Here is a 57671-nt window from a genome sequence, read left to right as displayed (position 1 = left end):
CCTCTACAACGTTGTCGAAGGCCGCAGGGTCGACCGCGTCGTCGTCCTCACCGGCTGTACGGTCGTGCTCGCCCTGGTCGTACGGCAGGGGATCATGCTCCTCGACAACATCGCGCTCACCCATGAACTGGCGCAGAAGGAGAACCACTTCCGCTCCCTGGTACAGGGATCCAGCGATGTCATCATGATCGCCGCACCCACCGGGGTGCTGCGCTATGTGAGCCCCGCCGCCTCCGGCGTCTACGGACGCGAGGCCGAGGACCTGATCGGTTCCGAGCTGGCCTGCCTCATCCACCCCGAGGACCTCGGGGGGGTCGTCCACGAGGTCCGGCGGTTTCTCGCCTCCCCGCCCGCGGAAGAGCCCACCACCCGGATCGAGTGCCGTTTCAGATCAGGCAGCGGCGACTGGCTCAACGTGGAGTCCACGGTCAACCGCCATCAGGGCGGACTGATCTTCAACAGCCGCGATGTCACCGAACGGGTCAGGCTCCAGGCCCAGCTCCAGCACAACGCCGAGCACGACCCGCTCACCGACCTGCCCAACCGGGCCCTGTTCACCAAGCGCGTCCGCCAGGCGCTCGGCGGCCGTCGCTCCGCCGATCAGGGTGCCGCCGTGCTCTTCATCGACCTCGACGGCTTCAAGGGCGTCAATGACCGGCTCGGCCACCAAGCGGGCGATGAACTGCTGGTGATGGCCGCCGCACGGCTCGCCGACTCCGTACGGTCGGGCGACACCGCCGCCCGGCTCGGCGGCGACGAGTTCGCGGCCCTCATCCTCGGCGACGGCGGCCGGGATCGGGCCGTCCGCGAGGCCCGGGCCGTCGAGATCGCCGACCGGCTGCGGCTCACCCTCTCCCAGCCGTACCGCATCGACGGAAACGACGTCCGGGTCGCCGCCTCCATCGGCGTCGCCTTCGCCGAACCCTCCATCACCCCCACCGACCTGATGCGCAACGCCGACCTCGCCATGTACCGGGCCAAGGCCGGCGGCAAGGACCGCGTCGAGCTGTACGCGCCCCAGATGCAGGCCGAGGTGGTCCGGCGCTCCGAACTGGCCGCCCGGCTGCGCAGCGCCCTCCACCAGGGCGAGTTCGCGCTGCTGCACCAGCCCGTGGTGAGCCTCGTCACAGGGCGGGTCGACGCCGTCGCCGCCCAGGCGCGATGGCGCTCGGCGCAGGGCCTCCTCTTCACCCCGGCGGAGTTCCTGCGGGTCTCCGAGGACAACGACCGCACCGCCGAGCTGGGCCGCTGGCTGCTGGAGGAGGCCGTGGAGCAGGCCGCCGAGCGCGGCAGACTCGGCCACCAGGTACCCGTGACGGTCCGGCTCTCCGCCCGCAGACTCCTGGACCGATCGCTGCCGCTCGGCAGCGTCGAAGCCCTCCTCACCCGGCACGGACTGCCGTCCGGAGGGCTGATCATCGAGCTGGCCGACAGCGACCCCCGGATCTCCTTCGACGAGCTCGAACCCCGGCTCGTCGCCCTGCGGCGGCTCGGCGTCCGCATCGCGCTCGACGGCTTCGGCAGCGGCTACGCGGCCATCAACGCCCTGCGCAGACTCCCGGTGGACGTGGTGAAACTGGACCGCGGACTGATCGAGGGGATCGTCGAGTCCGCCCGGCTCCACAAGATCACCAGTGGGCTGCTCCGGATCGCCGGCGACCTGGGGATGCAGTCCGTGGCCGACGGAGTGGACGTTCCCGAGCAGGTGACCGCCTTGCGCGCCATGGGATGCACACACGCCCAGGGCATGGCCTTCTCCGGCGCGCTGGACGAGTACCGTCTGCGCAGAGCCCTGGTCAGGGAGGATTTTCCGGTACCCGGAGGGGTCGCCCTGCCCGCGCTGACCGCGGGCGCGCCGGGTGGCTCGTTCGGACCCCACAACGGCTCACATAATGAGACGCGTGTCCCACCGGCTTGACAGTGGTGGCGCGTGGGAGAGAGGGTCTTTGCCATGCGCACCCGAATTCTCGTACTTGGAAAGCGCGTCGGCTGAGCGGGACTCCGCAGGACTCCCGCAGACTCCTCCCGACGCGCTCCCCTCGCTTGCCTCACGGCACGAGGGGTTTTTTGTTGCACCGGCACCTGTGTCAAATCATAAGAACACCTGGCAAAACCCCCAGCAGTACCACCGGCGACACCCCCGCAGAACCCTTCAGCGTCAACCCTCTGCTTCGAGAAGAGAATGCCGATGACCGAGCAGGCCACCGGGGCCCACCATCCCCAGCCGCGGGCCCGTACAGGCGGACAGCCGACCGCCGCAGTTGAGCACGTCACGGGCGCGCAGTCACTCATCCGCTCTCTTGAGGAAGTGGGGGCCGACACCGTATTCGGCATCCCCGGCGGCGCCATCCTTCCCGCGTACGACCCGATGATGGACTCCACCAAGGTCCGGCACATCCTCGTCCGTCACGAGCAGGGCGCGGGCCACGCGGCCACCGGATACGCGCAGGCCACCGGCAAGGTCGGCGTCTGCATGGCCACCTCGGGCCCCGGCGCGACCAATCTGGTCACCCCGATCGCCGACGCCCACATGGACTCCGTTCCCATGGTCGCGATCACCGGTCAGGTGGCCTCCAAGGCGATCGGCACCGATGCCTTCCAGGAAGCGGACATCGTCGGCATCACCATGCCGATCACCAAGCACAACTTCCTGGTCACCAAGGCCGAGGACATCCCGCGCACCATCGCCGAGGCGTTCCACATCGCCTCCACGGGCCGTCCCGGACCCGTCCTGGTCGACATCGCCAAGGACGCCCTCCAGGCGCGGACCACGTTCAGCTGGCCGCCCGCCCTGGACCTGCCCGGCTACCGTCCGGTCACCAAGCCGCACGCCAAGCAGATCCGCGAGGCCGCCAAGCTGATCGTCCAGGCCAAGCGCCCGGTCCTGTACGTCGGCGGCGGAGTCCTCAAGGCCCGCGCCACCGCCGAGCTGAAGGTCCTCGCGGAACTCACCGGAGCCCCCGTCACCACCACCCTGATGGCGCTGGGCGCATTCCCCGACAGCCACACGCTGCATGTGGGAATGCCGGGCATGCACGGTTCGGTCACCGCCGTCACCGCGCTGCAGAAGGCCGACCTGATCGTCGCCCTCGGAGCCCGCTTCGACGACCGCGTCACCGGCAAGCTCGACAGCTTCGCCCCGTACGCCAAGATCGTCCACGCCGATGTCGACCCGGCCGAGATCGGCAAGAACCGCACCGCCGACGTCCCGATCGTCGGGGACGCCCGCGAGGTCATCGCCGATCTCGTCCAGGCCGTCCAGGCCGAGCACAGCGAGGGTCACACCGGTGACTACACCGCGTGGTGGAACGATCTGAACCGCTGGCGCGAGACCTACCCGCTCGGCTACGACCAGCCCGGCGACGGCAGCCTCTCCCCGCAGCAGGTCATCCAGCGCATCGGCGAACTCGCCCCCGACGGAACCATCTTCGCCGCCGGGGTGGGCCAGCACCAGATGTGGGCCGCCCACTTCATCAACTACGAGAAGCCCGCCACCTGGCTGAACTCCGGCGGCGCCGGAACGATGGGATACGCGGTCCCGGCCGCGATGGGCGCCAAGGCGGGCGCCCCGGAGCGCACCGTCTGGGCCATCGACGGCGACGGCTGCTTCCAGATGACCAATCAGGAACTCACCACCTGCGCGCTCAACAACATCCCGGTCAAGATCGCCATCATCAACAACGGCGCGCTCGGGATGGTCCGCCAGTGGCAGACCCTCTTCTACAACCAGCGCTACTCCAACACCGTCCTGCACTCCGGCCCCGAAGCCTCCGGCAAGGAGCCCAGCGCGGGCACCCGCGTCCCGGACTTCGTCAAACTGTCCGAGGCCATGGGCTGCCACGCCATCCGCTGCGAGTCCCCGGACGAGCTGGACAAGGTCATCGCCGAGGCCAACGCGATCAACGACCGGCCCGTCGTGATCGACTTCATCGTGCACGAGGACGCCATGGTCTGGCCGATGGTCGCCGCCGGCACCTCCAACGACGAGATCATGGCCGCGCGCGGCGCCCGCCCCGACTTCGGCGACAACGAAGACGACTGAGCGAGTAGAGAGAAGAGACGAGAGACCACCCATGTCCAAGCACACGCTCTCCGTCCTGGTCGAGAACACGCCAGGCATCCTCGCCCGGATCGCCGCCCTGTTCTCCCGCCGAGGCTTCAACATCGACTCGCTCGCCGTCGGCGTCACCGAGCACCCCGACATCTCCCGCATCACCATCGTGGTCAATGTCGAGGACCTGCCACTCGAACAGGTCACCAAGCAGCTCAACAAGCTGGTCAGCGTGTTGAAGATCGTCGAGCTGGAGCCCAGCGCCGCGATCCAGCGCGAACTGGTCCTCGTGAAGGTCCGCGCGGACAACGAGACCCGCTCCCAGATCGTGGAGATCGTCCAGCTGTTCCGCGCCAAGACCGTGGACGTCGCCCCCGAGGCGGTCACCATCGAGGCCACCGGTTCGAGTGACAAGCTGGAGGCCATGCTCAAGATGCTGGAGCAGTTCGGCATCAAGGAGCTGGTGCAGTCCGGCACGATCGCCATAGGGCGCGGCGCCCGTTCCATCACGGACCGCTCCCTGCGCGCCCTCGACCGCAGCGCCTAGCCGGCTCGCCGGCCCTCGCGGCCGGCCCCGCCGCGTCTTCCCGTTCGCATAGCGAGACCCGAAAACTCTTCCGCCCTCTCCCGCCGTACGGTGGGACGCAACATCTGCACCCCAAGGAGATATCCCAGTGGCCGAGCTGTTCTACGACGACGATGCCGACCTTTCCATCATCCAGAACCGCAAGGTCGCGGTCATCGGATACGGCAGCCAGGGCCACGCCCACGCGCTGTCGCTCCGTGACTCGGGCGTCGACGTCCGCGTCGGCCTGCACGAGGGCTCCAAGTCCAAGAAGAAGGCCGAGGAGCAGGGGCTGCGCGTGGTGACCCCCGCCGAGGCCGCCGCCGAGGCCGACGTCATCATGATCCTGGTCCCGGACCCGATCCAGGGCCAGGTCTACGAGGAGTCCATCGCCGCGAACCTGAAGGACGGCGACGCGCTCTTCTTCGGCCACGGCCTGAACATCCGTTACGGCTTCATCAAGCCCCCGGCCGGCGTCGACGTCGCCATGGTCGCCCCCAAGGGACCGGGCCACCTCGTCCGCCGCCAGTACGAGGAGGGCCGCGGCGTTCCGTGCATCGCCGCCGTCGAGCAGGACGCCACCGGCAACGCCTTCGCGCTGGCCCTCTCGTACGCCAAGGGCATCGGCGGCACCCGCGCCGGCGTCATCAAGACGACCTTCACCGAGGAGACCGAGACCGACCTCTTCGGCGAGCAGGCCGTGCTGTGCGGTGGCACGTCCGCGCTGGTGAAGGCGGGCTTCGAGACCCTGGTCGAGGCCGGCTACCAGCCCGAGATCGCGTACTTCGAGTGCCTCCACGAGCTGAAGCTGATCGTGGACCTCATGTACGAGGGCGGCCTGGAGAAGATGCGCTGGTCGGTCTCCGAGACCGCCGAGTGGGGCGACTACGTCACCGGCCCCCGCATCATCACCGACCAGACCAAGGCCGAGATGAAGAAGATCCTCGCCGAGATCCAGGACGGTACCTTCGCCCGCAACTGGATGGACGAGTACCACGGCGGTCTGAAGAAGTACAACGAGTACAAGACGCAGGACGAGAACCACCTGCTGGAGACCACGGGCAAGGAGCTGCGCAAGCTCATGAGCTGGGTCGACAACGACGAGGCGTGAGCCGCGGGCGGGGGCCGGGACGGCAGTCCCGGCCCTTCGCCGTGTGAACACCCTGGAGAAACCCGGCCCCGGGGGCTCGGCTTCGCCACTCCGTCCAGCCACGGAAGGGTGATCCTGCCGAGAAGGCGCAGAACAGGTCCCGACGCACCACTACACTTCTCAACAACACGCGTCAGGCCCACAGCGTCGTGCGTCTTCGCGGCTAGCCCCCTCCATCGCCCGCGGCCGTCGGGACGGCCGTCCTCCCCCGTGGCTGCTGCCAGCACGGGAGGGGCCCCCATGGACTTGTGAGGACCTTGTGAGCGCTGAGCTTGCCCGTAAACCCGTCGTACTGATCGCCGAAGAGCTTTCGCCCGCCACCGTGGACGCGCTCGGGCCGGACTTCGAGATCCGTCACTGCAACGGCGCCGACCGCGCGGAGCTGCTTCCCGCGATCGCCGATGTGGACGCCATCCTCGTCCGCTCCGCCACCAAGGTCGACGCCGAGGCGATCGCCGCCGCGCGGAAGCTGCGGGTCGTCGCCCGTGCCGGCGTCGGACTGGACAACGTCGACGTCTCCGCCGCCACCAAGGCCGGCGTGATGGTCGTCAACGCCCCGACGTCGAACATCGTCACCGCCGCCGAGCTGGCCTGCGGTCTGCTGGTCGCCACCGCGCGCAACATCCCCCAGGCCAACACCGCGCTGAAGAACGGCGAGTGGAAGCGCTCCAAGTACACCGGCGTCGAGCTGGCCGAGAAGACCCTCGGCGTCGTCGGCCTCGGCCGTATCGGCGTGCTCGTCGCCCAGCGGATGTCCGCCTTCGGGATGAAGATCGTCGCGTACGACCCCTACGTCCAGCCGGCGCGCGCCGCGCAGATGGGCGTCAAGCTGCTCTCGCTCGACGAGCTGCTGGAGGTCTCCGACTTCATCACCGTGCACCTGCCCAAGACGCCCGAGACGCTGGGTCTGATCGGCGACGAGGCGCTGCACAAGGTCAAGCCGACCGTCCGTATCGTCAACGCCGCGCGCGGCGGGATCGTGGACGAGGAGGCGCTGTACTCGGCGCTCAAGGAGGGCCGGGTCGCGGGAGCGGGTCTCGACGTGTACGCGAAGGAGCCGTGCACCGACTCCCCGCTCTTCCAGTTCGACCAGGTCGTGTGCACCCCGCACCTCGGCGCGTCCACGGACGAGGCCCAGGAGAAGGCGGGCATCGCCGTCGCCCGTTCCGTGCGGCTCGCGCTCGCGGGCGAGCTGGTCCCGGACGCGGTGAACGTCCAGGGCGGGGTCATCGCCGAGGACGTGAAGCCCGGACTGCCGCTGGCCGAGCGCCTCGGCCGGATCTTCACCGCGCTCGCGGGCGAGGTCGCCGTCAGGCTCGACGTCGAGGTGTACGGCGAGATCACCCAGCACGACGTCAAGGTGCTCGAACTGTCCGCGCTCAAGGGCGTGTTCGAGGATGTCGTCGACGAGACCGTGTCGTATGTCAACGCCCCGCTCTTCGCGCAGGAGCGCGGGGTCGAGGTGCGGCTGACCACCAGCTCGGAGTCCCCCGACCACCGTAATGTGGTCACCGTGCGCGGCACGCTCGCGGACGGCGAGGAGGTCTCGGTGGCGGGCACGCTGGCGGGTCCCAAGCACCTTCAGAAGATCGTCGCCATCGGTGAGCACGATGTGGATCTGGCCCTCGCCGACCACATGCTCGTCCTGCGTTACGAGGACCGTCCCGGCGTCGTCGGCACGGTCGGCCGGATCCTCGGCGAGGCGGGTCTGAACATCGCGGGCATGCAGGTCTCGCGCGCCGAGGAGGGCGGCGAGGCGCTGGTCGTCCTGACGGTGGACGACACCGTTCCGCAGCAGGTGCTGGCGGAGATCGCGGAGGAGATCGGCGCGGCTTCGGCGCGTTCGGTGAACCTCTCCGACTGATCCATCCGACTGATCCATTCGACTGATCCGTCCGGACTGATCCGTCCGGACTGATCTCTCCGGAGGGGCCTCTCATCGGAGATCGCGTCGTACGGCAAGAGCCCGGCTCGCACGAGCCGGGCTCTTGCCGTACGCGCGGCTCGGTTCCCGCAGGCTTCCCGCGGCGCGGGCTACGGAGCCGCTACAGCCGGGCCGTCTTCAGAGCCATATGGAGCAACAGGCGGTCCTGGCCGTCCGAGAGGTCGAGGCCGGTGAGCTGTTCGACGCGGGAGAGCCGGTAGTAGAGCGTCTGGCGGTGGATGCCGAGGGCGGACGCCGTACGGCCCGCCTGGCCGGCGCGGTCGAGGAAGACCTCGGCGGTGCGGGCCAGCAGGGAGTGGGCGGGGTCCAGCAGGGGGCGGACGGCGGGGTCGTCGGCCGCGTGGCCGGGCAGGGACGTCAGCATGCGGTACGGGCCGATGCCGGACCAGCGTGCCACCGGGCCGAGCCGGGGTTCGGACCGTGCGGCGCGGGATGCCGCGGCCGCTTCCCGCCAGGCCGTGTTGAGGTCCGTGAGGCCCTGGCGCGGGGCCGCGAGACCGGCGGTGGCTCCGGGCGCGGCCGGCAGCAGCCGTTCGGCGGCGGTCAGCGCGGGTGCGGGCGTGTCCAGGGCCCGGAGGCGTACGAGGACGGCCAGTGCGTGTGCGCCGTCCCCCGCGTCGCCCCCGGGGGGCGCTTCGGCCGGGTGGGCTGGGCCGGCCGGGTCGGCCGAGGAGCCGGGTTCGGGCGAGGGCTCTCCCTGCGGGTGGGCCGTCGGGTGGGCCGTCGGCCGTACCGGACGGGCGCGGTCCGCCGCGGCCACCGGAGGCGTCCGCGCGGTTCCCGTGTGATCCGCCGCGGTGTGCCCCGGCTGGGGCCGCTCGGCCGGTGCGGCCGTGTGTGGCGGTGCGGTCGGCGCCAGAGCGGCGGACGGGGCACTCCCGCCGGGGAGCCCGGACAGGCGGATCGTGCACAGCGCCGCCACCCCCGGCAGCGACCTCGCCGCAGGAGAGTCGTCCGTGGGCCAGGGGGCCACGCACACCACCGCGTGCGGGCCGCTCGTGCCGCGGTCGGGACCGCCGAGGGCGTCACGGAGAGCGGCGACCGCCATGTCGTACTGCCAGCCGTGCTCCGCCGTCAGGACCGCCCGCAGTTCGCGGGAGAGGTCCGCGCCCGCGCGTTCCTCGTCCGCCAGCAGGGTGCCGATCCTCGCCGCGACCTCCATGGCGGCCGTAAGGGCCGCGTCCGTGGGGCCGGGGCTGGTGTCCAGCAGCCAGACGTATCCGAGCACGATGCCCCGATGGCGTACCGGAAGGCAGATCCGGTCCCGGAACACCCCCGCGTCCGGGGCGGCCGGGATACGGACCGGGCCCGTCGCGTGTGCGATGCCGAAGCCCTCGAACCAGGCGCGGACGGCGGGCGTGGACTTCCTGGTCATGATCGACCGGGTGCGGACCGGGTCCAGGGTCGATTCGTCGAAGGTGTTGTCGCTGTCCTGGGCGCCGAACGCGATCAGCCCGAAATCGCGGTTCTCCAGCGTCGCCGGGGCCGCCAGCAGAGCCGAGATCTCATCGACCAGGTCCTGGTAATCGCCCTTCACCCGGACATTCTGGCATGTCTCCCACCCCCCTTCAGACATATGTCTGAGATCCCGGCCACGGATGCGTGACAGCTGTCGATGGCAGAGGATCGGAGCCATCCTTAGATTTCACGGTGGTTCTCCGTGCCGTTCCGGACCGGCTTCCCCTCGGTCCCCTCGGCTCGGTTCGTACGTCTCCATGGAGGTCCCCGTGCTGGGTCCCGTGATCCTCGCCGCCTCGCGCAGCGACAGGATGCGCCGTGTCGTCTCGGCCGCTCCGCTCACCAAACCCGTGGTGAGCCGGTTCATCGCCGGTGAGTCGGTCCAGGAGACGGTTCCCGTCGTCCAGGCGACCGCCGCCGGTGGCCTGGAGATCACCCTCGACGTGCTCGGCGAGGACATCACCGACCCGGCGGAGGCGCTCCGCGCCCGTGACGCGTATCTGGAGCTGATCCAGGCGCTCAAGCCGCTCGGTCTCGGCACCCGCGCCGAGATGTCGGTCAAGCTGTCGTCGTTCGGGCAGGCCCTGTCCGGCGGACACGATCTCGCGCTGCGGAACGTGACCCCGGTCGTCGAGGCCGCCGCCGAGATCGGCACCACCGTCACGCTCGACATGGAGGACCACACCACGGTCGACTCGACGCTCGCGATCCACGCCGATCTGCGTGAGCGCTTTCCGCAGACCGGGGCCGTCGTCCAGTCGTATCTCTTCCGCACCGAGGACGACTGCCGGGCGCTGGCCGCCGCCGGCTCGCGCGTACGGCTGGTCAAGGGCGCGTACAAGGAGCCCGCGTCCGTCGCGTACCTGGACAAGGCCGAGGTCGACAAGGCGTACATCCGCTGTCTGCGGATCCTGATGGACGGGGAGGGGTATCCGATGATCGGGTCCCATGACCCGCGTGTCATCTCCATCGGCCAGGAACTCGCCCGCCGCGCCGGCCGCAAACTCGACGACTACGAGTTCCAGATGCTGTACGGCATCCGGGAGGCCGAGCAGCACCGGCTGGCCGCCGAGGGGCACCGGGTCCGTGTCTACATCGCGTACGGGACCGACTGGTACGGGTACTTCATGCGCCGGCTCGCCGAGCGCCCCGCCAACCTGGCGTTCTTCCTCCGTTCGCTGGCCGGCCGCGGCTGAGCCACCCCGCCCCACAGACCTACTGATGAAGGAGATGTCGCCCGTCATGGACGCTGTAACCCAGGTCCCCGCCCCGGTCAACGAGCCGGTCCGATCCTATGCGCCGGGCAGCCCGGAGCGCGTCCGTCTGGAGGCCAAGCTCAAGGAGCTGGCCGAGAACCCGATCGAGCTGCCGATGACGATCGGCGGCGTACGGCGGATGGGCGGCGGCGAGCGGGTCGACGTCGTCCAGCCGCACAACCACCGCGCGGTGATCGGCACCTTCGCCGGGGCGACCCGGCAGGACGCCCAGGACGCGGTCGACGCCGCGCTGGCCGCCGCTCCCGCCTGGCGCGCGATGTCCTTCGACGACCGCGCCGCGATCATCCTGCGCGCGGCCGAGCTGCTGGCCGGCCCCTGGCGCGAGACGCTCGCCGCCTCCACCATGCTCGGGCAGTCCAAGACGGCTCAGCAGGCGGAGATCGACACGCCGTGCGAACTGGTCGACTTCTGGCGCTTCAATGTGGCGTACGCCCGCGAGCTGCTCGCCGAGCAGCCCCCCGCCAACTCGCCCGGCGTCTGGAACCGGCTCGACCACCGTCCGCTCGAAGGCTTCGTGTACGCGATCACGCCGTTCAACTTCACCGCGATCGCGGGCAATCTGCCGACCGCCCCGGCGCTGATGGGCAATGTCGTGGTGTGGAAGCCGTCCCCGACGCAGACGCACGCCGCCGTGCTGCTGATGCGGCTGCTGGAGGAGGCGGGGCTGCCCAAGGGCGTCATCAACCTCGTGACGGGCGACGGCATCACCGTCTCCGAGGTGGCGCTGAACCACCCCGAGCTGGCCGGTATCCACTTCACCGGCTCGACCCGGACCTTCCAGCACCTGTGGAAGACGGTCGGCGAGAACATCGAGAAGTACCGCTCCTACCCGCGGATCGTCGGCGAGACGGGCGGCAAGGACTTCGTCGTCGCCCACCCGAGCGCCGACCGCGCCGTGCTGAAGACGGCCCTGACCCGCGGATCCTTCGAGTACCAGGGCCAGAAGTGCTCGGCCAGCTCCCGTGCGTACATCCCCGCGTCCATCTGGAACTCCGGCTTCAAGGAGGAGTTCGCGGCGGAGGTCGACGGGCTCACGATGGGTGACGTGACCGATCTGTCGAACTTCATCGGCGCGGTGATCGACGAGCGCGCCTTCGCGAAGAACAAGGCCGCGATCGACCGAGCGAAGTCCGACCCGACGTGTGAGATCGTCGCCGGCGGCACGTACGACGACTCGGTCGGCTACTTCGTCCGCCCGACGGTCGTCGTGTGCTCGGACCCGGCCAACGAGGTCTTCACGACCGAGTACTTCGGCCCCTTCCTCGCGGTGCACGTGTACGACGACGAGTCGGCCGACGGGTACGACGCCATGCTGGAGCAGATGGAGTCGGTGTCGGCGTACGCGCTGACCGGCTCGGTCATCGCGAACGACCGGGCCGCCGCCGCCCACACGATGGAGAAGCTGCGCTACGCCGCGGGCAACTTCTACATCAACGACAAGTCGACCGGTGCCGTGGTCGGCCAGCAGCCCTTCGGCGGCGGCCGGGCGTCGGGCACCAACGACAAGGCGGGCGCGCCGCAGAACCTGATGCGCTGGACGCTGACCCGCGCGATCAAGGAGACCCTGGTGCCTCCGACCGAGTACCCGTACCCCCACATGGGCTGACCGCCGAGGTCGTCCACCCAGTCACCGCCCCCGCTTCGGCCCCCCGCGCCGGAACGGGGGCGGTTTCCATGGGGCTCGTACCGCGGAGCGCGTGAACGGCCCGACCGCACGGCGAGCGGCCCCCGGTCCCGGCCGCGCGCCCCCGGTCCACGACCCGCGCGCGGTCCACGGACCCGCGCGCGCCCGTACCCCTACCGCTCCCAGCCCCGCTCCCAGCCCCGGTCGCGCGCTGGCCGCGCGTCCCGGTCGCGCGCCCGTGGGGACCGCCGTTTTTCACCCCGGCACGGTCGTGCGAGCTGACCAACCCTCACCCCGCTGTCATCCGGCCGGAGTCGGGGTCGTTTCATAGAAGGAGATGTCATACCCATATTGTCCGGACGCGGTGCGGGTTGCCCGCCCTTCGCCCGGCTGAGCCGAAAGGACGCCTATGTCGTCTCCCATGTCCCCTGACCGACTTCTGGCCGAGCTGCGCGCGGAAGGTCTCAAGGTCGTCGAGGTCGGTAACTGGCGTGCCCGCAACCGGAACAGCAAGGGGCCGTGGGGTCCGGTGCACGGGGTGATGATCCATCACACGGTCACGCGCGGTACGGCGGACACCGTGAGGATCGTGCGCGACGGGTACTCGGGTCTGCCGGGCCCGCTGTGCCACGGCATGATCGCCAAGGACGGCACCGTGCACCTCGTCGGCTTCGGCCGCGCGAACCACGCCGGTCTGGGCGACGACGACGTGCTGGCTGCCGTGATCGCCGAGCGCGCCCTGCCGGCGGACAACGAGGCGACGGTCGACGGCAACCGTCACTTCTACGGCTTCGAGTGCGAGAACCTCGGTGACGGGAAGGACCCGTGGCCCGCCGTCCAGCTGGAGGCGATCGAGAAGGCGTCCGCCGCGATCTGCCGCGTCCACGGCTGGTCCTCCCGGTCGGTCATCGGCCATCTCGAATGGCAGCCCGGCAAGATCGACCCCCGCGGTTTCACCATGGACTCCATGCGCGCCCGTATCGCCGACCGCCTGAAGGGAGGCGCGCCGAAACCGCCCGTGAAGCCCAAGCCCCCGGTCCCGCCGAAGCTCCCGGTCGTCGACCTCTCCAGGCTGATCACGGCCGCGCGCACCGATCCCGCGAAGAAGGGCACACCGGTCTCGTACCCGGGTGTGCGGACCGTGGAGGCGGCGCTCGTCGACGCAGGGCTGCTGGCGAAGACCTATCTCGACGGTCATTTCGGCACGGTCACCAAGACGGCGTACGCGGCGTGGCAGCGGCGGCTCGGCTACACGGGCGCTGCGGCCGACGGCATCCCCGGCGCCAAGTCCCTGACGGCGCTGGGCAAGAAGCACGGTTTCACCGTCACGCCCTGACCTGCTGTCCGCCCCGGTCAGGGGAGGGCGGGCGGCCGTCCTGGCCGCCCGCCCACGGTGCGGCGACTGCTCTCGCGGGCACCGCACTCAGGGCCGGCGGGCGGTGAACGGGGCGGTCGCGGGCGGGGGATCGTTCGGCGCGGGCCCCGGCCGCTCCACCGCGGTCGGCCGCTGTCCGGTCGGCGACGCGATGCCGGCCGGGCGGTCCGGCGGTCAGACGTCGGAGGGCGGCTCTTGTTCCGCCAGACGTTTGATCGCCGACAGCCGGGAGTCCCAGTCGGACGCGACCCGGTTCATCCAGCGGGCCGTGGCGTTGAGGCGCTCCGGCAGAACCGTGTACCGCGCCTCGCGGCCCTCGCGTCGGCCCACGACCAGACCGGCGCGGGTGAGGATCGCGAGATGCTTGACGATCGCCTGTCGGCTCACCGGGAGTTCCGCCGCCAGGACGGTGGCGGTCGCCCGGCCGTGGGCGGCGAGCGCGTCGAGGATGCGGCGTCGGGTCGGATCGGCGAGCGCCGACAGGACCTCGGAGGCCACGGACTCCTGGGCGTCGACGGCCCGTGAGGCGTCGGGTGCCGCGTCGGGGCGGTCGGCTTCCGGAGAACGGGTCGCCGGGGGAGGGGCCCCGGGGTCCCGGGCCGGGGGGTCCGGGTCCGCGCGGTCCCTGCCGTGCTGTGCCGTGCCGTCCGTCATGCCGGCGGCTGTTCCGCGTACTTCTGGATGTTGACAACCTGTTCGGCCCAGCCGCCTTCGTGGCTTTTGTACGACGCCGTGTCCATCCGGTCCTCCGGGATGACGATCGAGGCGAAGCCGGTCTCCACGACCCGCAGATGCGTGCCGTCGCCGACCGGGGTGAGGGTGAACTCCACCAGCGTCGAATTGCCGTCCACCGCCTGTTCGCCGGGGTACGCGGACGCCCAGCGGTAGGCGAAGCGGGTGGGCGGGTCCACCTCGACGATCGTCGTCGGGAACTGCCCGAACTCTCCGTGGTCCAGGAACATCGTGCCGCCGGGGCGCAGATCGACCGGGGTCGGCTCGCCCTGCCCGAACCAGGAGCCGACATGCTCCGGCTCGGTGAGCACCGCCCAGACGCGCTCGACGGGCGCGGCGATGGTGATCTCCTTCTCGATGCGGTCCTTGCTCATGATCCATGCCTCCTTGAGTGATGTGCTACTCAATGGTTGCACGTCGATGCGGGAGGTGCAACTGATGGGTTGCGCGAGTAAGGGGTGGATGCCGTCCGATTCGCCGGGGAGCCGGTGGGAGCCGTGTGGCCCCCGGTGTCTGTGATGAACTGAACACCGGATCAATGTGGTGGGAAGAACGGGGGGAGCCGGTGGGAGACTTGGGTCGTGTTCGAACTCCTGCCCGGAACCGGAATGGTGCTGCCGCACCAGGTCGGCACTCTGCGTTTTGGCATGAGCGAGTACGCCGCGCAGTGGGCGGTCTCGATGATCTGCGAAGTCCGCCCGGGGACTGTCCACGGTGCGGCGTGGGCGTTCCGCGGCGAGTACCTGGGGCTGGGGATCCAGGTCTGGGGCGCGACCGGCGGCCCGCACACCAAGGGCGTCGGCTATGTGGAGCTTGCCCGGGTCGCCCGTGATGCCACGGGCGCCGAACCGACCTGCCCGGCGCTCGCCCCGGTGGTCCACAACGGGGTCGACCTCTTCGGGTACCCGAGAGATGATGTGGCGGAGTTCCTTCCGGCGACCGCCCGTGTGAACCACGGCACCGGACGTCCCGGCGGCTACATCCAGTCGATCGGCCTGCGCAGCCCGGTGTGGGACTTCCCGTACCGGTGACGGCGGGACTTTCCGTAGCGGTACGCGCGGAGGGGGCGTCAGCGCCAGCCCGACACGATCAGCGACAGACCGAGGACGAACCCGCCGCCCAGCAGCGCCAGATACACCGGGTAGTACCGGCGGTAGCGCCGCAGCAGCACCCCCAGCGCCGCGAACGCCAGTCCCACCGTCAGCGTCCGGGAGCCGCGCGCCGCCGCGGCCGACGCCAGCCAGTCGCCCGCCGGGACGTCCGCACGGCCGGCCTCGGCCGCGTACACCTTGAACGGGATGCCGTTCCACGGCTGATGCCGTACCGCGTCCGCCGATTCGAGCGCCAGCTGGTGCCGGGCCTCGGCCCGCATCCGGTCCGTCGTCAGCGGGGCGGGCAGCCCCACACCCGCGCCCGCGAGCTGAAGAGCCAGGAGTGAACCCGCGAGACTGCCCGCCAGCGCGGTCAGCGAGAGGCGCAGGGCCGCGTACGGGGCCGCCACGCAGGCGGCGGCCAGCAGCAGTTCGGGCATGAGCGGCCAGCTCAGCGCCTCGGCGAAGGCCCAGACGAAGGCGATCGGCAGCCATCGGCGCGAGGCGGCGACCGAGGCGATCCGCCGACGCGCCGACGAGTCCCGCAGGGACTCCGCGTTCGTACGGCGATGCAGCGCGGCGACCGCGTCCCGTGCCTCGTCCGGAGTGACCGACGGCGGCAGAGGCTCACCGATCCGCACCCGTACGAGCGATGACCGCAGCCGTCCGTGCTTCGGCAGCAGGCGGTCCGTGCCCGCGATGCCGACGGGCACCACCGGCACGCCCGCCCGCTCGGCCAGCACCAGCGCACCCCGGTGGAAGGAGCCCACCGAGCCGTCGCCACCGCGGGTGCCCTCGGGGAAGAGGACGACCGCGCGCCCGGCGCGCAACTCGTCCGCCATGGCCAGGAGATCGTCCATTCCGCCTCCCGTGCGCCGGACCGGGAACCCGGAGGCGAGCCTGCGGCAGACACGGCTGCGCCACGGAGAGGCGAACCAGTAGTCGGCAGCCGCGCCGATCGCGGGGGTGTGGCGGGCGTCGAGCGCGGCCAGCAGCGCGGCGGTGTCGGCGTGCGACGAGTGGTTGGCGACGACGACGCAGCCACCGCGCGGCAGCCGTCCCCGCCGCTCGATCCCGCCGGTGAGGGTGAGGACGAACCACCACAGTGCGCGTCGCAGCAGGGAAGCGGTACGGGAGGGAGCGGACCGGTCCCGGTTCAGGGCGCGGTTCCGGTTCCGGACCGGGTTCGGCGCATGGTCCCGGCCAGGCTCCCGGTCCCGGTCCCGGTCCCGGTCCCGGCCAGGCTCTCGGTCCCGGCCAGGGTCCCGCTCCGCGGGAGGGCCGACCGGGGGTACCGATGCCGTGACAAGCCGTTCCGTCCTCTTCGGCGCGTTCCTCGTCACGGGCTCACCACCATCGTCAGCAGCAGCGCCGGCAGCAGCGAGTCGATCCGGTCCAGCAGCCCGCCGAACCCCGGCAGCCAGCTGCCCGCGTCCTTGACTCCCGCCTCGCGCTTGACCATCGACTCCAGAAGGTCGCCCAGCACGCAGCCGGCCAGCACCGCCGCCCACAGCACGAGCGAGAACGATCCGACGGCGAACAGCGCCAGGCCCGTCGCCGCCGCCGCGCCCACGACCCCCGCCCAGGTCTTGTTCGGCGACAGAGGAGACAACCGCCGGGCCAGGGGACCGCGCCGCCCCAGCGCCGTACCGCCGCACCACGCGCCCACATCGCCGAGTGCCACCGCCAGCCCCACCGCGACCGCCGTCTCCCCGAGCGTGACCAGGCCGGTCAGCGCGACCGGGATCCACAGCAGCGCGAAGACCGAACGGGCGGCACGGGTGAATCCGGACGTGTCGTCGCCCGACAGCAGCGCCGGCAGCACGGCCGCGAGCAGCAGCGGCCCGGCCGCCCTCGGATCCAGCGCGGCGGGGGCCAGCCACGCCAGTCCGGGCAGTACGACGGCGGCCGTCGCCAGCACGGCGTGGTCCGCCGGCCTCAGCCCGGCCATCCGCGCGTACTCGCTCACCGCGATCACGCCCAGCGCCGCCGCCAGCGCGAACGCCCCGCCCGCGCCCAGGAACAGCGCTCCCAGGAACACGGGCGCGGCGATCGCCCAGGTACGCCAGCGCCTGCGCAACTCCGCCCGCGTCCGGACCCGCGAGGGCAGCGCGGCGACGGCTACGCCGCCCGCCCCGAGGGCTCCGGCGACCAGTACGGTCGCCCGCCCGGCCGCCTCACCCGCCAATGTGAGCGTGATCACGCGCCCAGCTCCTTCCAGAGCCACCCGAGCCGGACCAGGGCGGTGAGCGCCGACCCGACGGCGATGACGATCAGCACCGGCACCGCCCAGCCCGTCGCCGCGGCGACGATCACCAGCAGACAGCGCTCGGTCTTGCCGACCGGACCGCCGTTGCGGCGGGGGGCGCCCGCCGCCGCGCCCGCGAGGGACACCCAGGACGGAAGGGTCGCGGCCAGTCCCGCCAGGGCCACCAGCCAGAGCGGAGCCAGCGTCAGAAACCCGGCCAGGACCACCAGATCGGCCGCCCGGTCGCCGAGTTCGTTGAGGACCGCACCCCGCCGGGTGGTGCGGCCGGTGTCACGGGCGAGCGCGCCGTCGAGATTGGCGAAGCCGAGCCGGGCCGCGAGCAGAACGGCGACCGGAGGCGCGGCGAGGGGCACGGGCAGCCAGGCGAGCGCCGCCGCCGCGCCGGCCGCGCACACCACACCCGCGACCGTGAGCGTGTCGGGCGATACCGCGCGCCGGGCGAGCGCGCCGCGTACTCCGGCGAGCCGGGCCGCGTACCAGGGTTTGAGAGCGTAGAGGCCGTTCATGCGGCCAACTCTCGCCGTGTGACCGATTCCTCACCATCGACCGGATACTCAGATGCGCCATGAGTATGTGTAACGCGTGGGACCTGCGAGGCTCTGTTGTATGACTGATATGCCGCGCACCGCCCACACCTCCCAACTCACCTCCGTCGAACTCGCAGAGATCCGCGCCATGCTGGAAGTCGCCTTCGACGGGGACTTCAGTGAAGAGGACTGGGACCACGGTCTGGGCGGGGTCCACGCCCTGGCGTACGACTCCGAGGGGCTCGCCGCGCACGGCAGTGTGATCATGCGCCGGGTGCTGCACGACGGACGGTCGTACCGCGTCGGATACGTCGAGGCGTTGGCGGTCCGCCCGGACCGCCAACGGCAGGGCATCGGCGGCCGAATGATGGAGAGTCTGGAGGCCGTCATCGACCGGGCGTACGTCTTCGGGGCCCTGTCGGCCTCTCCCGAAGGGGCGGGGCTGTACCGTTCGCGCGGCTGGCGGCTGTGGCCCGGACGGATCGAGGGGCTCGGGCCGGCGGGCGTGGAGCACTTCGCCGAGTCGGAGGACTCCACGTATGTGTGGGGCAGGATTCCGGGTGGGTCGGGTGCGCTGACCTTCGACTGGCGTGACGGGGATGTGCTCTAGGCTCCCGTGCTCCCAGCCCTGGCACCCGCCGTGCTCCCCGCCCCGGCACCCGCCCGCCGCCGACGGCTGATCAGGGCATCAGAGCGCGCCCGCGTCCCGTGCCGTCCACACCGACGGGTACAGCGGCCGGAAGCCCAGCTCGTCCCTGATCCGCGCATTGGACACCATCCCGTGCCAGGGATCGGGGTCTTCGCGCTCGGACGCCCCCTCCGGCAGCGGCACTCCGTTGAGCCGGTGCAACTCGGCCGCGGACACGGGGGCGTCGTCCGAGACGTTGTACATCCGCCCGGAGGCGCCGGGCGCGTACAGCAGGCGCAGCAGCCCCTGTGCGACATCCGCGTGGTGCACCATCTGGAGCCGTTTGTGCGCGGCCCAGTCCTTGGCCCACATCAGCGACTGGGCCAGATGCGGATCACCCTCCCCGTACACGAAGGAGAGGCTCCCGATCCGTACGTCGAGACCGCGCTCCCGGTGAAGTGCCAGCAGTCCGGCCGCCGCCTCGGCCTTCGCGGCCGGATAGGGGCCCCAGAGTGACCCGCCGGGCACGGTCCCGTCCTCCTCGACCAGGGGGCGGCCGCGCCCGGCCCCGTACGCGAGATTGGTGCTGACCTGTACGAAACGGTGCGCCCCCGCGTCCAGCGCGGCCAGCCCGAGCGCGAGGGCCGCATCGCGGTTGACCTCCCACGACTCCGCGTCCGGAACCCCCCGGAAGGCCGCCGCGATGTTCACCACCGCGTCCGCCCCGGCGAGCGCCTCGCGGACGGTCGCCTCGTCGCGCAGGTCGCCTACGGAGATCTCGGCCCCGAGCGCGCGCAACGGCGCGGCCCGCGCCTCGTCCCTGACCAGAACGCGGACCGTGTCACCGGTCCGTACGGCAGTGCGCTGGAGGAGCCGGGGAACGAAGCGCCGCCCGACCTCTCCCGTGGAACCTGTCACCAGCGTCAGCATCACGTTTCTCCTCGGCGGAGGCGGTGTTCGGGGGCCGGTCTCGGCGACCGGCCGCCGCCAGCGTCGGCCGCCTGTTCGCGCCGCGGGAGAGCCGTGTCCATCCAGGGATCGGCACTCCCTCGATACGGACTGGATGGGCGCCGTCCGCCCGGCCATGCTGGAGGCGTGGACCGCACCGGACTCGCCGACTTCCTGCGCCGCCGCCGTGCGCGGCTGAGCCCCGCCGATGTGGGCCTCGCGGCGGGCGCCCGCCGACGTACGCCGGGGCTGCGTCGCGAGGAGGTCGCCCGGCTGACCGGAATGTCCACCGACTACTACACCCGGCTCGAACAGTCGCGGGGCTCGCACCCCTCACGCCAGATGCTGACCGCGCTCGCCCGCGCCCTGCGGCTGGGCGAGGACGAGCGCGACCATCTCTTCCATCTGGCGGGGGAGGAGCCGCCGCGCGCGACCCACGGCTCGGCCCGGCATGTACGGCCCGGACTGCTGATGGTCCTCGACCGGCTGTACGACGCTCCCGCGCAGGTGATGAGCGACTGGGGCGAGGTGCTGGCACAGAACGCGCTGGCCGAGGCGCTCGCCGGGGGCCCGGCGGTCGGGACGGTCGGCCGCAATATCGTCCGCCAGTGGTTCACCGACCCGGCCGCCCGCTCGCTCTTCCCGCCCGAGGACCACGACCAGCACTCCCGTGGTCATGTCGCCCAGCTCCGCGCGGTGCTCGCGGCCCGGCCCGCCGATCCCGGCCCGGCGGGGCTGGTCGCCGAACTGCTGGCGGTGAGCCATGAGTTCGCCGCGCTCTGGGAGGGCCACGAGGTGGCGATCCGCCGTGCCGCGGTCAAACGCTTCGTCCATCCGGTCGTCGGGCTCCTCGAACTGGACTGCGAGGTGCTGATCGGGGCGGACCGGGGACAGGTGCTGATCGTGCACAGCGCGAGGCCCGGCACACCGGCGTACGAGAGGCTTCGGCTGCTGCGCGTGGTGGGCCTGCAGAGCATGCGGCCATAACGCTGTGACCAGGGGGTTCCATGATTTCCGTCTCAGATAGTAGGAAGTCCGATTATTTGTAGAGACAGAAGCGCGTACCTGTCCTAACTTTGTAGGAGCCGAACGTCTCGCTCGATCCAGCGAATGGCGGTCCTGAGCCAGTGCCCGAGGCAGGCAACCCCTGCGGCGCGCTCACCGCCCCATCCGGCACCTCGAAATCCCCGTGATCTCAAGGAGTCGATCACCATGCCCGCTGAGACCGCTCGCCGCGTCCGCCACGCGTCCGCTCGCACGACCGAATCCGACCGCCGGAACGCCGCCGCCGCGCTGCAGCGCGCGCTGGACCGGCGTGACAACGGCGGAGCCACGGGGCACTGACCCCGAGGCTTCCCGCGAACCGCGAACCGCGAACCGCGAACCGCGACCCACGCCCCACGAACCCCTTCGGACGCCTGAACCCCTTCAGGCGTCGGCCTCCCCGGCCGGGAAGGCGTCCGGGGACGGATCCGGACGTCAGGCGCCCGCGGTGCCTGTAGTGGACCCGTACCGTCCAGTACGTGGACGCCCCGTGTCATGGGATGGGACGACGAGTAGGGTGCCCCTCATGTCTCGCAGCCTCAACATCGCAGTGATCCCCGGTGACGGCATCGGTCAGGAGGTCGTGGCCCAGGGTCTCAAGGTCCTGTCGGCCGTCCTCCCGCAGGATGTGAAGCTGGAGACCAAGGAGTACGAACTCGGGGCCCAGCGCTGGCACCGCACCGGGGAGACCCTCCCCGACGCGGAGCTGGAGGCGCTCAAGGGCCACGACGCGATCCTCCTCGGCGCCATCGGCGACCCGACCGTGCCCTCCGGCGTACTGGAGCGGGGGCTGCTGCTGAAGCTGCGCTTCGCCTTCGACCACTACGTCAATCTGCGTCCGTCGAAGCTGTTCCCGAACACCGCCACTCCACTGGCCGGTACGCCCGACATCGATTTCGTCGTCGTGCGTGAGGGAACCGAGGGCCCGTACACGGGCAATGGCGGCTCGCTGCGCACCGGCACCCCCGCCGAGGTCGCCACCGAGGTCAGCCTGAACACCGCGTACGGAGTGGAGCGCGTCGTCCGTGACGCGTACGAGCGGGCCAACTCCCGCCCCCGCAAGAAGCTGACGCTGGTCCACAAGAACAACGTCCTCGTCTACGCGGGCCACCTGTGGAAGAACATCTTCGACGCGGTCGGCAAGGAGTACCCCGAGGTCACCACCGACTATCTGCACGTCGATGCCGCGACGATCTTCTTCGTCACCCAGCCGGAGCGCTTCGACGTCATCGTCACCGACAACCTCTTCGGCGACATCCTCACCGACCTCGCCGCCGCCGTGACCGGCGGCATCGGCCTGGCCGCGTCCGGCAACATCAACCCGACGGGCGCCTTCCCGTCGATGTTCGAGCCCGTCCACGGCTCCGCGCCCGATATCGCGGGCACCGGCAAGGCGGACCCGACGGCCACGATCCTCTCCGTCGCCCTGCTCCTGCGGCACCTCGGCTTCGAGTCCGAGGCCGTCCGTATCGAGGAGGCCGTCTCCGCGGACCTCGCGGGCCGCGACGGGGTCTTCCGTACCACGGACGAGATCGGCGACGCGCTCGCCGTACGAGTAGCCGGCTGACCCGACGATTCCACCGAGCCGCCGGGTCGCATCAGCGCCCGGCGGCTTCTGCTGTGCGGCCACCGGGTGCGACCATCAACCCTGGACCGTGTTCTCGCTGCTTTCCGCCGATTCCCGAGCAGTACCGCTGATTTACGCTGTTTCCCGGCGGGTTCCTCCGTTCCACCCCGCTTTCTCGCTCCAGCCCGATCGGGCGATAATCGAACCGGGCCGTGGCATGCGGGAATGCTCGGACGTCCTAGCACCACCAGCGGCGTGAGCGCGGTCCGTCAAACCAACGGTGAAGGACTTTGCACTCATGACGACGCCCACGATCGAGCTGAAGCCGTCCGCGAACCCGCTCTCCGACGCGGAGCGCGAGGCGATCCTGGCAGACCCCGGATTCGGCCGCCACTTCACCGACCACATGGTGACGGTCAAGTGGGCCGAGGGACGCGGCTGGCACGACGCCCAGCTCACGCCCTACGCGCCGCTGTCGATCGACCCGGCCAATATGACCCTGCACTACGCGCAGGAGATCTTCGAGGGCCTCAAGGCGTACCGCCGCCCCGACGGCTCGGTCGCCACCTTCCGCCCCGACGCCAACGCCGAGCGCTTCCAGCGCTCGGCCCGCCGTCTCGCCATGCCGGAGCTGCCGGTCGAGACGTTCATCGAGGCGTGTGACGCGCTCGTCCAGCAGGACAAGGCGTGGGTTCCGGCGCACGGCGGCGAGGCGTCGCTGTACCTCCGCCCCTTCATGATCGCGACCGAGGTCGGCCTGGGCGTCCGGCCGGCCAACGAGTACCTCTTCATCGTCATCGCCTCCCCGGCCGCCGCGTACTTCGCGGGCGGGGTGCGGCCCGTCTCCGTCTGGCTCTCCGAGAACTACGTCCGCGCGGTCCCCGGCGGCATGGGCTTCGCCAAGACCGGCGGCAACTACGCGGCCTCCCTTCTCGCTCAGGCCGAAGCCGCCGCCAAGGGCTGCGACCAGGTCGTCTGGCTGGACGCCCTGGAGCACCGGTGGGTCGAGGAGATGGGCGGCATGAACCTGTACTTCGTGTACGGGGACCGCATCGTCACCCCCGAGTTGACCGGCTCCCTCCTGGCGGGCATCACCCGTGACTCCTTGCTCAAGCTCGCCAAGGACCTCGGATACGAGTCCGAGGAGGGCCGGATCTCCACCGAGCAGTGGAAGCGGGACACCGAGAACGGCTCGCTCACCGAGGTCTTCGCCTGCGGCACGGCCGCGGTGATCACCCCGGTCGGTTCGGTCAAGTCCACGGGCGGCGACTGGATCCAGGGCGACGGACAGCCCGGCGAGGTCACGCTGAAGCTGCGCAAGGCCCTGCTGGACATCCAGACCGGAGTCGCGGCGGACGAGCACGGCTGGATGCACGAGCTGGGCTGACCCGCCGCTCGCGTACGGCCGGCGCTCCCGCTCCCATCGCGGCAGACCGCCGATCGCCGGCCGGCGACAGCCGACCGCTGGCCGCGACCGTCGGCCGCCACCGCTGGCCGCCACACCCCGTCCATGCCCCCGTCCCCGCATCGGTGAGACCCGCTCCCGCCGCCGCGAGGACGGGGGCATGGGCGCGTCCGAGCGGACCGTGAGCCGGCCGGAGCCGTACGGCACCGGCCGCCACGGGGAACCCGTACGCGGTTGCCCGTACCGCCGACCGCGACCGGCCAGGATCCGTCCGCAGGATTCGTCCGTACGGGCGTTCCGCGCGGCGATCCGGAACCACACCCGCGATCCGGAACCAAACCCGCAATTCGGAACCACGCCCGCGATCCGGAACACCTTGTGGATCCGGTCGGAGTCGTCTTACCGCCGGTTACCGCCAGCGGTTCGAGCATCACTCGATCCATGAAGCGCCCCTGCTTCTCTCGCGGCCGCCATAAGGTTAGAGTGGCGCTCTAAAGGAGGTGTGGCGGGATGCGACTTACCCCTACCGAGCGGGATCGGCTGCTGCTCTTCAGCGCTGCCGAGCTGGCGAGGGCGCGCCGGGCCAGGGGGCTGCGGCTGAACGTTCCGGAGGCGACGGCCCTGATCGCGGACACGGTGTGCGAGGCCGCCCGCGACGGGCGGAGGCTGGCGGACGCGATCGAGGCGGCGCGGTCCGTTCTCGGACCCGATGACGTATTGCCCGGTGTCGCCGACGTGGTGACCGAGGTCCAGGTCGAGGCGGTCTTCGACGACGGGACCCGGCTGGCCGTGGTCTCCGACCCGATCGGCGGCGGCGGTCTCGGCACTGCCGCGCCCGGCGCGGTCCTGCCGGGCCCGGCCGATCCCGTGCCCGCGCCCGTGGCGCGTCTGACCGTACGGAACACCGCGCCCGTACCGGTGAGCGTCACCTCGCACTTCCACTTCTTCGAGGCCAACCCCCGCCTCGACTTCGACCGTTCGGCGGCGTACGGGATGCGGCTCTCCGTCCCCGCGGGCTCCTCCGTCCGCTTCGACCCCGGCAGCGAATGCGAGGTCGGGCTGGTCCCCATCGGCGGCGACCGGATCGCGATCGGCTTCGCGGGCTTGGTGGACGGCCCGCTGGACGCCCCCGGCGCGAAGGAGGAGGCCCTGCGGAACGCGGCTGCCTGCGGCTACCTGGGTGCGAGCGCTCCGGAGGCGAACCGATGACCGGAATCGATCCCCATGAGTACGCCGCCGTCCACGGCCCCCGCGCCGGGGACCGGGTCGTCCTCGGAGACTCCGGGCTCGTCGTGCGCGTCGAGTCCGACTCCCAGCGCCCCGGTGACGAGTTCCTCGCGGGGTTCGGCAAGACCGCCCGCGACGGACTGCACCTCAAGGCCGCCGCCGTACGCGAGACCTGCGACGTCGTCGTCAGCAACGTCCTCGTCATCGACGCCGTCCAGGGAATCCGCAAGGTCTCCATCGGCATCCGCGAGGGCCGGATCGCCGGCATCGGCCGCGCCGGGAACCCGGACACGCTCGACGGCGTGGACGTCGTCGTCGGCACCGGTACGACCATCGTCTCCGGCGAGGGCCTGATCGCCACCGCCGGAGCCGTGGACACCCATGTCCATCTGCTCTCGCCGCGCATCATGGAGGCGTCGCTCGCCTCCGGCGTCACCACCGTCATCGGCCAGGAGTTCGGCCCGGTCTGGGGCGTCGGCGTCAACTCGCCCTGGGCGCTGAAGCACGCCTTCGGCGCGTTCGACGCCTGGCCCGTGAACATCGGCTTCCTGGCCCGTGGCTCCTCGTCCGATCCCGCCCCGCTGATCGAGGCCCTCGCCGAGGGCGGAGCGTCCGGATTCAAGGTCCACGAGGACATGGGCGCGCACACCCGCGCGCTGGACACCGCGCTGAGGGTCGCCGAGGAACACGACGTCCAGGTCGCCCTGCACACCGACGGACTGAACGAGTGCCTGTCGGTCGAGGACACCCTGCGGGTGCTGGACGGCCGCACGATCCACGCCTTCCACATCGAGGGCTGCGGCGGCGGACACGTACCCAACGTCCTGAAGATGGCCGGCGTGCCGAACGTCATCGGCTCCTCCACCAATCCGACCCTTCCCTTCGGCCGGGACGCCGTCGCCGAGCACTACGGCATGATCGTCTCCGCGCACGACCTCAAGACCGATCTGCCCGGTGACGCGGCCATGGCGCGCGACCGCATCCGCGCCGGAACGATGGGCGCGGAGGACGTACTCCACGACCTCGGCGCGATCGGCATCACCTCGTCCGACGCGCAGGGCATGGGCCGCGCGGGCGAGACCGTACGCCGGACCTTCGCCATGGCAGGGAAGATGAAGGCCGAACAGGGCCCTCTGGACGGCGACGGCCCGCACGACGACAACGGCCGCGTCCTGCGTTACATCGCCAAACTGACCATCAACCCCGCCATCGCCCACGGTCTCGCGCAGGAGATCGGCTCCATCGAGGTCGGCAAGATGGCCGACATCGTGCTCTGGGAGCCGCGGTTCTTCGGGGCGAAGCCCCAGCTCGTACTGAAGTCGGGCTTCCCGGCGTACGGAGTCACCGGCGACCCCAACGCCGCCACGGACGCCTGTGAGCCGCTGGTCCTGGGACCGCAGTTCGGGGCCTTCGGCGCGACCCCGGCGGACATCTCCGTCGCCTTCGTCGCGCGGGCCGCAATCGACCTCGGCTCCGATCTGCTGCCGACGCGCCGGCGCAGGGTCGCCGTCCAGGGCACGCGCGGCATCGGACCGGCCGACCTCAGACTCAACTCCCGGACCGGCGCGGTGGGAGTGGACAGCCGCACCGGACTGGTCACCCTCGACGGCGACCCCATCCGTTCCGAGCCCTCGGACTCGGTCGCCCTCAACCGCCTCTACTTCCTCTGACACCCCTCTACTTCCTCTGACACCCCTCTAGGACCGCCGAAATGTTCCGTATGCCGCCCGAATGGGCCCCTCATGAGCGCACCTGGATGGCCTGGCCCGTCCCCAACACCACCTTCAGCGGCGATGGCCTCACCGCGTCCCGCCGCGCCTGGGCGGACGTCGCCCGTGCCGTACGCCGCTTCGAGCCGGTCACCATGGTCGTCGGCCCCGGACTGACCGGCGAGGCACGATCCGTCCTCGGCCCGGAGATCGACATCGTCGAACGCGATCTCGACGACGCCTGGATGCGGGACATCGGCCCCACCTTCGTCACGGACGGCACCCGCCTCGCCGCCGTGGACTGGGTCTTCAACGGCTGGGGAGCCCAGGATTGGGCCTCCTGGGAGCACGACTCCAAGATCGCCCGCCATGTAGCGGACCTCGCGGGCGTCCCCGTCCACAGCTCGGCCCTCGTCAACGAAGGCGGCGGCATCCATGTCGACGGCGAAGGCACGGTCCTGTTGACGGAGACCGTACAGCTCGGCCCGGAACGCAACCCCCAGTGGACGAAGGACGAGGTCGAGGCGGAGATCCACGCCAAGCTCGGCACGACCACGGCGATCTGGCTCAGGCGCGGACTGACCGCCGACTATCCGCCGCACGGCTACGGCACCCTCGGCCATGTCGACATCGTCGCCGCCTTCGCCGGCCCGGGGGTCGTCGTCGCCCACACCCAGCCCGACCCGGCCCACCCGGACCACGAGATCTGCAAGGAGAACGTGGCGTTCCTCCGGACCCGGTCGGACGCCCGCGGCCGGCCCATCGAGGTCGTCGAGGTTCCCGCGCCCACGGTGGTACGCGACGAAGAGGGCGGCTGGGCCGACTACTCGTACATCAACCACTACGTCTGCAACGGCGGTGTGGTGCTCTGCGCCTTCGACGATCCGCGCGACGAGGAGGCCGCGGCGATCTTCCGCCGCCTGTACCCGGACCGGGAGGTGGTCCTCGTGGACGCGCGGACCATCTTCGCGGGTGGGGGAGGCATTCACTGCATCACGCAGCAGCAGCCCCGGTCGGGCGCCTGACCCGTCGCTCCGACGCCCGAGGTCCGGCATCCGGCATCCGGCATCTGGTATCGGGTATCCGGTATCGAGTATCCGGCGTCGGGTATCCTACATCCTGCATCAGATCGCGACGCCGGATCACCGCCGCGCGGGGCAGCGGGACGTGGGGCACCGCCGACGGCACCCGGTTCGTCCGCCGGCGTGCGCCGAGGGCGCTCGGCAATCCACCGCATCGCCCCGGCGGCCGCCCCAAGTCCGGTACAACGTACGGGTGAAGCTCATGCCACAAGGTGGTCGCCGACGACCGAACGAGACCGTTCCTGGCGGAAATGTTCACGCGGAGGCTGTCGTATGACCCGTCGGCAGGGTTCCCGGCGGCGGAACGTCGCACCTCCCCGTGAGTCCGTCCTCGCCGCCGCGATGGCCACCATCGCCGAGAGCGGACTCGACTCCCTCACCATGGCCGGGCTCGGCCGGGAGGTCGGAATGAGCAGCGGCCACCTCCTCTACTACTTCCGCACCAAGGACGAACTCCTGCTGCGGACCCTGGAGTGGAGCGAGGGCCGCCTCGGCGTGGAACGCGGCGAACTGCTCTCCCGGCAGACCCCGGCGGCGGAACGGCTCGACGCCTATGTGGAGTTGTACGTCCCCGACGGACCCCGCGACCCGCACTGGATCCTCTGGCTGGAGGTCTGGAATCGGTCCCAGGGCGCGGACGACGAGGCGCGCCAGCGCCAGGCGGCGATCGAGGGAGCCTGGCACCGGGACCTGGTGGCCCTGCTCGCGGAGGGGATTTCGCGGGGCGAGTTCCGCAGGGTCGACGCCGACCGTTTCGCCACCCGGCTGCGCGCGCTGCTCGACGGCTTCAGCGTTCATGTCGCGGTCGGGCTTCCGGGTGCCGGACGTGAGCGCGCTCTCGCTCACGTAAGCGAATTTCTGACCGAATCACTCCTGGCGTCGAACACCTGACGGTATGCGGCTTCCGTGCCCCACATGGCCTGTGCCTGCGCGGGAACGCAACGCACGCAAGTACTCCTGATCGTTGCCACTGCAACTCTTGTCCGCCCCAGGCGCCTCCGGCACGGTTCCGCCCATGGGACGAGAGCACTGGAAGAAGATCTGGGTCGGCTCCGCCGGAAACATGGTGGAGTGGTTCGACTGGTTCGTCTACGCGAGCTTCGCCACCTACTTCGCGGGCGCGTTCTTCCCGGAGGGAGACGACACCGCGAAGCTCATGAACACCGCGGGCATCTTCGCCGTCGGCTTCTTCATGCGCCCGGTCGGCGGCTGGCTGCTGGGCCGGGTCGGCGACCGCAAGGGCCGCAAGACGGCGCTCACCCTCACCGTCACTCTGATGTCCGCGTCGGCCGTCCTCATCGCCGTCGCGCCGACCTACTCGGTCGCCGGATACGGCGGCGCGGCCGTGCTGCTGATCGCCCGTCTGCTCCAGGGTCTGTCGGTCGGCGGCGAGTACGCCGCCAGCGCGACCTATCTCACCGAGGCGTCCCCGCCCGAGCGCCGGGGCTTCGCCTCCAGCTTCCAGTACGTGTCGATGACCGCGGGCCAGATCCTCGGCCTCGGCCTCCAGATCATCCTCCAGCGCACCATGTCGGACCAGGCACTGCACAACTGGGGCTGGCGCATCCCGTTCATCATCGGCGCGCTCGGCGCGGCGGTCGTCTTCTATCTGCGGCGCGCCATGCTGGAGACCGAGGTGTACGAGGAGTCCGCCGCGGACACGCCGGCGGGGGAGAAGGGCACGATCAAGGCGCTGCTGGCGCACAAGCGGGAGGCGTTCCTGGTCATCGCGCTGACGATGGGCGGGACGGTGGCGTACTACACGTACACGACCTATCTGACGAAGTACCTCTCCAACTCCGCGGGCCTGCCCAAGCAGACCGCGACGCTCGTCTCCTTCTGCGCGCTCATCGTCTTCGCCTGCCTCCAGCCCTTGGCAGGCCGCCTCTCCGACCGCGTCGGCCGTCGCCCGCTGCTGATCACCTTCGCCCTCGGCTCGACCTTCCTGACGGTCCCGATCATGACGATGCTCCGGCACGCGGGGTCCTTCTGGCCCGCGCTGGGCCTCGCCCTGCTCGCGCTCGTCGTGATCACCGGCTACACCTCCATCAACGCCTGCGTGAAGGCGGAACTCTTCCCCACGGGCGTCCGCGCCCTGGGAGTCGCCCTCCCGTACGCGATCGCCAACGCACTCTTCGGCGGCACGGCCGAGTACGTCGCCCTCTGGTTCAAGGACGCGGGAGCCGAGTCCGGCTACTACTGGTACGTGGCGGGGTGCGCCGCGGTGTCCCTGATCGTCTACGTCACGATGCGCGAAACCCGCGACATCGACCTCACCCACGTCAACCCCCGCCCCCGCGATTCCCCCTCACACCTCCCCAGCCCCGACCACCCCACCCCCTCGAACGCCTGATCCCACGACACCGGGCCCGCGCCTTCCAGCCTCGCCGACGTTTGAGGCGCGGGGTCCGGGGCGGAGCCCCGCGGGGTCCGGGGCCCCGGGTCTTCACCAGGTGACCCGCCGGCCCAGCGCCCAGCGCCCGCAGGGGTCGGGGGTTGGGCTGGCTTCCCGTGTCCGGCTACGGGCGGATGTTGCGGCCCGCACGTCTCAGCCTCGCCGACGTTTGAGGCGCGGGGTCCGGGGCGGAGCCCCGCGAGGGTTGGCCCACCTGGGCCTGCACGAGGCGTCCCGCCGGGCCGGCGCCCAGCCGCAGGGGGCAGGGGGCCCGCCTGGGCCTGCACCAGACCACCCGCCGGGCCGGCGCCCAGCGCCCGCCCGGGCTCAGCCGCCGTTCGAATGGTGAGACCCCTATCCCACCCACCCCATGCATATGGCAGGATGACTCCGTGCTTTCGTTCGCCATCATTATCGGCAGCAGGCGCGCCGGTCCGCAGTGACCGCCTCGTACCACCACGTACGACGCGCTCACCGTGCCCCAGACCCGCGCGCAGACCTCTCGCACCCGCGAGGGGTTTTTTCGTTTTCCGGCCCCGACCCCGGCCGAAAGCGGCTCGCGCGCGAAGATTGGGGGCAAGTGGAGTCAGTAATTCCGGGAGCCACTTTCATCCGACAGGAGCAAGACAGCCATGACCACACAGTCCACGGACAAGGGCGCGGACAAGAGCGCGGCGACCGACGACGGCTTCCATGTGTTCGACACGACACTCCGTGACGGCGCCCAGCGCGAGGGCATCAATCTCACCGTCGCGGACAAGCTGACCATCGCTCGGCACCTGGACGACTTCGGCGTGGGGTTCATCGAGGGCGGCTGGCCCGGCGCCAACCCGCGGGACACCGAGTTCTTCGCCCGCGCCCAGCAGGAGATCTCCTTCAGGAACGCCCAGCTCGTCGCGTTCGGCGCCACGCGCCGTGCCGGCGCGCGCGCCGCGGACGACCCCCAGGTCCAGGCACTGCTCCAGTCCGGCGCCCCCGTGATCACCCTCGTGGCCAAATCGCACGACCGGCACGTGGAACTGGCCCTGCGCACCACCCTCGAAGAGAATCTGGAGATGGTCCGGGACACCGTCTCCCATCTGCGCGAACAGGGCCGCCGCGTCTTCGTGGACTGTGAGCACTTCTTCGACGGCTACCGCGCCAACCCCGAGTACGCCAAGGCCGTCGTACGGGCCGCGTCCGAAGCGGGCGCGGACGTCGTCGTCCTCTGCGACACCAACGGCGGGATGCTCCCCGCGCAGATCCAGGCCGTCGTCTCCACAGTCCTCGCCGACACCGGGGCCCGCCTCGGCATCCACGCCCAGGACGACACCGGCTGCGCCGTCGCCAACACGCTCGCCGCCGTGGACGCGGGCGCGACCCATGTCCAGTGCACGGCCAACGGCTACGGCGAGCGGGTCGGCAACGCCAATCTGTTCCCCGTCGTCGCCGCGCTGGAGCTGAAGTACGGCAAGAAGGTGCTCCCCGAGGGCGCGCTCACCGAGATGACCCGGATCTCGCACGCGATCGCCGAGGTCGTCAATCTGACGCCCTCCACCCACCAGCCCTACGTCGGCGTCTCCGCCTTCGCCCACAAGGCCGGACTGCACGCCTCCGCGATCAAGGTCGACCCGGATCTCTACCAGCACATCGACCCCGAGCAGGTCGGCAACACCATGCGGATGCTGGTGTCCGACATGGCCGGCCGCGCCTCCATCGAGCTGAAGGGCAAGGAACTGGGCATCGACCTCGGCGGCGACCGCGAACTGGTCGGCCGGGTCGTCGCACGCGTCAAGGAGCGTGAGCTCCAGGGCTACACCTACGAGGCCGCCGACGCCTCCTTCGAGCTGCTGCTCCGCGGCGAACTCCGCGGGGGCGAGGCGGAGGGAGCCCTCCGCTACTTCCGTACGGAATCCTGGCGGGCCATCGTCGAGGACCGCCCCGACGGCACCCACGCGAACGAGGCCACGGTCAAGCTGTGGGCCAAGGGCGAGCGGATCGTCGCCACCGCCGAGGGCAACGGCCCGGTCAACGCGCTCGACCGGGCGATGCGCGTCGGTCTGGAGCGCTTCTACCCCCAACTGGCCAAACTGGAGCTGGTCGACTACAAGGTCCGCATCCTCGAAGGCCGCCACGGGACCGACTCCACCACCCGCGTCCTGATCACCACCGCGGACGGCAACGGCGAATGGTCCACCGTCGGGGTGGCGGACAACGTCATCGCCGCCTCCTGGCAGGCGCTGGAGGACGCCTACACCTACGGCCTGCTCCGCGCGGGAGTCGAACCGGCCGCCTGACGCGGTGACGCCTGACGCCGGTGACCGGGAGCGCTCACCGGCGGACCTTTCCCGCGCCGGCCTCTCCCGGCATAACGTTGGCATTTATCGCCACTTGTCCGAAAGCTTCGAAAATTCACCCTTTCGGGTAGCGTCGAAGGATGAGGACCAGGACGAGGCTCTTCTCCGCACTGTCCGGTCTGCTGCTGGCGCTCTCGGCGACCACACTGGTCACGGCCACGGGAGCGCAGGCGGCCACCGGACCCGCCACCGTGGCCGAGGCGTTCCGGAGCGGCCCGGTCTATGTCGATCCGCGCGCCTCGGGACAGCTGTCCCGGACGGACGCGGAGGATCTCGCCCGGAAGATCAAGGCCGCGGACAAGCCCCTCTTCGTCGCCGTCCTGCCCAACGCCCCCGAGTTCTCCCCGGACAACGTCCTGCGGAACATCCGCACCGAGACGGGCGTCACCGGTCTCTACGCCGTACGGCTCGGCGACGGCTTCAACGCGGGCGCGGACAGCGCCGTGCTGTCCCGCCCGGCGGTGGCCAACCTGGTCACCGCCGTCAAGACGCCACCGGGCGTCGACGCCGCCACCCAGCTGAACAACTTCGCCGACCAGGCCCTGCCCCAGATGCGCGGCAGCGCCCCCGCCTCCTGGGGCACCTCCGCCGACGGCGACGGCAGCATGAACACGGGCGCGCTCATCACCCTCGGCGCCTTGGTGGCGGTGGGCGGGACGGGGGCGTACGCCGTCATGGCCCGCAACCGCCGCAAGAAGGCCGCCGAGGAGCGCGCGGCCCTCGACAAGCTCAGGGTCGTCGTCGACGAGGACATCACCGCGTACGGCGAGGAGCTCGACCGGCTGGACTTCCACCCGTCGGAGAAGGGCGCCGACGATGTCATGCGCGCCGACTACGAGCGGGCGCTCGACTCGTACGACAAGGCGAAATCCCTGATGGGCTCCGCCCAGCACCCCTCGGACGTACGGGGAGTGACCCATGCCATCGAGGACGGCCGCTTCAGCCTGGCCACCCTGGACGCGCGCCGCAGGGGCGCGCCCGTCCCCGACCGCCGGGCCCCCTGCTTCTTCGACCCCCGGCACGGACCGTCGGTCACCGACGTGACCTGGACCCCGCCCAGTGGCATCCCGCGCGAGGTCCCGGTCTGCCGGGCGGACGCGACCCGCCTGGAGGACGGCCTGGAGCCGATGGCCCGCACGGTCGACACGGAGACCGGCCGCCGCCCGTACTGGGAGGCGGGCCCGGCGTACGGCCCCTGGGCGGGCGGCTACTTCGGCGGCGGCCTGCTGCCCGGCCTGCTGGTGGGCACGGTGCTCGGCAGCATGCTCGCCACCCCGGCGTACGCGGCGGAGTACGGCGGCGGAGACTTCGGTGCCGGCGGCGACTACTCCGGCGCGGACTTCGACTCCTCCGACTTCGGCGGAGGGGACTGGGGCGGCGGCGGGGGCTTCGACGGCGGTGGAGGCTTCTGACGGCCGAACGTCACGGGCGTACGGTCAACCGTCCGCCTCCGCGGACGGCCCCTACCCGCGTCCAGTCCGCCTTCCCCGCCGCCCGTCAGGCTTCCCCCCGCCCGTCAGGCTTCCGCCCGCTTCCGCCCGCGCGGTTCACCCACCCGTCCCCGCACAGCGGAGCGCCCGCCCTGGCCGTTGGGGGATGCCAGGACGGGCGCGCTCTGGGGCCCACGCGAAGGGGCGGGCGTCACGCGGCCTTGATCGCGGAGATGTCGAAGTTCAGCTTCACCTTGTCGCTGACCACCACGCCGCCGGTCTCCAGCTTCGCGTTCCAGGTCAGACCCCACTCGGAGCGCAGGATCTGCGCGCTGCCCTCGAAGCCGACGCGCTCGTTGCCGTAGGGGTCCGTGGCCGAGCCGTTGAACTCCAGGTCGATGCTGAGCGGACGGGTGGTGTCCCGGATCGTCAGGTCGCCGATGATGCGGTACTGGTCGCCACCGAGCTGCTCGGCTCCCGTGGAGCGGAAGATCATCACGGGGAACTGCTCGACGTCGAAGAAGTCGGCGCTGCGCAGGTGGTTGTCACGGTCGGCGATGCCGGTGTCGATGCTGGCGATCTTCGCTTCGATCGTCGCCTGGGAGGCGGACGGGTCCGAGCCGTTCAGGACCAGATGGCCGTCGTACTCGCCGAACGTGCCGCGCACATTGGTGACCATCGCATGGCGGACCGTGAATCCGATGCTGCTGTGCGCCGCGTCGATCTGGTAGTCGCCGCTCAGGGCTGCGAGCGCGGGGTCGACCGGCGCGGCGGTGGCGTCGGACTTGCGGTTGAAAATGGCCATGGCGGACTCCTCTGTGGGGCAGGGGTTATTGTTCAAGCTTCAACGAGATTGACTGTAGACGCATTCCCTTTAAAGTTCAACATCTTCCGGAGTGGTTGGCTCGAAAGATGCTTCCGGGCGTCGGGCGCCGGTCGGTCGACGGCGGCCGGTGCTCTCCGCGCCCGGTGTCCCCGTACGCGATCCCGTACGCGAACGGAGCAGCGCCGCCGTGATCCATCCCAGTGATCCGGCGCGCACCGGGGATCCGCCGGAAACCGCCTGGCGACACCCCGTCCGAGGGGTCGCCGCAAGGGACCCGGATTCTGAGGTACTCGACACAGGCGGCGCTCCGCGGCTGCGGCTGAACGGCGGAACGGCGGGGGAGAGGCGGCACTCAGCTGTGGCCGGGGGTTGAACGTCTTGTTGACTCCCAACAAACAGCAGTGCCTCGACGCTGGTGGTTGGGCCGCTGTGCCGAGTGGTTCTGTTCAAGGCTGACAGGAGAAACGTCCCGAGACTGTACGGAGTCAACGGCAGGGTTTCCGAGGTCGGATCCGTAGGGTCGATGCATGACCGTTGTGGACGAGACCTCCAGCGAGCCGGCCGACGCGCGAGGGCGCGTGGCCGAGCTGCACGAGCTGCGTCGGCAGGCCCTGAGCGGGCCCAGCGAACGCGCGACCGAGGCGCAGCACGCCAAGGGCAAGCTGACCGCGCGCGAGCGGATCGCGCTGCTGCTGGACGAGGGCTCGTTCCACGAGGTCGAGCAGTTGCGGCGGCACCGGGCCACCGGGTTCGGCCTGGAGACGAAGAAGCCGTACACCGACGGTGTCATCACCGGCTGGGGCACGGTCGAGGGCCGTACGGTCTTCGTGTACGCGCATGACTTCCGGATCTTCGGCGGCGCGCTGGGCGAGGCCCACGCCACCAAGATCCACAAGATCATGGACATGGCCATCTCCGCCGGGGCCCCGCTGGTGTCGCTGAACGACGGCGCGGGCGCGCGTATCCAGGAGGGCGTCTCGGCGCTCGCCGGATACGGCGGGATCTTCCAGCGCAACACCCGCGCGTCCGGTGTCATCCCGCAGATCTCGGTCATGCTCGGCCCGTGCGCGGGCGGCGCCGCGTACTCCCCTGCGCTCACCGACTTCGTCTTCATGGTCCGCGAGACCTCGCAGATGTTCATCACCGGACCGGACGTCGTCAAGGCGGTCACCGGCGAGGAGATCACCCAGAACGGCCTCGGCGGCGCGGACGTCCACGCGGAGACCTCGGGCGTCGCGCACTTCGCGTACGACGACGAGGAGACCTGCATCGCCGAAGTCCGCTACCTGCTGACGATGCTGCCGCAGAACAACCGCGAGAACCCTCCCACCACCGCCTCCGACGACCCCGCCGACCGGCGCTCGGACCTGCTGCTCGACCTCGTCCCGGCCGACGGCAACCGCCCGTACGACATGCACAAGGTCATCGAGGAACTCGTCGACGACGGCGACTACCTCGAAATCCACGAGCGCTGGGCCCGCAACATCATCTGCGCCCTCGCCCGGTTCGACGGCCAGGTGGTGGGCATCGTCGCCAATCAGCCGCAGTCGCTCGCCGGGGTGCTGGACATCGAGGCGTCCGAGAAGGCGGCGCGCTTCGTGCAGATGTGCGACGCCTTCAATATCCCGATCATCACTCTCCTGGACGTTCCCGGGTTCCTGCCGGGCGTCGACCAGGAGCACGGTGGAATCATCCGGCACGGCGCGAAGCTGCTGTACGCGTACTGCAACGCGACCGTGCCGAGGATCTCGCTGATCCTGCGCAAGGCGTACGGCGGTGCCTACATCGTCATGGACTCCCAGTCCATCGGTGCGGATCTGACATACGCCTGGCCCACCAACGAGATCGCGGTGATGGGCGCCGAAGGCGCCGCCAACGTCATCTTCCGCAAGCAGATCGCCGAGGCCGAGGACCCCGAGGCCATGCGGACGCGCATGGTCAAGGAGTACAAGTCCGAGCTGATGCATCCGTACTACGCGGCGGAGCGCGGCCTGGTCGACGACGTGATCGACCCGGCCGAGACGCGCGGGGTGCTGATCGCCTCCCTCGCCATGCTCCGCACCAAGCACGCCGACCTGCCGTCCCGCAAACACGGCAACCCCCCGCAGTAACCCCGCGGAGAAATCGGAGCCCGAACCGTCATGAGCACTCCCACCGAATCCTCGTCCCTGCTGCGTGTCGAGAAGGGGCACTGCGAGCCGGAGGAGCTGGCCGCCATCACCGCGGTCCTGCTGGCCCGTGCGGCGTCCGCGCCCGCCACGCCCGCCCACAACAACAGGCGCACCACGGCCGGCTGGCGCCGTCTGGAGCGTCAGCGCGGCTTCCAGCCCTCCCACAGCTGGCAGGGCTAGCAGCTCGGCACACATCTGGGCAGGGCTAGCAGCTCGGCACATACATGGAGGACCCCGGCACCGCGTGGGAGTGCCGGGGTCCTTTCGTCTTCGCGTATCCCGTCCGTCTTCGCACACCCCGTCCGGGCATGGCGCGAACCGGCCGGCCGATCGGGTGGCGGGACGGGAAGAAGCCCCCGTACCCCTGGGACCAAGAGACCAGGGACACGGGGGCTTCTCCGCGGACCGCGGGACCGCTGTTACCTCAGTCGGGCCATGAGGGCGTGTTCGACGAGGGTGATGAGGGCGCTTTTGGCGTCGGCGCGGTGGCGTGCGTCGGTGGTGATGATGGGGGTGTCGGGGCCGATCTGGAGTGCTTCGCGGACTTCTTCGGGGTTGTAGGGCTGGTGTCCGTCGAAGCCGTTGAGGGCGATGACGAAGGGGAGTCCGCTGTTTTCGAAGTAGTCGACGGCGGGGAAGCAGTCGGCGAGGCGGCGGGTGTCGACGAGGACGACGGCGCCGATGGCGCCGCGTACGAGGTCGTCCCACATGAACCAGAAGCGGTCCTGTCCGGGGGTGCCGAAGAGGTAGAGGATGAGGTCCTGGTCGAGGGTGATGCGGCCGAAGTCCATGGCCACGGTGGTGGTGGTCTTGTCTCCGGTGTGGGTGAGGTCGTCGATGCCGGCCGATGCTGAGGTCATGACGGCTTCGGTACGCAGCGGGTTGATCTCCGAGACGGCGCCGACGAACGTGGTCTTGCCCACGCCGAATCCGCCCGCCACCACGATCTTCGCGCTGGTGGTCGAGCGGGCTGCACCGCCGCTAGAGCTTTCGAAGTCCACTGAGCACCCTTTCGAGCAGTGTCACGTCTGGCTGACCGCCGGCGGACTCGTCGCCGCCGGGCTGGTGGATGGCGACTAGTCCGGCCTCGGCCAGGTCGGCGACGAGGATCCGGGCTACGCCGAGGGGAATGGAGAGAAGTGCCGAGATCTCCGCGACAGACTTGATCTCGAAACACAGATGGCAGATCCGCTGGTGCTCGGGCAACTGCCCCTGCAGCCTCGCGGGATCCGCCGTGGTACTGACCAGCGCCTCGATGGCGAGCTGGTAGCGCGGCCGGGTCCGGCCACCGGTCATGGCGTAGGGACGCACCAGCGGGTTGTGCGTGCTGTAGCCGGACGGGGGCTCCGGAGCCCGGTGTTGGGCGGGGTGCTGATAGCGCTGAGGGTCGTACGCGGGATCGTACCCCTGGTGCTGATGGGGCCCCTGGTGCTGGTGCGGCTGCTGGTAGGGCGGCTGGGCGCCCTGTCCGCCCGGCGAGGAAGGAGAACTGTAGCGGTGGGGAGAATCATCTGGCATCTGATGAGCACTGCCGTCATAAGGGCGTCCGCCCGGGGGTGTTGCCACGTTTCCTCCTCCGACTGCGAGTGGCCGGTTCCTGTCCCTGTGGAGCCGCGCCACCGCACCCTATGGTGCGGTGGCGTAAAAGGCACCGTCTGCCGGTTAGTTGAGAAGACTGCCCTGAAGTTCCGCCCGGAGGTCCGGAGTGAGCACATTGCCCGCCCGGTCCACCAGCAGAGCCATCTCGTAACCCACCAGACCGATATCGGCCTCGGGGTGTGCGAGCACGGCCAGCGAGGAACCGTCGGAGATCGACATGATGAAAAGGAACCCCCGCTCCATCTCCACGACGGTCTGGTTGACCGCGCCGCCCTCGAAGATCCGGGACGCCCCCGCGGTCAGCGAGGTCAGCCCGGACGCGACGGCCGCCAACTGATCGGCGCGGTCGCGCGGGAATCCCTCGGACATCGCCAGCAGGAGTCCGTCAGCGGAGACCACCACGGTGTGGGACACCCCGGGGGTGTTGTCCACGAAGTTGGTGATCAACCAGTTCAGATTCTGCGCCGCCTGGCTCATCGGGCTCACACTAACGCTCCTGGTTGTAGGTACTGCCCGAGCCACTGTCTTGATCGTAAGTGGCCGGTCCGTTCGTGTCCGCTCCCGCGCTGCGCCCCCGCTGGACACCGCGGCGCAGATTGCTCAGCCTGCCACGCACATCCTCGGGGGCGCGTGAGATCTGAGCACCGCCCAGCGGGGTCTGCTCCGCTGTCCCTTCGATCAGGTTGGCCTTGGGCACCCGTCGCGGGAGGCCGGACGAGGTGACCCCGCCCGCCTTCGGCTCCCGCAGCTTCTCCGCACGCTGCCAGCGCTCGTCGTTGGTGGAGCGCCAGTCCTTGGCGTCGGCGGCCACGCCGCTTCCGCCGACCGCCTCGGGCTGAGCGCTCTGCGGCGTCTGCGGGGCCCGCTCCGCCGGCCGCTGCCACTGCTGCTGGGCGTGAGGCTGGTGCTGGGGCCGCGACTTCTGCTGCGAACCGCGCCTGGGCAGACCGGCCTCGGTCAGCTCGTGACCGCCGCCCGAAGAGGGGCCCGGACGTTCGAAGCCTACGCGCTCGACGCCGTTTGCGGGGGCCTCGGCGGAAGATTCCGATTCAGGACGGTACTCCGTCTCATACGTGCTCGGGTAAGCACTCTGATCCGGCCACTTTCCCTGGTGGGGCTGGGGAGCGAGTGACCCGTCGTACTGCGGGTCGGCGGGCTGCGGAGCGGAGTATCCCGCTTCCGTATACGAGCTGCCGGAGTGCTGCCGGGGCTCCTGCCCCACCGGGTGCTCGGGGTAGCCGCCGACCGGGAAGGCTTCGTACGGCTGCTGGGACGGGTCCTGCGCATAGCCCTGAGCGGCGTACTCCTGGCCGTATTCGCCGACGTACGACTGCGTCTCCTGCGGCTGTGGCCCCGGCTGCGCGACGGGCTGTGCCGGGTACTCCTGCTGCCCGGAGTGCTGCGGTGCCTCCTGGTAGAGCTGCGGACGATCACCGGACGGGTTCTGGGCCTCCAGCGCCGCCCGGCGCTCCTCGCGGGCCAGCGAGCGGCCGACGGGGTTGAGCTGTGACGGCGCGGCCTGCTGGGAGGCGTCCTCGTACCGGGAGTCGTCGAAGCCGAGGTCCGCGGCCGTGAGTATCGGAGCGTCGGCGTACGACTGCTGCTCCGGGATGATCTGCGAGACCGTGAAGTCGTTCTCGGGGAGGTCGTTCTCGGGCCGCGGTTCGCCGCCGCCACCGTGCGTGATGGCCTGCGGGAGCATGACCAGCGACGTGGTGCCCGCCTGCTCGCCCGAGGGGCGGAGCTGTACGCGGATGCTGTGCCGGTCGGCGAGCCGGCCGACCACGAACAGGCCCATGCGCTGCGAGACGGCGGCGTCCACCGTCGGCGGGTTGGCCAGCTTGTGGTTGATGTCGGCGAAGTCATCGGCGGTCAGGCCGATTCCCTTGTCGTGGATCTCGATCATGACCCGGCCGTCGGGCAGCCGGGTGGCCGTCACCCGGACCTTGGTCTGCGGCGAGGAGAACGAGGTCGCGTTCTCCAGCAGCTCGGCGAGGAGATGGACGAGGTCGGTCACGGCCTGGCCGTGGATCTCCGTCTCGGGGACGCCGGTCAGCTCGATGCGCTCGTACGACTCCACCTCCGAGGAGGCGGCGCGCAGGACGTCCACCAGGGGCACGGGCTGGTTCCAGCGCCGGCCCGGCTCCTCGCCCGCGAGGACGAGGAGGTTCTCGCCGTTCCGTCGCATACGGGTCGCGAGATGGTCCAGCCGGAACAGGTTCTCCAGCTGGTCCGGGTCCGCCTCGTTGTTCTCCAGATCGGAGATCAGGGTCAGCTGGCCCTCGATCAGCGACTGGTTGCGGCGTGAGAGATTGGTGAAGATCGCGTTGACGTTGCCGCGCAGCATGGCCTGCTCGGCCGCGAGCCGGACCGCCTCGCGGTGGACCTGGTCGAAGGCGCGGGCGACCTCGCCGATCTCGTCGCGGGTGTCGATGGGGATCGGCTGCACCCGTGTGTCGACCCGGCCCGGCTCCGTACGCGAGAGCTGGTCGACCAGCATCGGCAGCCGCTGCTCGGCGATGCCGAAGGCGGCGGTGCGCAGCCGGCGCATCGAGCGGCTCATCTGGCGGGCCACCGTGCCGGCCAGGATGAAGGCGGCGAGCAGGGCGACCACGACGATGGCGCCGTTGACGAAGGCGTCCCGCCGCGCGCCGTCGGAGATGGCGGCCGCCTCGTTCACGGCCCGGTCCACGAACTCGTTCTCGATCTCGGTGTAGCCGTCGAACTTGGCGGTGGCGGCGCCCATCCACGTCTCAGGGGTGATGTCCTCTTTCCTGAGATCCGCGGGCTTGGCGCCGGCGCCGATCCGCAGGGCCATACCCGTGAAGACGGAGCCGTCGGGTCCGGCCGGCGGATTGAGACCGGCTTCCTGCAGCCGCTTCTGACCGGCCGCGGCCTTCTGGCCCATGACCGACTTGAGCCGGTCGGTGTCGGCCTGGGTGCCACCGGAGACCAGCTCGCCGATCGCGATCTGCTCCAGGTAGTTGTACGAGTTGAAGGCGATGGTCTGCTTCGCGAAGACGTCCCGCTTCTCGCTCGGGCGCACCAGGAGATGGGTGCCGATGGAGCGCTGGAGCGACGCGGCGGCCTTCGCCAGCTGCACGGCGTAGAGCGTGCGGCCGAAGCTCGTCACGTTGCCGGTGCCCAGTCCCAGCTCGTTGGAGAACTCCATGAGGGAGTGCTGGACCTTGACGTAGCCCTCTTCGGTGGTCACCGGGTCGAAACTCGTCGTGTAGGCACTGTCCCGCAGGGCCTTGAGCCCCGGCTCCTCGGCGCGGAACAGGGCCAGCCGACGGTCCAGTCCCTCCCCCGGAGGCATGTTCTGGACGGCCTTGTCGAACTTCACTTTCGCCGCGTCCGTCGTCGCGTAGGCGTCCTTGACGGGCTGGCTCTGGCGCTGCTGGGGAGTGGTCGCCTTCAGCAGGGGGACGGCCGTGAGGTCGCGCTCGTTCAGGAGCGCCTGCCCGTACTCGGCGGCGGCGCGTACGACCAGCGCCGTCTTCTCGGCGTTCTGCGCCTCGTCCCAGGTGTCGATGGAGCTCTTGACCTGGAAACCGCCCATGACCAGGCCCACGAGCGCGGGTATGAGGAGGATCGCGTTCAGCTTGGTGGGCACCCGCCAGTTGCGCGGGGACAGCCGACTGGGGCTGCCGCCCGCGGCCGGGGGCGGCCCCGGCTCGTCCGCAGGCGATGCCGCCGCGCGGGACGGGGGGGTGAAGTTGCCCCGCGCCTGCTGCTCCGCGGAGCTGTCCTTGCTTCGCCTCACTCGACCAACAACCTCTCGGCACCGGCACCTAGGCTGTGCCGTGTTTCGTTCAGAGCCGTACTACCTTAGAAGTTCGCCGAATTTCAGCATGCGGAGTGGGTACGTTCCAAACAGTTGGAATCAGCCATTCCGAGTCATGGTAGCGCCAGATAAAACGGGCATAAAGAGCGAGCCCCTTCAAAAGATGAGAGTTATGTGAGCACAGTGGCACGGCTCGCATGCGTCGAGTGTCCGGACGGCGGTAATTCTCTGTCGAAACGTTATGAACATGCGGGCGGACCGTGTCCTTGGACACAGCCCGCCCGTGCACAACTACGACAACTGCCGTATCTCGACGTCTACTTGAGTCGGGCCATGAGGGCGTGTTCGACGAGGGTGATGAGGGCGCTTTTGGCGTCGGCGCGGTGGCGTGCGTCGGTGGTGATGATGGGGGTGTCGGGGCCGATCTGGAGTGCTTCGCGGACTTCTTCGGGGTTGTAGGGCTGGTGTCCGTCGAAGCCGTTGAGGGCGATGACGAAGGGGAGTCCGCTGTTTTCGAAGTAGTCGACGGCGGGGAAGCAGTCGGCGAGGCGGCGGGTGTCGACGAGGACGACGGCGCCGATGGCGCCGCGTACGAGGTCGTCCCACATGAACCAGAAGCGGTCCTGTCCGGGGGTGCCGAAGAGGTAGAGGATGAGGTCCTGGTCGAGGGTGATGCGGCCGAAGTCCATGGCCACGGTGGTGGTGGTCTTGTCTCCGGTGTGGGTGAGGTCGTCGATGCCGGCCGATGCTGAGGTCATGACGGCTTCGGTACGCAGCGGGTTGATCTCCGAGACGGCGCCGACGAACGTGGTCTTGCCCACGCCGAATCCGCCCGCCACCACGATCTTCGCGCTGGTGGTCGAGCGGGCTGCACCGCCGCTAGAGCTTTCGAAGTCCACTGAGCACCCTTTCGAGCAGTGTCACATCCGGCGTACCGCCGGCGTCTCCGTTACCGGGCTGGTGGATCGCCACCATGCCCGCCTCGGCCAGGTCGGCGACGAGGATCCGGGCAACGCCGAGAGGCATGGACAGCAGCGCCGACACCTCTGCCACCGACTTGACCTCACGGCACAGATGGCAGATCCGCTGGTGCTCGGGGAGCAGCCCGGCGAGGAGCGCGGGATCGGCCGTGGTGCTCACGAGCGCCTCGATCGCGAGCTGGTAGCGGGGCCGCGTCCGGCCACCGGTCATGGCGTACGGACGTACCAGCGGCTGATCGCCTTCGTCCCCGTAGGCGTCGGCTTGGGCACCGTACGGGTCGTGAGAGGCGGTTGGCGGGGTCATGAAGTCCTCCGGGCGGGACAGCAAGTTGGTCGGCGAGCCGTCTGCGTGGGCCGGTGGGGGGCCTTGAAGCGACCTGGCGGGGACGGCGCGGTGAGCGCGTACCTGAGTATGAGGGGTGTGGGGGCCATACGGATCAGTGCAACAGGCTTCCCTGGAGTTCCGCGCGGAGATCCGGGGTGAGGACGCTGCCCGCGCGATCGACCAGGAGAGCCATCTCGTAGCCGACGAGGCCGATGTCGCACTCGGGGTGTGCGAGCACGGCCAGCGAGGAACCGTCCGAGACGGACATGAGGAAGAGGAAGCCGCGCTCCATCTCCACGACGGTCTGACTGACGGCACCGCCTTCGAAGATCCGGGACGCCCCCGCGGTCAGCGAGGTCAGGCCGGACGCCACCGCGGCGAGTTGATCCGCGCGATCGCGTGGGAATCCATCGGACATGGCCAGCAGAAGACCGTCGGCGGAGACCACCACCGTGTGGGACACCCCGGGGGTGTTGTCCACGAAGTTGGTGATCAACCAGTTCAGATTCTGCGCCGCCTGGCTCATCGGGCTCAACTAACGCTCCTGCTGGTGTGTGGGGCCGAGGTTGAAGCTGCCGGTCGTGGAGTTCTGCTCACGTCCTTGCTGGATGCCGCGACGGAGGTTGGTCAGCCGGCCGCGTACATCGTCGGGCGCGCGGGAAACCTGCGGACCGCTCTGGCTGTTCTGCTCCTGTGCCGTACCCGCGACGAGGTTGGCGCGCGGGACACGGCGGGGCAGACCTGACGTGGTGACGCCGCCCGCGGCGGGCTTGCGCACCCGCTCGGCCTGGCGCACCAGCTCGTCGTTGGGTGAGGTACGCCAGCCGGTGCCCTGGGCGCCCTGGCCGTTCGCGCCCTCCATGCCGGGCGTGGCGGCGGGGATACGCCTCGGCATCGGCGGAAGCGGACGCTCGGTCGGCTGCTGTGGAACCTGCGGAGCCGGTTCCACGGTCCGCGGTGCCGGGGCCACGGAGGGGATCTGCTGGGTGTGCTGCGGCTCGGCCGGGGGCCGGACCGGGTCCTGCCGGACGTCGGGACCGGGCCGGTCGGCCGGCCCGCCCCTGCCCTGGGTGTGGAACCAGTCCGTCTCCAGGGTGTCGTACAGCGGGGTACGGCCGTCGCCGGGACCCGCGGGCGGCAGGGCCTCGTGCTGCGGCTGCGGAGGCAGCGCGTGACGGGTGCCCGTGTCGGCGTCGCCCTCGTACCCGCGCGGGGCCGGGGCCTGGCCGGGCGCGGGGGGCTGCGGTGCGCCGAGGTCGGGCCGGGGGAACGGCTGGGTGGACGCCGGATCCTGCGCCTGCTCGTGCGGCGGCGTTTCGTCCTGTCCCCGGGAGCCGACGTGCGGCGGGGCGAACTGCCCCGCGGGAGCGCCGGACCTGTCCTGCCGGCCGGGACCGCCCGCCGCAGCCGGGGGCCCGAAGACGTCCGAGCGGACGAACTGACCCGTGGGCGCGCCGACACCGCCGCCCGGAGGGCGGTGAGGCGACGGCGGGGGACCGTCGAAGTCCGGGCGGGGGAACTCCTCCGTCGCGCCGGGGCCGCGCGTGGCGTCCCCGTCCTCATGGCCGCGCGCCGAGTCGGCGGGCGGGCCGGGCGGCTCGCTGCCCCAGCCGGGTCCCTGCGGCCGCTGCGGGGCGGCGCCGGGCAGTTCGGCCCGGGGACCGGCGGGGAGTTGACGGCCGCGGTCGCCCGCTCCCCGCTCCGGAACGCCGTTGGCACGCGCCTCGCTGTGGGCCGGGGGCTTCTGCCCGCGTCCGCCGAAGGCTCCGGCGAGGCCACTGCCCTGACGGCCCTGGCCGGGGCCGCCGTCACGGGTGGGGAGCGCGGCGCGCGAGCCCGTGCCGGCGCCCGCACCGACCTGGCCGCGCGGAGCTCCCGCGCCGAGCAGACCGCCGGACGGAACGCCTCCGCTGCCGGGACCGCCCGCGTCGCCCGGTCCGCCTTGGCCCGGGCGGCCGCCGCCCTGACCGCCGGGGCCGGGGCCGGGACGGCCGCCGAGGCCCGCGGGACCACCGCCGGGCGGCGGGGGAACCGCGCCCTGGGCGGCGGGGGCTCCGGGCATCGGGGCCTTCTTGCCGCCGTTGGCGACGTCGACGGGAAGCATGACGAGCGCGGTCGTGCCACCGGAGTCGGAGGGACGGAGCTGGATCCGGATGCCGTGCCGCAGGGAGAGCCGGCCGACCACGAAGAGACCCATGCGGCGGGAGACCGAGACGTCCACGGTCGGCGGCGACGCCAGCCGCTCGTTGATCGCCGCGAGGTCCTCGGGGGAGAGGCCGATGCCGGTGTCGTGGATCTCGACCAGCACCCGTCCGTCGGGCAGCGCGTGACCGGTGACGCGGACCTTGGTCTGCGGGGAGGAGAACGAGGTCGCGTTCTCCAGCAGCTCGGCGAGCAGGTGTACGAGGTCGTTGACGACGCGTCCGGCGACCTCGGTCGCGGGGACGGCCGCCAGTTCGATGCGCTCGTACTGCTCCACCTCGGACGCGGCGGCGCGCAGGACGTCGACCAGCGGGACCGGCCGGGTCCACCGGCGGCCCGGCTCCTCGCCCGCGAGGACGAGGAGGTTCTCGCCGTTCCGGCGCATACGGGTCGCGAGGTGGTCCAGCTTGAAGAGGGAGGAGAGCTGGTCCGGGTCCGCCTCGCGGGACTCCAGTTCGGAGATCAGCGACAGCTGGCGCTGGATGAGACCCTGCGAACGCCTCGAAAGGTTGGTGAACATCGCGTTGACGTTGCCCCGCAGCAGCGCCTGCTCGGCGGCCAGCCGGACCGCCTCGCGGTGCACGTCGTCGAAGGCCGCGGCCACCTTGCCGATTTCGTCGCGGGAGTGCACGCCGACCGACTCGACGGAGGTGTCCACGTCCTGCGGGTCCGACTCGGAGAGCTGCTTGACCAGCTCGGGCAGCCGGTCCTGGGCGACCTTGGTGGCCGTGTCCTGGAGCCGGCGCAGCGAGCGGATCATGGAGCGGGCGACGACGAACGCGCCGACGAGCGAGACGCCGAGGACGATCAGGATCAGCGCACCGTTGATGATGGCCTCCTGCTGCGACTCCTCGCGCAGCTCACGGGCCTTGGTCTCCATCTCGTCCAGCAGGGTGAACTCGATGACCTTCATGGCGTCGATGCGCTCGCCGTAGTCGTCGGTCCAGTCGAGGAAGGAGCGCTTCTGCTGGCCCGAGAGACCGTTCTTGCTGCCCAGCACCCGGTTGGCGTAGTCCTCGGCGGCGGCGATCGTCGCGTTGCCGTTGTCCAGGTTCGCGGTCAGCGCCTGGGCGTCACCGCCCGAGGACGAGTAGACCGCCTCGAAGCGGTCCAGCTCGTCGTCGCCCTTCTCCAGGGCGGTCAGACCGTACTGCCGGTCGTTCTCGGTGAGACCGGGGCCCTTGGCGGCGGCGCCGCCGGGCAGCGCGGCCGCGATGATCGCCCGCTGCATGGAGGCGTACTCCTTGGCGGAGGAGAAGGCCGCCAGCGCACGCGTCCGCTTGATCATGTCCGGGTTGTTGGTCGCCTGCGCCATGTCCTGGGAGAGGCTCAGCAGCGACTCGATCAGCCGGTGGTACTTCTCGACGGTCAGCGAGTGCTGAACCGTCTCCGACCGGTTCTCCTGGTTCCCGTACGCGGTGGCCCGGATCGTGCCGAGGCTGTTGACCTGGGTCGCGATCTGGTTGGCGTTGGCGCGGATGCTCTCCAGCGTGTCGTCGCCATCCGTGTTGGGGATGTCACGCGTGGTGTCGAGGAACGCCTTCTTGGCCCGGTCGGTCCTCTCGCGGGGTCCGGTGACCTTGAAGTCGTTCGCCTGGGGGTCGTTGGCCAGCGGTCCGGCCGTCAGGTCGCGCTCCTCCTGCAGCGCCACCGCCAGCTTGGTCGCCTCCTGGGTCATGTCGGTGAGCAGCTGCATATGGTGCAGCTGCTTGATCCGGTCCAGGGACTCGTTGATACGGAGTCCGCCCAGGGTGGTCGCCGCGACCACGGGGAGCGTCAGCAGGGAGACGAGCCGGGTGCTGATGCGCCAGTTGCGCAGGGCTATTCGCGAGCCCGTGTCCGTGGGGCCCTTCCTCTTCAGCGGGGGCGGCTGCACACCGCCGCCCGGCACAGCCGGGCCGGGGCCCGCCGCCGGGCTCATGCCGGGCCCGCCCGGAATCGGGCCCGGTCGCGGGGCGGCGCGGTCGCCGCCGTCCCCGTTCACCATCGGACCCTGGCCCTGGCTCTGGTTCTGGGTGTGCTGGGGCGAGGATCCGCGGTCGGTCCCGCCGCGCGGCTCTTGTTCCGCCGCAGCGCTGCCATCCCTCTTGAAACGTCCCTGCACTAGCGTCGCAACCTCTGGACCAGGCGTCCCCCCGCATGGCGGCGGGACGGTGTCGGCGTCGGTGAGGCGCTGCAAGCGCCTCTTCTTGTGGTCGTGAGACCGGCGCTTGTCCCCCTTCCCCGCCGCCGCTCGGCGCTGCGCTGCGCCCCTTGCGCGCCGGACTGATTCTGCGGCGGTGCGTGGAATTCCAGCACAGTGCCGGATCTCCAACAAGGGCCGCGTACCGTGCTGTGACCTGTGTGACGGGGCGTGAGCGCCTTGTCACGAAAAGTAGAATGACTTAAGGGGGTGAAACGGGTGATTCCGTGCGGGTCGCCGAAGAGTGGGGCGTGCCCCGGTCGCTCCGATCCGGAGCGGAATGGCTGCTTCAGGTACGCAATGTCCGAATCCCTGCGGTGAGTTGATGGCCCGTAATGCCCGAATTAACCGTCAACTCGTGAGCAAACTCACACGCGGCACACGTCCCTGGCACATCTTCCCGCGGAATTGAATGTTTAATCTGTCGCGTTACAAAGTCGAATGCTCTGTAAACCGCCGTCCATCGGACGGCCGTATGCCGATGGGTCAGTAGACAACCGATGAAGACGATGATGTTCCGCAACATAGCCAACCCCCGGCGCACCACCCTCGCGCACCTGAAGGACGCCGGTCCGCTGCAGACGCCGGAGCAGCCGGAGCACCCGCTCGACCTCCCCGCTCAGACGGCCAATCCGCGCCGCACGATCCTGATGGACGCGCCCGCATCGTAATGCGCCCGGCCGCAGGACGATGCACGACGATGCGCGCGAGAGACGGGAACCCCCGCCGCGTTAGCCTGGAGCGTCAGACTTCAGCAGCGTAACCAGTAGCAGAGGGGCAACCGCATCCCGTGCGCATCGCCAGGTTCTCCATCGACGGCAATGTCGCCTTCGGCGCGGTCGAGGGCGACGACCCGGAAGGGCTCGTCCTCGACATCATCAAGGGCATCCCCTTCGCGGACTTCGCCCTCTCCGGCACCAAGGTCCCGCTGAGCAAGGTGCGGCTGCTGCCGCCCGTGCTCCCCAACAAGGTCGTGGCCTTCGGCCGCAACTACGCGGAGCACGCGGCGGAACTGGGCAACGCGGTCCCGGACGAGCCGTTCGCCTTCTTCAAGCCCTCCACCTCCGTGATCGGCCACGGCGACGCCATCGTGTACCCCTCCTTCTCCCGGGAACTGCACCACGAGGCCGAACTCGCCGTCGTCATCGGCCGCATGTGCCGCGAGGTCCCGCGCGAGCGCGTCAAGGACGTCATCCTCGGCTACACCTGCGCCAACGACATCACCGCCCGCGACGTCCAGCGGCGCGAGAAGCAGTGGGCCAGGGCCAAGGGCTTCGACACCTCCTGCCCGCTCGGCCCCTGGGTGGAGACGGACATCGACCTCGCCACCGCGGGCGACCTCACCATCCAGTGCACCGTCAACGGCGAACAGCGCCAGCTCGGCCGCACGAGCGGGATGATCCACTCCATCGAGGACCTGATCGTCAACATCACCGAGGCCATGACGCTGCTCCCCGGCGATGTGATCCTCACCGGCACCCCGGCGGGAGTCGGCCCCCTCAACGTCGGCGACGAGGTCGCCGTCACCGTCCAAGGCATCGGCACTCTCACCAACAAGGTGATCAAGCGTGGCTAACGCGAACGTCCGCGTACGTTTCTGTCCTTCCCCGACCGGCAACCCGCATGTGGGCCTGGTCCGCACCGCCCTGTTCAACTGGGCCTTCGCCCGGCACAACGGCGGCACCATGGTCTTCCGCATCGAGGACACCGACGCGGCCCGCGACTCCGAGGAGTCGTACGCCCAGCTCCTGGACGCGATGCGCTGGCTCGGCCTGGACTGGGACGAGGGCCCCGAGACGGGCGGTCCCCACGCCCCGTACCGCCAGTCGCAGCGCATGGACGTCTACCGGGACATCGCTGCGAAGCTCCTCGACGGCGGCCACGCCTACCACTGCTACTGCTCCGCCGAGGAGCTGGAGGCCCGCCGTGACGCGGCGCGCGCGGCCGGCCGGCCCTCCGGCTACGACGGCCACTGCCGCGATCTGACCGCCGAGCAGACGGCGGCGTACGAGGCGGAGGGCCGCCCGGCCATCGTCCGCTTCCGGATGCCCGACGAGACGATCACCTTCACGGACCTCGTACGCGGCGAGCTGACCTTCACCCCGGAGAACGTTCCGGACTTCGGCATCGTCCGGGCCAACGGCGCCCCCCTCTACACCCTGGTCAACCCGGTCGACGACGCTCTGATGGAGATCACGCACGTCCTGCGCGGAGAGGACCTGCTCTCCTCCACCCCCCGGCAGATCGCGCTGTACAAGGCCCTGATCGACCTGGGCGTCGCCAAGGGGATCCCCGCCTTCGGCCACCTTCCGTATGTGATGGGCGAGGGCAACAAGAAGCTCTCCAAGCGCGACCCGCAGGCGTCCCTCAACCTCTACCGCGAGCGGGGCTTCCTGCCCGAGGGGCTGCTGAACTACCTCTCGCTGCTCGGCTGGTCCTTCTCCGCCGACCAGGACGTGTTCTCGATCGCCGAACTCGTCGAGAAGTTCGACATCGCGGACGTCAACGCCAACCCGGCCCGCTTCGACCTCAAGAAGGCCGAGGCGATCAACGCGGACCACATCCGCCGGCTGGACGTGAAGGCGTTCACCGACGCGTGCGAGCCCTGGCTGCTGGCCCCGTACGCGAACTGGGCCCCGGAGCGGTTCGACCAGGCGGCGTGGGAGGCGATCGCTCCGTACGCCCAGACCCGGCTGACCGTCCTCTCCGACATCACGGCCAATGTGGACTTCCTCTTCCTGGACGCCCCCGTCGAGGACGAGGCGTCCTGGGCGAAGGCGATGAAGCCGGGCGCGGCCGAGCTGCTGGCCACGGCCCGCGAGAAGCTCTCGGCGGCCGACTGGTCCGGTCCCGAGCCGCTGAAGGACGCCGTCCTGGCCGCCGGCGAGGCCCACGGCCTCAAGCTCGGCAAGGCCCAGGCCCCGGTCCGCGTGGCGGTCACCGGCCGCACGGTGGGCCTGCCGCTCTTCGAGTCGCTGGAGATCCTCGGCAAGGAGAAGACGCTCTCCCGCATTGACGCGGCACTGGCGAAACTGACCGCGTAGACGTCCGCGGCCCCGGCCGCACACCCATGGGGGTGGCGGCCGTTCGGGTCCGCCACCCCCACAGCCGTGCGGACGGGCCCCCGCCCGGCCGCCGCGGGCCGCAGGCGGGCGACGGGCGGGACGGACGCCTCCCGGAGTGCGCCCGGGCGCCCGGCCGTCTGGTCGGTCGGCCGCGGACGGCCACCGCGTCCGGCGCGGGACATCACCCGAACCCTCCCCGGTTCGGCGCCCGTCGCACGGGTAGCGTGGCTTCATGCCGATTCGCGCCGTCCTCTGGGACGTGGACGACACCATCTTCGACTACAGAGGCGCCGACCTCGACGGAATGCGCCGCCACCTCCGGACGGAGGGGCTGGACGGCGGATTCGACTCCGCGGACCAGGCCCTCGCCCGTTGGCAGGAGATCACCGCCGAGCACTGGGCGCGCTTCTCGGCGGGGGAGACGGACTGGATGGGGCAGCGGCGGGACCGGGTCCGGACGTTCACCGGGCTCCCGCTCGGCGACGCCGAGGCCGACGCCTGGTTCGACCGGTACATCGTCCACTTCGAGGCCGTGTGGACCCTGTTCCCGGACACCGTCCCCGCCCTGGACGTCCTCGCGGAGTACCGGCACGCGGTCCTGTCCAACTCGACGCTGGCGATCCAGGAGCGCAAGCTGACGGCCCTGGGCGTACGAGACCGGTTCGAGGCCGTCGTCTGCGCGGCGGACCTCGGGGTCGCCAAACCCGCCGCCGAGGCGTTCCACACCGCCTGCGAGGCCATCGGACTGCCGCCCGAAGAGGTCGCGTACGTCGGCGATCAGCCGGACATCGACGCACGAGGCGCGGTCGAGGCGGGGCTGACCGGCATCTGGCTCGACCGCGCCGGAATCGGCGGGCGTCCGGAGCTGATCCGGATCACCGGTCTCGACCAGCTACCCGGCCTGTTGCGGGGCGATACCCGTTTTGGAGCGCCGTCCACCTTCGGGTAATGTTCTTCCTGCGCCGCCCACCGTGATCGAGAGATTCGGCCGGGAAGCGCAGAACCGAACAGGCCCCCGCACGGGGGTCGCGTTTTGGTGGCCTATGGTGTAATTGGCAGCACGACTGATTCTGGTTCAGTTAGTCTAGGTTCGAGTCCTGGTAGGCCAGCTCGCAGAGCTTATCTGCAACGCCCCCGTTGTGTAGCGGCCTAGCACGCTGCCCTCTCAAGGCAGTAGCGCCGGTTCGAATCCGGTCGGGGGTACAGATCCATCCTGCTGATCAGCCGGGTCGCACCCGTTGGTCGCGCAGTGACAGAGCCCGGCTCAGCCGGGCGGGATCGCTAGGGCCCCCGTTGTGTAGCGGCCTAGCACGCCGCCCTCTCAAGGCGGTAGCGCCGGTTCGAATCCGGTCGGGGGTACTGGTCTAAACCACCATGGGCTATGGTGTAATTGGCAGCACGAGTGATTCTGGTTCATTTAGTCTAGGTTCGAGTCCTGGTAGCCCAGCGGATCTCTTGAGATCTGGATCTCGCCCCCGTTGTGTAGCGGCCTAGCACGCCGCCCTCTCAAGGCGGTAGCGCCGGTTCGAATCCGGTCGGGGGTACGCACAGGGGAAGCCCTCCGCGACAGCGCGGGGGGCTTCTCCGTCTCTCCGGGGCGGTTCGGACGGCTGAGCCGTATCCGCGGGCTCGTATCCGCGCGCCGGGCGGAACTCCTCGTACGGGCAACCGAGTTGCGACGGCGGTCAACGCGGTTGCGCGACGGGGGAGTTCCACCTTCGAGCGGCGGGGACGGGCCGGCACGGCGGCCGACGCACTCAAGCCATGGCCGGGGCGAGCCGGTGAACGGGCCGTCCGCCGGCTCAGCCGTTGCGGCGCAGCGCCTCGCTCAGCCGGGCCGCCGAGTCGATGACCGCCTGGGCGTGCATACGTCCCGGATGCCGGGTCAGACGCTCGATCGGCCCGGAGACCGATACGGCGGCGACCACTCGGTTGGAGGGGCCGCGCACGGGCGCGGAGACCGAGGCCACGCCGGGCTCGCGCTCACCGATCGACTGGGCCCAGCCCCTGCGCCGTACGCCGGAGAGCGCCGTCGCCGTGAAACGAGCCCCCTGGAGACCCCGGTGCAGCCGCTCGGGCTCCTCCCAGGCCATCAGGATCTGAGCGGACGAGCCGGCCTTCATCGTCAGCGTGGAGCCGACCGGAACCGTGTCCCGCAATCCGGACAGCCGCTCGGCCGCCGCCACACAGATCCGCATGTCTCCCTGGCGGCGGTAGAGCTGCGCGCTCTCGCCCGTCACATCCCGCAGATGTGTGAGCACCGGCCCCGCCGTGGCCAGCAGCCGGTCCTCGCCCGCCGCCGCGGCCAGCTCGGCCAGCCGCGGACCCAGGATGAACCGGCCCTGCATGTCCCTCGCCACCATACGGTGGTGTTCCAGTGCCACGGCCAGCCGATGGGCCGTGGGACGGGCGAGCCCGGTCGCCGCGACCAGCCCGGCGAGGGTGGCCGGACCGGACTCCAGTGCGCTCAGTACCAGAGCCGCCTTGTCGAGAACGCCGACGCCGCTAGAGTTGTCCATGAAACGATATTCGCGTCTCACAGTGTGAAACGCAAGTTCAATTTTCCGAAGAACCCGCCAGTCTGTAGATGCGACCCACGAACCATCGGGTCCGCACAAGATCTCTAGTGGTGCCGGCACCGTGGCCGGCCGGAGGGAAAGCGATGGGTAGGACACTCGCTGAGAAGGTCTGGGACGATCATGTCGTCCGGCGCGCAGAGGGCGAGCCCGACCTCCTCTTCATCGATCTGCACCTGCTGCACGAGGTGACCAGCCCCCAGGCGTTCGACGGGCTCCGCCACAACGACCGCCGAGTGCGGCGGCTCGACCTCACCATCGCGACCGAGGATCACAACACCCCGACCCTCGACATCGACAAGCCCATCGCCGACCCGGTCTCCCGCGTCCAGCTGGAGACCCTGCGCAAGAACTGCGCGGACTTCGGTGTACGGCTGCACCCGCTCGGCGACGTCGAGCAGGGCGTCGTCCATGTCGTGGGCCCCCAGCTGGGACTAACCCAGCCCGGTACCACGGTGGTCTGCGGCGATTCGCACACCTCCACGCACGGCGCGTTCGGCGCGCTGGCCTTCGGCATCGGGACCTCCCAGGTCGAGCACGTCCTCGCCACCCAGACCCTGCCGCTGGCCCGCCCCAAGACCATGGCGATCACCGTCGAGGGCGAGCTGCCCTCCGGCGTCACCGCCAAGGACCTGATCCTCGCGATCATCGCGAAGATCGGTACCGGCGGCGGCCAGGGCTACATCCTGGAGTACCGCGGCTCCGCCATCGAGAAACTCTCGATGGAGGCCCGGATGACCATCTGCAACATGTCGATCGAGGCCGGCGCGCGGGCGGGCATGATCGCCCCCGACCAGACGACCTTCGACTATCTGCGCGGCCGGGACCACGCCCCCGAGGGCGCGGACTGGGACGCGGCCGTCGAGTACTGGCGGACCCTGCGCACCGACGACGACGCCGTCTTCGACGCCGAGGTCGTCATCGACGCCGCCGGACTCGCCCCGTTCGTCACCTGGGGCACCAACCCCGGCCAGGGCGCGCCCCTGTCGGCGAGCGTCCCCGACCCGGCTTCGTACGACGACGCTTCGGAGCGGCTCGCCGCCGAAAAGGCCCTGGAGTACATGGGCTTGACCGCGGGCCAGCCGCTGCGCGACATCAACGTCGACACCGTCTTCGTAGGCTCCTGCACCAACGGCCGTATCGAGGACCTGCGCTCGGCCGCCTCCGTCCTGGACGGCCGCAAAGTCGCCGACGGCGTACGGATGCTGGTCGTCCCCGGCTCGGTCCGGGTGGCGCTGCAGGCCGTCGAGGAGGGCCTGGACAAGGTCTTCACCACGGCCGGCGCCGAATGGCGGCACGCCGGCTGCTCGATGTGTCTGGGCATGAACCCCGACCAACTCGCGCCCGGTGAGCGCTCCGCGTCGACCTCCAACCGCAACTTCGAAGGCAGGCAGGGCAAGGGCGGGCGGACCCATCTGGTCTCGCCGCAGGTCGCCGCGGCCACCGCCGTACTGGGCCATCTGGCCTCTCCGGCCGACCTGTCAGGCCAGTCCGATGACGCCCCCCGTACGCCCGCTGGAGTCTGATCAGCCATGGAAGCATTCACCACACACACCGGCCGGGCCGTCCCGCTGCGCCGCAGCAATGTCGACACCGACCAGATCATCCCGGCCCACTGGCTGAAGAAGGTCACGCGCGACGGCTTCGAGGACGGGCTCTTCGAGGCATGGCGCAAGGACCCGCAGTTCGTGTTCAACCTGCCCGAGCGGCAGGGGGCGACGGTTCTGCTGGCGGGCCCCGACTTCGGCACCGGCTCCTCCCGTGAGCACGCCGTCTGGGCGCTCCAGAACTACGGATTCCAGGTCGTCGTCTCCTCCCGGTTCGCCGACATCTTCCGCGGCAACTCCCTCAAGAACGGTCTGCTGACCGTGGTTCTGCCGCAGGAGACCGTCGACCGGCTGTGGGAGCTGACCGAGGCCGACCCCACCGTCGAGATCACCGTCGACCTGGAGGCACGCCAGGTCCGCGCGCCCGGGTTCACCGCCGATTTCGAGCTGGACGAGAACGCCCGCTGGCGGCTGCTGAACGGTCTCGACGACATCAGCCTCACCCTTCAGAACGAAGCGGACATCGCCGCTTACGAAGCCTCCCGGCCCGCCTTCAAACCGCGCACAATTCAGGTCTGATCAGCGCTTTTACCCCACTGCGCCCCCCACCCTCCGGTGGGGGGCGCAGTCGTCTGTTGAGGCCCTCCCGGGCGACAACTCGCCCCAGATGGCACAATCGGTGCATGGAACGCGACAATCAACTCGGCCTGTACGAGTTGGTCGCGGCCCGGCTGAAGGAAGCGCACACAGTGGTGCGCGAACTGCAAGTCCCGGAGGGCGTAAGGATGGCGCTGTCCCGGAAGCTGCTGGTCATCACGGCCGCGGCGAAGCACGATCTCCCTGATGCCGCACGGCGTCTGGAGCGCTTGATGAAGGACCTCGGCGAGGGCCGATTCCCTGAAGGCGACTGACACCCGGACTCGCGAAGGGTCGACTTCCATGGTCGACTTCGTTGCGGCACTAGGGTGATTAGCCCGTTTCGTGTTTGATTTGCGGTATATATCTGCCTAACGTGCGAAAAAGCCTGGACAGATTCGTTCCGGCAATGTCTCCGAAGGGGAAGACGTGAACAAGGCGCAGCTCGTAGAAGCGATTGCCGACAAGCTCGGCGGCCGTCAGCAGGCCGCAGACGCGGTCGACGCGGTGCTTGACGCGATCGTCCGCGCGGTGGTCGCCGGAGACCGGGTCTCGGTCACCGGCTTCGGCTCGTTCGAGAAGGTCGACCGTCCCGCCCGCTACGCCCGCAACCCGCAGACGGGTGAGCGGGTCCGCGTCAAGAAGACCTCCGTTCCGCGCTTCCGCGCGGGCCAGGGGTTCAAGGACCTGGTCAGCGGCTCGAAGAAGCTTCCGCGCGGTGGTGAGGTAGCGGTCAAGAAGGCCCCCAAGGGCAGCCTCTCGGGCGGCGCTTCCACCCGAACGACCGCCAAGGCCGCGGCGAAGAAGGCCACCGCCAAGAAGGCCGCTGCGAGGAAGGCCGCTCCGGCGAAGAAGGTCGTCGCCAAGAAGACCGCCGTGAAGAAGACCGTCGCCAAGAAGGCCACCGCCACGAAGAAGACGGCCGCCAAGAAGACCACGGCGAAGACCGCGACGGCCAAGAAGGCGGCGGCGAAGAAGACCGCCCCGGCCAAGAAGGCCACCGCCAAGAAGGCCCCGGCCAAGAAGGCGACGTCCCGAACGACCGCCGCCAAGAAGACCACCGCCGCCAGGAAGAGGTAAGTGGTACAAGGCCGAAGGGCCACTCACGCGCCGGGCCGGACTCCTCTGGGGGAGCCCGGCCCGCGGCGTGTCCGGGGTCCGCGGTCGCGGCCGGTCCGCCGGGGCGCGTATCGCCGGTCCCGCCCACAGCCGTGCCGGGAAGGTACCCGTCGGCTGGGCGATCGGCGGCGGTCTCCGGTGCCCTTCGGGTCGCCGGCGGGGCCGTAAGGGAGCGCCCCGCCGCAGGGCCTCGTCCCCCGGACTCCGTCCGGGAGGGACACCCCGCCCCGGTCCTCCGGCCGGAAGAGCCGTCATTCACCCGGTCACCCTCGCGAACCGGCCTCGTCCCGTTACGGCGCCGGGCGGACCGCCCGGATCACAGGGTCTGGAGCGTCACCAGCGTGATCCGCAGCTCCGCGCCCTCGCCCTCCGTCTCGATCCGGACCCGCTGGCCCGGCCGCAGCAACCGCAGCCCGCCCGCGTCGAAGGCGGCGGCGCCGAACTCCACCGGGGTGCCGTCGTCGAGCAGCACGCTCCCGCTGCGGGTCTCGGAGTCATAGGTGTACGAGGTCGCCTGCATGCGAGACAGCTTAGGCGGCTTCTGATGGATCTTGCTGGGCTCGCTTGGCCTGGCGCCTTCCCCCCTGGGCCTGGCGGCCCGGGAGGTACCCCCACCCTGGGCCTGGCGGCCGGGAGGTGCACCCACCGCATGGACTGCCTCCTCCGCTTTGCGATGCACGGCACCAGACCCCGCTCACTGATCCAGCCTGACCCATCAGCAACGACCTAGTGTCCTGAGTCTTTGATTCGGTTCAGATATCCAGTGAGGCGTTCGAAGATCTCGTCAGCGGACTTCGTCCAGACGAAGGGCCTCGGGTTGT

49 protein-coding genes and 5 tRNA genes (1 of these 54 running past the window's edge) are annotated in these 57671 nt (G+C 70.4%); 36 read left to right on the top strand and 18 right to left on the bottom strand.

The annotated features are described in order from the left end of the window. The 5 genes from ACWEFL_RS00270 to serA all read left to right on the top strand — a co-directional run. Window positions 1-1918, top strand: the 3' portion of a protein-coding gene (locus tag ACWEFL_RS00270; protein WP_451705200.1) for a putative bifunctional diguanylate cyclase/phosphodiesterase. The gene continues 905 nt to the left of window position 1, outside the view; only the last 1918 of its 2823 coding nucleotides appear in the window; its start codon lies off the left edge, out of view; the stop codon is at window positions 1916-1918. A 264-nt stretch (window positions 1919-2182) separates the two neighbouring features. Beyond that, on the top strand, window positions 2183-4042 hold the full coding sequence (locus tag ACWEFL_RS00265) for an acetolactate synthase large subunit (protein ID WP_451705197.1): 1860 nt from the start codon (window positions 2183-2185) through the stop codon (window positions 4040-4042). A 31-nt stretch (window positions 4043-4073) separates the two neighbouring features. After that, window positions 4074-4598, top strand: a complete 525-nt coding sequence (gene ilvN / locus ACWEFL_RS00260) for an acetolactate synthase small subunit (RefSeq protein ID WP_451705195.1) — start codon at window positions 4074-4076, stop codon at window positions 4596-4598. Between the two features lie 127 nt (window positions 4599-4725). Next, window positions 4726-5727, top strand: a complete 1002-nt coding sequence (gene ilvC, locus ACWEFL_RS00255) for a ketol-acid reductoisomerase (protein WP_451705192.1) — start codon at window positions 4726-4728, stop codon at window positions 5725-5727. A gap of 298 nt (window positions 5728-6025) precedes the next feature. Beyond that, window positions 6026-7630: a phosphoglycerate dehydrogenase gene (gene serA, locus ACWEFL_RS00250; protein ID WP_451705189.1), complete on the top strand. Its 1605-nt coding sequence runs from the start codon at window positions 6026-6028 to the stop codon at window positions 7628-7630. Window positions 7631-7811: 181 nt separating this feature from the next. Here the strand turns inward: serA and ACWEFL_RS00245 are convergent, their stop codons facing one another. After that, the gene (locus ACWEFL_RS00245; protein ID WP_451705187.1) at window positions 7812-9248 is read right to left on the bottom strand and encodes a helix-turn-helix domain-containing protein; all 1437 of its coding nucleotides are present in this window, start codon (window positions 9246-9248) and stop codon (window positions 7812-7814) included. A 190-nt stretch (window positions 9249-9438) separates the two neighbouring features. On the opposite strand from ACWEFL_RS00245, the gene ACWEFL_RS00240 reads away from it, so the two are divergent. From ACWEFL_RS00240 to ACWEFL_RS00230, 3 genes are all read left to right on the top strand, one after another. Continuing rightward, window positions 9439-10365, top strand: coding sequence for a proline dehydrogenase family protein (locus ACWEFL_RS00240; protein WP_451705184.1), 927 nt, complete (start codon window positions 9439-9441; stop codon window positions 10363-10365). Between the two features lie 46 nt (window positions 10366-10411). Beyond that, a complete protein-coding gene (pruA, locus tag ACWEFL_RS00235) occupies window positions 10412-12052 on the top strand; it encodes an L-glutamate gamma-semialdehyde dehydrogenase (protein ID WP_451705181.1) in 1641 nt (546 codons plus the stop codon). 427 nt (window positions 12053-12479) lie between these two features. Next, a complete protein-coding gene (locus ACWEFL_RS00230; RefSeq protein WP_451705180.1) occupies window positions 12480-13406 on the top strand; it encodes an N-acetylmuramoyl-L-alanine amidase in 927 nt (308 codons plus the stop codon). Window positions 13407-13619: 213 nt separating this feature from the next. Here ACWEFL_RS00230 and ACWEFL_RS00225 read toward each other — a convergent pair whose 3' ends face one another. After that, window positions 13620-13943 carry an ArsR/SmtB family transcription factor gene (locus ACWEFL_RS00225; protein ID WP_451706138.1) on the bottom strand — a complete coding sequence of 108 codons (324 nt, stop codon included), beginning with the start codon at window positions 13941-13943 and terminating at the stop codon, window positions 13620-13622. Window positions 13944-14095: 152 nt separating this feature from the next. Continuing rightward, on the bottom strand, window positions 14096-14551 hold the full coding sequence (locus tag ACWEFL_RS00220) for an SRPBCC family protein (RefSeq protein ID WP_451705177.1): 456 nt from the start codon (window positions 14549-14551) through the stop codon (window positions 14096-14098). 207 nt (window positions 14552-14758) lie between these two features. Between ACWEFL_RS00220 and ACWEFL_RS00215 the strand changes: the two genes are divergently transcribed. Next, window positions 14759-15208: a hypothetical protein gene (locus ACWEFL_RS00215; RefSeq protein WP_451705174.1), complete on the top strand. Its 450-nt coding sequence runs from the start codon at window positions 14759-14761 to the stop codon at window positions 15206-15208. A 38-nt stretch (window positions 15209-15246) separates the two neighbouring features. Here ACWEFL_RS00215 and ACWEFL_RS00210 read toward each other — a convergent pair whose 3' ends face one another. From ACWEFL_RS00210 to ACWEFL_RS00200, 3 genes are all read right to left on the bottom strand, one after another. Continuing rightward, complete coding sequence (locus ACWEFL_RS00210) at window positions 15247-16428, bottom strand: lysophospholipid acyltransferase family protein (protein ID WP_451706135.1); 1182 nt, start codon at window positions 16426-16428, stop codon at window positions 15247-15249. A 179-nt stretch (window positions 16429-16607) separates the two neighbouring features. Then, window positions 16608-17468: a phosphatidate cytidylyltransferase gene (locus ACWEFL_RS00205; RefSeq protein WP_451706132.1), complete on the bottom strand. Its 861-nt coding sequence runs from the start codon at window positions 17466-17468 to the stop codon at window positions 16608-16610. Further along, entirely contained in the window at window positions 17468-18043 is a 576-nt protein-coding gene (locus ACWEFL_RS00200) for a CDP-alcohol phosphatidyltransferase family protein (RefSeq protein ID WP_451705172.1), read from the bottom strand. Before ACWEFL_RS00200 ends, ACWEFL_RS00205 begins: the two co-directional genes overlap by 1 nt. Before the next feature lie 100 nt (window positions 18044-18143). Between ACWEFL_RS00200 and ACWEFL_RS00195 the strand changes: the two genes are divergently transcribed. Continuing rightward, on the top strand, window positions 18144-18674 hold the full coding sequence (locus ACWEFL_RS00195) for a GNAT family N-acetyltransferase (RefSeq protein WP_451705169.1): 531 nt from the start codon (window positions 18144-18146) through the stop codon (window positions 18672-18674). 78 nt (window positions 18675-18752) lie between these two features. On the opposite strand, the gene ACWEFL_RS00190 is transcribed toward ACWEFL_RS00195, so the two are convergent. Then, window positions 18753-19622 (bottom strand): NAD-dependent epimerase/dehydratase family protein, encoded by an 870-nt coding sequence (locus ACWEFL_RS00190; RefSeq protein ID WP_451705166.1) that lies wholly within the window; start codon window positions 19620-19622, stop codon window positions 18753-18755. Between the two features lie 165 nt (window positions 19623-19787). Between ACWEFL_RS00190 and ACWEFL_RS00185 the strand changes: the two genes are divergently transcribed. The 11 genes from ACWEFL_RS00185 to ACWEFL_RS00135 all read left to right on the top strand — a co-directional run bounded on the left by ACWEFL_RS00185 (window position 19788) and on the right by ACWEFL_RS00135 (window position 33817). Beyond that, complete coding sequence (locus ACWEFL_RS00185; protein WP_451705163.1) at window positions 19788-20627, top strand: helix-turn-helix transcriptional regulator; 840 nt, start codon at window positions 19788-19790, stop codon at window positions 20625-20627. 225 nt (window positions 20628-20852) lie between these two features. Beyond that, window positions 20853-20984 carry a hypothetical protein gene (locus ACWEFL_RS00180; RefSeq protein WP_451705160.1) on the top strand — a complete coding sequence of 44 codons (132 nt, stop codon included), beginning with the start codon at window positions 20853-20855 and terminating at the stop codon, window positions 20982-20984. 226 nt (window positions 20985-21210) lie between these two features. Beyond that, on the top strand, window positions 21211-22251 hold the full coding sequence (locus ACWEFL_RS00175; protein WP_451705158.1) for a 3-isopropylmalate dehydrogenase: 1041 nt from the start codon (window positions 21211-21213) through the stop codon (window positions 22249-22251). Between the two features lie 298 nt (window positions 22252-22549). Then, window positions 22550-23638 (top strand): branched-chain amino acid aminotransferase, encoded by a 1089-nt coding sequence (locus ACWEFL_RS00170; protein WP_451705154.1) that lies wholly within the window; start codon window positions 22550-22552, stop codon window positions 23636-23638. A 528-nt stretch (window positions 23639-24166) separates the two neighbouring features. After that, window positions 24167-24865, top strand: coding sequence for an urease subunit gamma (gene ureA, locus ACWEFL_RS00165; protein WP_451705153.1), 699 nt, complete (start codon window positions 24167-24169; stop codon window positions 24863-24865). Then, window positions 24862-26553, top strand: a complete 1692-nt coding sequence (locus ACWEFL_RS00160) for an urease subunit alpha (RefSeq protein ID WP_451705151.1) — start codon at window positions 24862-24864, stop codon at window positions 26551-26553. The genes ureA and ACWEFL_RS00160 overlap by 4 nt, the downstream gene beginning before the upstream one ends. Before the next feature lie 41 nt (window positions 26554-26594). Continuing rightward, window positions 26595-27617, top strand: a complete 1023-nt coding sequence (locus ACWEFL_RS00155) for an agmatine deiminase family protein (protein ID WP_451705148.1) — start codon at window positions 26595-26597, stop codon at window positions 27615-27617. 330 nt (window positions 27618-27947) lie between these two features. Continuing rightward, window positions 27948-28565 (top strand): TetR/AcrR family transcriptional regulator, encoded by a 618-nt coding sequence (locus ACWEFL_RS00150; protein WP_451705147.1) that lies wholly within the window; start codon window positions 27948-27950, stop codon window positions 28563-28565. A 124-nt stretch (window positions 28566-28689) separates the two neighbouring features. After that, the gene (locus ACWEFL_RS00145; RefSeq protein ID WP_451705144.1) at window positions 28690-30027 is read left to right on the top strand and encodes an MFS transporter; all 1338 of its coding nucleotides are present in this window, start codon (window positions 28690-28692) and stop codon (window positions 30025-30027) included. A 674-nt stretch (window positions 30028-30701) separates the two neighbouring features. After that, window positions 30702-32345: a citramalate synthase gene (gene cimA / locus ACWEFL_RS00140; protein WP_451705141.1), complete on the top strand. Its 1644-nt coding sequence runs from the start codon at window positions 30702-30704 to the stop codon at window positions 32343-32345. Between the two features lie 140 nt (window positions 32346-32485). Then, window positions 32486-33817, top strand: a complete 1332-nt coding sequence (locus ACWEFL_RS00135; protein ID WP_451705138.1) for a hypothetical protein — start codon at window positions 32486-32488, stop codon at window positions 33815-33817. 229 nt (window positions 33818-34046) lie between these two features. Here ACWEFL_RS00135 and ACWEFL_RS00130 read toward each other — a convergent pair whose 3' ends face one another. Then, window positions 34047-34640, bottom strand: a complete 594-nt coding sequence (locus tag ACWEFL_RS00130; RefSeq protein WP_451705136.1) for a YceI family protein — start codon at window positions 34638-34640, stop codon at window positions 34047-34049. A gap of 548 nt (window positions 34641-35188) precedes the next feature. Here ACWEFL_RS00130 and ACWEFL_RS00125 point away from each other — a divergent pair. Both ACWEFL_RS00125 and ACWEFL_RS00120 read left to right on the top strand, forming a co-directional pair. After that, window positions 35189-36772, top strand: coding sequence for an acyl-CoA carboxylase subunit beta (locus tag ACWEFL_RS00125; protein ID WP_451705133.1), 1584 nt, complete (start codon window positions 35189-35191; stop codon window positions 36770-36772). Between the two features lie 30 nt (window positions 36773-36802). Continuing rightward, entirely contained in the window at window positions 36803-37012 is a 210-nt protein-coding gene (locus ACWEFL_RS00120; RefSeq protein WP_451705130.1) for an acyl-CoA carboxylase subunit epsilon, read from the top strand. Window positions 37013-37251: 239 nt separating this feature from the next. On the opposite strand, the gene ACWEFL_RS00115 is transcribed toward ACWEFL_RS00120, so the two are convergent. The 8 genes from ACWEFL_RS00115 to ACWEFL_RS00080 all read right to left on the bottom strand — a co-directional run bounded on the left by ACWEFL_RS00115 (window position 37252) and on the right by ACWEFL_RS00080 (window position 47829). After that, entirely contained in the window at window positions 37252-37833 is a 582-nt protein-coding gene (locus ACWEFL_RS00115) for a GTP-binding protein (protein WP_451705128.1), read from the bottom strand. Beyond that, window positions 37814-38398 (bottom strand): DUF742 domain-containing protein, encoded by a 585-nt coding sequence (locus ACWEFL_RS00110; protein WP_451705125.1) that lies wholly within the window; start codon window positions 38396-38398, stop codon window positions 37814-37816. The genes ACWEFL_RS00115 and ACWEFL_RS00110 overlap by 20 nt, the downstream gene beginning before the upstream one ends. Before the next feature lie 96 nt (window positions 38399-38494). Beyond that, window positions 38495-38908, bottom strand: a complete 414-nt coding sequence (locus ACWEFL_RS00105; protein ID WP_009997645.1) for a roadblock/LC7 domain-containing protein — start codon at window positions 38906-38908, stop codon at window positions 38495-38497. Between the two features lie 10 nt (window positions 38909-38918). Continuing rightward, a complete protein-coding gene (locus ACWEFL_RS00100; RefSeq protein ID WP_451705123.1) occupies window positions 38919-42197 on the bottom strand; it encodes a nitrate- and nitrite sensing domain-containing protein in 3279 nt (1092 codons plus the stop codon). A gap of 338 nt (window positions 42198-42535) precedes the next feature. Beyond that, window positions 42536-43117, bottom strand: a complete 582-nt coding sequence (locus tag ACWEFL_RS00095) for a GTP-binding protein (RefSeq protein WP_451705121.1) — start codon at window positions 43115-43117, stop codon at window positions 42536-42538. Then, window positions 43098-43502, bottom strand: a complete 405-nt coding sequence (locus ACWEFL_RS00090; RefSeq protein ID WP_451705120.1) for a DUF742 domain-containing protein — start codon at window positions 43500-43502, stop codon at window positions 43098-43100. Before ACWEFL_RS00090 ends, ACWEFL_RS00095 begins: the two co-directional genes overlap by 20 nt. Window positions 43503-43635: 133 nt before the next feature. Further along, entirely contained in the window at window positions 43636-44049 is a 414-nt protein-coding gene (locus tag ACWEFL_RS00085) for a roadblock/LC7 domain-containing protein (RefSeq protein ID WP_389267536.1), read from the bottom strand. 9 nt (window positions 44050-44058) lie between these two features. Continuing rightward, the gene (locus ACWEFL_RS00080; RefSeq protein ID WP_451705118.1) at window positions 44059-47829 is read right to left on the bottom strand and encodes a nitrate- and nitrite sensing domain-containing protein; all 3771 of its coding nucleotides are present in this window, start codon (window positions 47827-47829) and stop codon (window positions 44059-44061) included. A gap of 578 nt (window positions 47830-48407) precedes the next feature. Here ACWEFL_RS00080 and ACWEFL_RS00075 point away from each other — a divergent pair. The 9 genes from ACWEFL_RS00075 (at window position 48408) to ACWEFL_RS00035 (ending at window position 52516) form a co-directional block, all read left to right on the top strand. Continuing rightward, on the top strand, window positions 48408-48578 hold the full coding sequence (locus tag ACWEFL_RS00075) for a hypothetical protein (protein ID WP_451705116.1): 171 nt from the start codon (window positions 48408-48410) through the stop codon (window positions 48576-48578). 119 nt (window positions 48579-48697) lie between these two features. Beyond that, complete coding sequence (locus tag ACWEFL_RS00070; protein ID WP_451705114.1) at window positions 48698-49483, top strand: fumarylacetoacetate hydrolase family protein; 786 nt, start codon at window positions 48698-48700, stop codon at window positions 49481-49483. Beyond that, the gene (gene gltX, locus ACWEFL_RS00065; RefSeq protein ID WP_451705112.1) at window positions 49476-50951 is read left to right on the top strand and encodes a glutamate--tRNA ligase; all 1476 of its coding nucleotides are present in this window, start codon (window positions 49476-49478) and stop codon (window positions 50949-50951) included. Before ACWEFL_RS00070 ends, gltX begins: the two co-directional genes overlap by 8 nt. A 253-nt stretch (window positions 50952-51204) precedes the next feature. Further along, window positions 51205-51921 (top strand): HAD family hydrolase, encoded by a 717-nt coding sequence (locus tag ACWEFL_RS00060; RefSeq protein WP_451705110.1) that lies wholly within the window; start codon window positions 51205-51207, stop codon window positions 51919-51921. Window positions 51922-52009: 88 nt separating this feature from the next. Next, window positions 52010-52081 (top strand) — tRNA-Gln (locus ACWEFL_RS00055). 21 nt (window positions 52082-52102) lie between these two features. After that, window positions 52103-52175, top strand: a tRNA-Glu gene (locus ACWEFL_RS00050). Between the two features lie 83 nt (window positions 52176-52258). Further along, window positions 52259-52331: transfer RNA gene (locus tag ACWEFL_RS00045), tRNA-Glu, on the top strand. A gap of 16 nt (window positions 52332-52347) precedes the next feature. Next, window positions 52348-52419: transfer RNA gene (locus ACWEFL_RS00040), tRNA-Gln, on the top strand. A gap of 24 nt (window positions 52420-52443) precedes the next feature. Next, a tRNA-Glu gene (locus ACWEFL_RS00035) sits at window positions 52444-52516 on the top strand. Window positions 52517-52774: 258 nt separating this feature from the next. On the opposite strand, the gene ndgR is transcribed toward ACWEFL_RS00035, so the two are convergent. Continuing rightward, the gene (ndgR, locus tag ACWEFL_RS00030; RefSeq protein WP_398522238.1) at window positions 52775-53491 is read right to left on the bottom strand and encodes an IclR family transcriptional regulator NdgR; all 717 of its coding nucleotides are present in this window, start codon (window positions 53489-53491) and stop codon (window positions 52775-52777) included. A 143-nt stretch (window positions 53492-53634) separates the two neighbouring features. Between ndgR and leuC the strand changes: the two genes are divergently transcribed. From leuC to ACWEFL_RS00010, 4 genes are all read left to right on the top strand, one after another. Beyond that, the gene (leuC, locus tag ACWEFL_RS00025) at window positions 53635-55074 is read left to right on the top strand and encodes a 3-isopropylmalate dehydratase large subunit (RefSeq protein WP_451705108.1); all 1440 of its coding nucleotides are present in this window, start codon (window positions 53635-53637) and stop codon (window positions 55072-55074) included. Between the two features lie 6 nt (window positions 55075-55080). Beyond that, complete coding sequence (leuD, locus tag ACWEFL_RS00020) at window positions 55081-55674, top strand: 3-isopropylmalate dehydratase small subunit (protein WP_451705106.1); 594 nt, start codon at window positions 55081-55083, stop codon at window positions 55672-55674. Window positions 55675-55778: 104 nt separating this feature from the next. Continuing rightward, entirely contained in the window at window positions 55779-56006 is a 228-nt protein-coding gene (locus ACWEFL_RS00015; RefSeq protein WP_451705105.1) for an SCO5555 family protein, read from the top strand. A gap of 154 nt (window positions 56007-56160) precedes the next feature. After that, window positions 56161-56811 carry an HU family DNA-binding protein gene (locus ACWEFL_RS00010; RefSeq protein WP_451705103.1) on the top strand — a complete coding sequence of 217 codons (651 nt, stop codon included), beginning with the start codon at window positions 56161-56163 and terminating at the stop codon, window positions 56809-56811. A gap of 355 nt (window positions 56812-57166) precedes the next feature. On the opposite strand, the gene ACWEFL_RS00005 is transcribed toward ACWEFL_RS00010, so the two are convergent. Continuing rightward, window positions 57167-57370, bottom strand: a complete 204-nt coding sequence (locus ACWEFL_RS00005; protein WP_451705101.1) for a hypothetical protein — start codon at window positions 57368-57370, stop codon at window positions 57167-57169. Window positions 57371-57671: the final 301 nt, after the last annotated feature.

It is taken from the genome of Streptomyces sp. NPDC004838 (genome assembly GCF_053600955.1).
Note: the sequence above shows the minus strand (reverse complement) of the source record. Positions and strands in the feature narration are given on the sequence as shown.

What these genes read in the sequence shown, in the direction of transcription:
- ACWEFL_RS00265 (WP_451705197.1), top strand. Translation starts at nt 2,183, where the DNA reads ATGCCGATGACCGAGCAGGCCACCGGGGCCCACCATCCCCAGCCGCGG.
- ilvN (WP_451705195.1), top strand. Translation starts at nt 4,074, where the DNA reads ATGTCCAAGCACACGCTCTCCGTCCTGGTCGAGAACACGCCAGGCATC.
- pruA (WP_451705181.1), top strand. Translation starts at nt 10,412, where the DNA reads ATGGACGCTGTAACCCAGGTCCCCGCCCCGGTCAACGAGCCGGTCCGA.
- ACWEFL_RS00230 (WP_451705180.1), top strand. Translation starts at nt 12,480, where the DNA reads ATGTCGTCTCCCATGTCCCCTGACCGACTTCTGGCCGAGCTGCGCGCG.
- ACWEFL_RS00220 (WP_451705177.1), bottom strand. Translation starts at nt 14,551, where the DNA reads ATGAGCAAGGACCGCATCGAGAAGGAGATCACCATCGCCGCGCCCGTC.
- ACWEFL_RS00200 (WP_451705172.1), bottom strand. Translation starts at nt 18,043, where the DNA reads ATGAACGGCCTCTACGCTCTCAAACCCTGGTACGCGGCCCGGCTCGCC.
- ACWEFL_RS00195 (WP_451705169.1), top strand. Translation starts at nt 18,144, where the DNA reads ATGACTGATATGCCGCGCACCGCCCACACCTCCCAACTCACCTCCGTC.
- ACWEFL_RS00190 (WP_451705166.1), bottom strand. Translation starts at nt 19,622, where the DNA reads ATGCTGACGCTGGTGACAGGTTCCACGGGAGAGGTCGGGCGGCGCTTC.
- ACWEFL_RS00180 (WP_451705160.1), top strand. Translation starts at nt 20,853, where the DNA reads ATGCCCGCTGAGACCGCTCGCCGCGTCCGCCACGCGTCCGCTCGCACG.
- ACWEFL_RS00175 (WP_451705158.1), top strand. Translation starts at nt 21,211, where the DNA reads ATGTCTCGCAGCCTCAACATCGCAGTGATCCCCGGTGACGGCATCGGT.
- ACWEFL_RS00170 (WP_451705154.1), top strand. Translation starts at nt 22,550, where the DNA reads ATGACGACGCCCACGATCGAGCTGAAGCCGTCCGCGAACCCGCTCTCC.
- ureA (WP_451705153.1), top strand. Translation starts at nt 24,167, where the DNA reads ATGCGACTTACCCCTACCGAGCGGGATCGGCTGCTGCTCTTCAGCGCT.
- ACWEFL_RS00160 (WP_451705151.1), top strand. Translation starts at nt 24,862, where the DNA reads ATGACCGGAATCGATCCCCATGAGTACGCCGCCGTCCACGGCCCCCGC.
- ACWEFL_RS00155 (WP_451705148.1), top strand. Translation starts at nt 26,595, where the DNA reads ATGTTCCGTATGCCGCCCGAATGGGCCCCTCATGAGCGCACCTGGATG.
- ACWEFL_RS00150 (WP_451705147.1), top strand. Translation starts at nt 27,948, where the DNA reads ATGACCCGTCGGCAGGGTTCCCGGCGGCGGAACGTCGCACCTCCCCGT.
- ACWEFL_RS00145 (WP_451705144.1), top strand. Translation starts at nt 28,690, where the DNA reads ATGGGACGAGAGCACTGGAAGAAGATCTGGGTCGGCTCCGCCGGAAAC.
- cimA (WP_451705141.1), top strand. Translation starts at nt 30,702, where the DNA reads ATGACCACACAGTCCACGGACAAGGGCGCGGACAAGAGCGCGGCGACC.
- ACWEFL_RS00135 (WP_451705138.1), top strand. Translation starts at nt 32,486, where the DNA reads ATGAGGACCAGGACGAGGCTCTTCTCCGCACTGTCCGGTCTGCTGCTG.
- ACWEFL_RS00130 (WP_451705136.1), bottom strand. Translation starts at nt 34,640, where the DNA reads ATGGCCATTTTCAACCGCAAGTCCGACGCCACCGCCGCGCCGGTCGAC.
- ACWEFL_RS00125 (WP_451705133.1), top strand. Translation starts at nt 35,189, where the DNA reads ATGACCGTTGTGGACGAGACCTCCAGCGAGCCGGCCGACGCGCGAGGG.
- ACWEFL_RS00120 (WP_451705130.1), top strand. Translation starts at nt 36,803, where the DNA reads ATGAGCACTCCCACCGAATCCTCGTCCCTGCTGCGTGTCGAGAAGGGG.
- ACWEFL_RS00105 (WP_009997645.1), bottom strand. Translation starts at nt 38,908, where the DNA reads ATGAGCCAGGCGGCGCAGAATCTGAACTGGTTGATCACCAACTTCGTG.
- ACWEFL_RS00090 (WP_451705120.1), bottom strand. Translation starts at nt 43,502, where the DNA reads ATGACCCCGCCAACCGCCTCTCACGACCCGTACGGTGCCCAAGCCGAC.
- ACWEFL_RS00085 (WP_389267536.1), bottom strand. Translation starts at nt 44,049, where the DNA reads ATGAGCCAGGCGGCGCAGAATCTGAACTGGTTGATCACCAACTTCGTG.
- ACWEFL_RS00075 (WP_451705116.1), top strand. Translation starts at nt 48,408, where the DNA reads ATGAAGACGATGATGTTCCGCAACATAGCCAACCCCCGGCGCACCACC.
- ACWEFL_RS00060 (WP_451705110.1), top strand. Translation starts at nt 51,205, where the DNA reads ATGCCGATTCGCGCCGTCCTCTGGGACGTGGACGACACCATCTTCGAC.
- ndgR (WP_398522238.1), bottom strand. Translation starts at nt 53,491, where the DNA reads ATGGACAACTCTAGCGGCGTCGGCGTTCTCGACAAGGCGGCTCTGGTA.
- leuC (WP_451705108.1), top strand. Translation starts at nt 53,635, where the DNA reads ATGGGTAGGACACTCGCTGAGAAGGTCTGGGACGATCATGTCGTCCGG.
- leuD (WP_451705106.1), top strand. Translation starts at nt 55,081, where the DNA reads ATGGAAGCATTCACCACACACACCGGCCGGGCCGTCCCGCTGCGCCGC.
- ACWEFL_RS00015 (WP_451705105.1), top strand. Translation starts at nt 55,779, where the DNA reads ATGGAACGCGACAATCAACTCGGCCTGTACGAGTTGGTCGCGGCCCGG.
- ACWEFL_RS00005 (WP_451705101.1), bottom strand. Translation starts at nt 57,370, where the DNA reads ATGCAGGCGACCTCGTACACCTATGACTCCGAGACCCGCAGCGGGAGC.